At 72.6% G+C, this 57,671-nt stretch carries 41 protein-coding genes (2 of these 41 only partly in view); 6 read left to right on the top strand and 35 right to left on the bottom strand.

Translation table 11 applies throughout. From position 1 onward, the window contains the following. From KSNIM_RS05855 to gntD, 14 genes are all read right to left on the bottom strand, one after another. Positions 1–1,703: the 5' portion of a non-ribosomal peptide synthetase gene (locus KSNIM_RS05855; protein WP_263102148.1), read on the bottom strand. Its footprint begins 58 nt before the window's first position; only the first 1,703 of its 1,761 coding nucleotides appear in the window; its start codon is at positions 1,701–1,703; its stop codon lies off the left edge, out of view. Between the two features lie 26 nt (positions 1,704–1,729). Next, positions 1,730–2,800, bottom strand: coding sequence for a branched-chain amino acid aminotransferase (locus tag KSNIM_RS05850; RefSeq protein WP_263102147.1), 1,071 nt, complete (start codon positions 2,798–2,800; stop codon positions 1,730–1,732). Positions 2,801–2,916: 116 nt separating this feature from the next. Beyond that, positions 2,917–4,068, bottom strand: a complete 1,152-nt coding sequence (locus KSNIM_RS05845) for an XdhC family protein (RefSeq protein WP_263102146.1) — start codon at positions 4,066–4,068, stop codon at positions 2,917–2,919. A gap of 16 nt (positions 4,069–4,084) precedes the next feature. Next, positions 4,085–6,472, bottom strand: a complete 2,388-nt coding sequence (gene pucD / locus KSNIM_RS05840) for a xanthine dehydrogenase subunit D (RefSeq protein WP_263102145.1) — start codon at positions 6,470–6,472, stop codon at positions 4,085–4,087. 3 nt (positions 6,473–6,475) lie between these two features. Further along, on the bottom strand, positions 6,476–6,949 hold the full coding sequence (locus tag KSNIM_RS05835; protein WP_263107845.1) for a (2Fe-2S)-binding protein: 474 nt from the start codon (positions 6,947–6,949) through the stop codon (positions 6,476–6,478). Continuing rightward, positions 6,949–7,830, bottom strand: a complete 882-nt coding sequence (locus tag KSNIM_RS05830) for an FAD binding domain-containing protein (protein WP_263102144.1) — start codon at positions 7,828–7,830, stop codon at positions 6,949–6,951. Before KSNIM_RS05830 ends, KSNIM_RS05835 begins: the two co-directional genes overlap by 1 nt. Positions 7,831–7,908: 78 nt before the next feature. Then, positions 7,909–8,496, bottom strand: coding sequence for a TIGR00730 family Rossman fold protein (locus KSNIM_RS05825; protein ID WP_263102143.1), 588 nt, complete (start codon positions 8,494–8,496; stop codon positions 7,909–7,911). After that, positions 8,493–9,668 carry a Zn-dependent hydrolase gene (locus KSNIM_RS05820; RefSeq protein WP_263102142.1) on the bottom strand — a complete coding sequence of 392 codons (1,176 nt, stop codon included), beginning with the start codon at positions 9,666–9,668 and terminating at the stop codon, positions 8,493–8,495. The genes KSNIM_RS05825 and KSNIM_RS05820 overlap by 4 nt, the downstream gene beginning before the upstream one ends. A 14-nt stretch (positions 9,669–9,682) precedes the next feature. After that, a complete protein-coding gene (locus KSNIM_RS05815) occupies positions 9,683–10,654 on the bottom strand; it encodes a TauD/TfdA family dioxygenase (protein ID WP_263102141.1) in 972 nt (323 codons plus the stop codon). 84 nt (positions 10,655–10,738) lie between these two features. Further along, a complete protein-coding gene (locus tag KSNIM_RS05810) occupies positions 10,739–18,271 on the bottom strand; it encodes a non-ribosomal peptide synthetase (RefSeq protein ID WP_263102140.1) in 7,533 nt (2,510 codons plus the stop codon). After that, positions 18,261–23,252: a non-ribosomal peptide synthetase gene (locus KSNIM_RS05805; protein WP_263102139.1), complete on the bottom strand. Its 4,992-nt coding sequence runs from the start codon at positions 23,250–23,252 to the stop codon at positions 18,261–18,263. The genes KSNIM_RS05810 and KSNIM_RS05805 overlap by 11 nt, the downstream gene beginning before the upstream one ends. After that, positions 23,249–23,461, bottom strand: a complete 213-nt coding sequence (locus tag KSNIM_RS05800; protein ID WP_263102138.1) for an MbtH family protein — start codon at positions 23,459–23,461, stop codon at positions 23,249–23,251. The genes KSNIM_RS05805 and KSNIM_RS05800 overlap by 4 nt, the downstream gene beginning before the upstream one ends. Before the next feature lie 8 nt (positions 23,462–23,469). Then, positions 23,470–24,318, bottom strand: a complete 849-nt coding sequence (locus KSNIM_RS05795; RefSeq protein WP_263102137.1) for a dimethylarginine dimethylaminohydrolase family protein — start codon at positions 24,316–24,318, stop codon at positions 23,470–23,472. Then, entirely contained in the window at positions 24,315–25,367 is a 1,053-nt protein-coding gene (gene gntD, locus KSNIM_RS05790; protein WP_263102136.1) for a guanitoxin biosynthesis L-enduracididine beta-hydroxylase GntD, read from the bottom strand. Before gntD ends, KSNIM_RS05795 begins: the two co-directional genes overlap by 4 nt. Before the next feature lie 296 nt (positions 25,368–25,663). Between gntD and KSNIM_RS05785 the strand changes: the two genes are divergently transcribed. From KSNIM_RS05785 to KSNIM_RS05775, 3 genes are all read left to right on the top strand, one after another. Continuing rightward, positions 25,664–27,925 carry a condensation domain-containing protein gene (locus KSNIM_RS05785; protein ID WP_263102135.1) on the top strand — a complete coding sequence of 754 codons (2,262 nt, stop codon included), beginning with the start codon at positions 25,664–25,666 and terminating at the stop codon, positions 27,923–27,925. Positions 27,926–27,930: 5 nt separating this feature from the next. Continuing rightward, the gene (locus KSNIM_RS05780; protein ID WP_263107844.1) at positions 27,931–29,193 is read left to right on the top strand and encodes a cytochrome P450; all 1,263 of its coding nucleotides are present in this window, start codon (positions 27,931–27,933) and stop codon (positions 29,191–29,193) included. Positions 29,194–29,416: 223 nt separating this feature from the next. Further along, positions 29,417–32,404 carry an AfsR/SARP family transcriptional regulator gene (locus KSNIM_RS05775; protein WP_263102134.1) on the top strand — a complete coding sequence of 996 codons (2,988 nt, stop codon included), beginning with the start codon at positions 29,417–29,419 and terminating at the stop codon, positions 32,402–32,404. Between the two features lie 9 nt (positions 32,405–32,413). Here KSNIM_RS05775 and KSNIM_RS05770 read toward each other — a convergent pair whose 3' ends face one another. Both KSNIM_RS05770 and KSNIM_RS05765 read right to left on the bottom strand, forming a co-directional pair. Next, a complete protein-coding gene (locus KSNIM_RS05770; RefSeq protein WP_263102133.1) occupies positions 32,414–32,710 on the bottom strand; it encodes a hypothetical protein in 297 nt (98 codons plus the stop codon). Positions 32,711–33,067: 357 nt separating this feature from the next. Further along, positions 33,068–33,880 carry a class I SAM-dependent methyltransferase gene (locus KSNIM_RS05765; protein ID WP_263102132.1) on the bottom strand — a complete coding sequence of 271 codons (813 nt, stop codon included), beginning with the start codon at positions 33,878–33,880 and terminating at the stop codon, positions 33,068–33,070. A 479-nt stretch (positions 33,881–34,359) separates the two neighbouring features. On the opposite strand from KSNIM_RS05765, the gene KSNIM_RS05760 reads away from it, so the two are divergent. Then, entirely contained in the window at positions 34,360–35,589 is a 1,230-nt protein-coding gene (locus KSNIM_RS05760; RefSeq protein WP_263102131.1) for a hypothetical protein, read from the top strand. After that, a complete protein-coding gene (locus tag KSNIM_RS05755) occupies positions 35,573–36,343 on the top strand; it encodes a hypothetical protein (protein WP_263102130.1) in 771 nt (256 codons plus the stop codon). Before KSNIM_RS05760 ends, KSNIM_RS05755 begins: the two co-directional genes overlap by 17 nt. Positions 36,344–36,415: 72 nt before the next feature. On the opposite strand, the gene KSNIM_RS05750 is transcribed toward KSNIM_RS05755, so the two are convergent. The 9 genes from KSNIM_RS05750 to KSNIM_RS05710 all read right to left on the bottom strand — a co-directional run bounded on the left by KSNIM_RS05750 (position 36,416) and on the right by KSNIM_RS05710 (position 45,897). Continuing rightward, on the bottom strand, positions 36,416–36,568 hold the full coding sequence (locus KSNIM_RS05750; RefSeq protein ID WP_263102129.1) for a hypothetical protein: 153 nt from the start codon (positions 36,566–36,568) through the stop codon (positions 36,416–36,418). A 156-nt stretch (positions 36,569–36,724) separates the two neighbouring features. Next, positions 36,725–37,990, bottom strand: coding sequence for an acetyl-CoA carboxylase biotin carboxylase subunit family protein (locus KSNIM_RS05745; protein WP_263102128.1), 1,266 nt, complete (start codon positions 37,988–37,990; stop codon positions 36,725–36,727). A gap of 2 nt (positions 37,991–37,992) precedes the next feature. Then, positions 37,993–40,029, bottom strand: a complete 2,037-nt coding sequence (locus KSNIM_RS05740; protein ID WP_263102127.1) for a thioesterase domain-containing protein — start codon at positions 40,027–40,029, stop codon at positions 37,993–37,995. A 241-nt stretch (positions 40,030–40,270) separates the two neighbouring features. Beyond that, positions 40,271–40,978 carry a TNT domain-containing protein gene (locus KSNIM_RS05735; protein WP_263102126.1) on the bottom strand — a complete coding sequence of 236 codons (708 nt, stop codon included), beginning with the start codon at positions 40,976–40,978 and terminating at the stop codon, positions 40,271–40,273. A 419-nt stretch (positions 40,979–41,397) separates the two neighbouring features. Next, a complete protein-coding gene (locus KSNIM_RS05730) occupies positions 41,398–41,604 on the bottom strand; it encodes a hypothetical protein (protein WP_263102125.1) in 207 nt (68 codons plus the stop codon). A 583-nt stretch (positions 41,605–42,187) separates the two neighbouring features. Further along, positions 42,188–42,625, bottom strand: a complete 438-nt coding sequence (locus KSNIM_RS05725; protein ID WP_263102124.1) for a Pycsar system effector family protein — start codon at positions 42,623–42,625, stop codon at positions 42,188–42,190. Between the two features lie 83 nt (positions 42,626–42,708). Beyond that, positions 42,709–43,368, bottom strand: a complete 660-nt coding sequence (locus tag KSNIM_RS05720; RefSeq protein ID WP_263102123.1) for a hypothetical protein — start codon at positions 43,366–43,368, stop codon at positions 42,709–42,711. Positions 43,369–43,580: 212 nt separating this feature from the next. After that, on the bottom strand, positions 43,581–45,455 hold the full coding sequence (locus KSNIM_RS05715) for a hypothetical protein (protein WP_263102122.1): 1,875 nt from the start codon (positions 45,453–45,455) through the stop codon (positions 43,581–43,583). A 175-nt stretch (positions 45,456–45,630) separates the two neighbouring features. Further along, complete coding sequence (locus KSNIM_RS05710) at positions 45,631–45,897, bottom strand: hypothetical protein (RefSeq protein ID WP_263102121.1); 267 nt, start codon at positions 45,895–45,897, stop codon at positions 45,631–45,633. A gap of 106 nt (positions 45,898–46,003) precedes the next feature. Here KSNIM_RS05710 and KSNIM_RS05705 point away from each other — a divergent pair, with 106 nt between their 5' ends. Next, positions 46,004–47,596, top strand: coding sequence for an ISL3 family transposase (locus KSNIM_RS05705; protein ID WP_263102094.1), 1,593 nt, complete (start codon positions 46,004–46,006; stop codon positions 47,594–47,596). Positions 47,597–47,683: 87 nt separating this feature from the next. On the opposite strand, the gene KSNIM_RS05700 is transcribed toward KSNIM_RS05705, so the two are convergent. The 10 genes from KSNIM_RS05700 to KSNIM_RS05655 all read right to left on the bottom strand — a co-directional run. Further along, positions 47,684–47,935: a hypothetical protein gene (locus KSNIM_RS05700; protein ID WP_263102095.1), complete on the bottom strand. Its 252-nt coding sequence runs from the start codon at positions 47,933–47,935 to the stop codon at positions 47,684–47,686. A 176-nt stretch (positions 47,936–48,111) separates the two neighbouring features. Then, complete coding sequence (locus KSNIM_RS05695) at positions 48,112–48,747, bottom strand: hypothetical protein (protein ID WP_317633994.1); 636 nt, start codon at positions 48,745–48,747, stop codon at positions 48,112–48,114. A gap of 156 nt (positions 48,748–48,903) precedes the next feature. Next, complete coding sequence (locus KSNIM_RS05690) at positions 48,904–49,599, bottom strand: Crp/Fnr family transcriptional regulator (protein WP_263102120.1); 696 nt, start codon at positions 49,597–49,599, stop codon at positions 48,904–48,906. 740 nt (positions 49,600–50,339) lie between these two features. Beyond that, positions 50,340–50,600 (bottom strand): hypothetical protein, encoded by a 261-nt coding sequence (locus KSNIM_RS05685; protein ID WP_263102119.1) that lies wholly within the window; start codon positions 50,598–50,600, stop codon positions 50,340–50,342. A gap of 256 nt (positions 50,601–50,856) precedes the next feature. Beyond that, positions 50,857–52,134 (bottom strand): M14 family zinc carboxypeptidase, encoded by a 1,278-nt coding sequence (locus tag KSNIM_RS05680; protein WP_263102118.1) that lies wholly within the window; start codon positions 52,132–52,134, stop codon positions 50,857–50,859. A 3-nt stretch (positions 52,135–52,137) separates the two neighbouring features. After that, positions 52,138–52,404 (bottom strand): hypothetical protein, encoded by a 267-nt coding sequence (locus KSNIM_RS05675; RefSeq protein ID WP_263102117.1) that lies wholly within the window; start codon positions 52,402–52,404, stop codon positions 52,138–52,140. A gap of 498 nt (positions 52,405–52,902) precedes the next feature. Further along, positions 52,903–54,246 (bottom strand): serine hydrolase domain-containing protein, encoded by a 1,344-nt coding sequence (locus KSNIM_RS05670; protein ID WP_263102116.1) that lies wholly within the window; start codon positions 54,244–54,246, stop codon positions 52,903–52,905. Positions 54,247–54,625: 379 nt separating this feature from the next. After that, the gene (locus KSNIM_RS05665) at positions 54,626–56,761 is read right to left on the bottom strand and encodes a SpoIIE family protein phosphatase (RefSeq protein WP_263102115.1); all 2,136 of its coding nucleotides are present in this window, start codon (positions 56,759–56,761) and stop codon (positions 54,626–54,628) included. A gap of 366 nt (positions 56,762–57,127) precedes the next feature. Further along, entirely contained in the window at positions 57,128–57,493 is a 366-nt protein-coding gene (locus tag KSNIM_RS05660) for a hypothetical protein (protein WP_263102114.1), read from the bottom strand. Further along, positions 57,490–57,671, bottom strand: the 3' end of a protein-coding gene (locus KSNIM_RS05655) for a nucleoside-triphosphatase (RefSeq protein WP_263102113.1). The gene runs 412 nt beyond the window's last position; the window shows 182 of its 594 coding nt (coding positions 413–594); the start codon falls outside the window, past its right edge; its stop codon occupies positions 57,490–57,492. Before KSNIM_RS05655 ends, KSNIM_RS05660 begins: the two co-directional genes overlap by 4 nt.

Below are 57,671 nucleotides of genomic sequence, written 5' to 3'. Positions count from 1 at the left end.
TAGAAGTCGCGGGGGGAGATGTCGACGCCGAAGGCCTGGTGGAGCTCGGCGATGATCTTCACGCCGAGCAGGGAGTGTCCGCCCAGTTCGAAGAAGTCGTCGTCCGCGCCGATACCCGCCACCCCGAAGTGGTCCGACCAGAGGCTCACCACCGCCTGTTCGGCCGTCGAGCCGGGCTCGCGGTACTCGGTCATCAGCTGCGGGCTGCGGCTGCGGGTTCGCGCCGCGAGGGCCTCCGCGTCGACCTTGCCGTTGGCGGTCAGCGGGAACTCCTCGACCACCGTGATCAGGGAGGGCACCGCGTACGAGGGCAGGACCTCGGCGAGCGAGCGGCGCAGCTCCAGCAGGGAGGTCTGCCGGTGGTCCTGGCGCAGGACGAGGGCGGCGTGCAGGGCGTGGCCGCCGGTCGGGGACCCGGCCTTGCCCACGTGATACTGGGCGACGGCCGGCAGCCCGGCGAGCGCGGCCTCGACCTCGCCGAGTTCGATCCGGAATCCGCGGATCTTCACCTGGCGGTCGGCCCGGCCGAGGAACTCGATCGCCGGCTCGGTGCTGCGCACCCGGTCGCCCGTGCGGTACATCCGCTCGCCGTTGCCGTCCGGGTCGGGCAGGAACCGCTCGGCGGTGAGCGCCGGGCGGCCGAGGTAGCCGTGGGCGAGGCCGGTGCCGCCCGTGTACAGCTCGCCCGTCCCGCCCGGCGCCACCGGCCGCAGCTCCGGGTCGAGCACCCGGGCCCACGTTCCGTTGATCGGCCGGCCGATGGGCACCGCGGGGGTGAGGACCGGGCTGTCGAACGCGTGGCAGCAGGTGTAGGTGGTGTTCTCGGTCGGGCCGTACCCGTTGACCAGGGTGGTGCCCGGCAGGGCCGCGACCGCCCGGTTGGCGTGGTCGGCGGAGAGCACGTCGCCGCCGGTGAGCAGGTACCGCACCTGCTTGAGGTCGTCGAGGCCGTGGTCCACCACCTGGTGCAGCAGACCGGTCGTCAGCAGCAGCACGGTGACACCCGATGCGCGGACGAATCCGGTGATCTCGGCGAGCGAGAGGTCGCCGGCCGGGGCGACCACCAGGTGGGCGCCGTTGAGCAGCGCCCCCCAGATCTCGAACGTCGAGGCGTCGAAGGCGACCGGGGCGATCTGGAGGAAGACGTCCTCCGGGGTGATCGTGACGAAGTCCGGGTCGACGACGAGCCGCACCACACCGCGGTGGGGCACCATCACGCCCTTCGGCGCGCCGGTCGATCCCGAGGTGTAGGCCACATAGGCCAGGTCCTCGCCGGACGGGTCCGCCGCGAACGGGCCGGCCGCGGCCACGGCGGCCGGCGCCCGGTCGTCGGCGAACAGGGTGGCGACACCGTCCGGGAGGCCGCCGGCCAGCTCGCGCTGGGTGATCACCAGGCGGGCGCCGGAGTCGCGCAGCATGAACTCGGTGCGGGCGGCGGGGTAGCGGGTGTCCAGGGCCAGGTACGCGGCGCCCGCGGACACCACCGCGAGCAGGGCGACGATGCCGTCCACCGACCGCCGGGTGAGGACGGCGACCACGTCGCCCGCCCGCACGCCCTGCTCGACCAGCCGTGCGGCGAGGCGGTCCGTCTCGGCCGCGAGTTCCGCGTACGTGAGGGAGGTGTGCTCGTCGCTCAGGGCCACCCGGTCGCCGAACCGCTCGCAGCACCGGCGGAACCGGGCCGTGATGCTCAAGTCACTCATTGTCTCGCTCCGTGGGTGAGGGTGGGTCAGCGGGCCGACGGGTGGAACCAGCCGTCCGGGTCGGGGACGCGGCCGTGGTGCAGGTCGGTGAGGAGCCGGTGCAGCGCGGTCGTCACCGGCCCCGGCCGGCCGTCCCCGACGGTCCAGCCGCCGTCGCCGTCCCGCACCCGGCCGACGGGGGTGACGACGGCCCAGGTGCCGCAGGCGAAGGCCTCGGTGACCGTTCCGGCCTCGCACTCCTCGCGCCACTGCTCCAGGGAGATCCGCTCCTCCACGACCCGGTGGCCGAGGCGCCGGGCCAGGGTCAGCAGGGTGCTGCGGGTGACACCGGGCAGGAGCGTCTGCGTCAGCTCGGGTGTCACCACCTCGGCCCACTCGCCCCGCCCGCGGACGAGGAAGAGGTTCATCCCGCCCAACTCCTCGACCCAGCGCCGCTCGACGGCGTCCAGCCAGACGACCTGCCGGCAGCCGGCGGCCTCCGCCGCGCGCTGCGCCAGGAAGGTCGGGGCGTAGTTGCCGGCCACCTTGACGGCACCGGTGCCGCCGGGGACGGCCCGGACGTGGTCGCGGCTGACGTGGACGGCGACCGGCTCGGCCCGGTCGCCGAAGAAGCCGCCGGTGACGAAGGCCATCAGCAGGAACCGGTAGGTGCGCGAGGGGCGGAGCATGAGCGAGGCGTCGGAGCCGAACATCAGCGGCCGCAGGTAGAGGCTGCGCGAGCCGTCCGCGGGCAGGAACTCCCGGTCGGCGCGGACCAGCCGGTCGGCGGCGTCGACGAAGGCGTCCTCCGGGAGCTCCGGCATGGCCATCCGGCGGCAGGAGTCGCGGAACCGCAGCGCGTGGTCGCGGGGGCGCCAGACGCCCACGGTGCCGTCGGCGCGCCGGTGCGCCTTCAGCCCCTCGAAGACGACCTGGCCGTAGTGGAGGCCGAGCGTTGCGGGGTGGAGGGCGAGGTCGGCGAGTCTGCTCAGCCGTGGGGCGGACCAGCCGTCCGCCTCCGTCCACTCCATGAGGACCATGTGGTCGGTGAACGCCTCGCCGGGGCCGGGTTCGTTGACGGCCGGGTGCGGCGGCGCGAGTTCGAGGTCGGTGGTCATCCGCAACTCCTTGGGTGAGGGGGTCTGCCGGGCGATCAGGACGCAGGCACTCGGGCCGCGCGGAGGGGTTCGCCCACCGCTCGGCCACCGAGTATCCGGATGCCGCTATCGGTGGCCTATCGCGCCGCGACCGGCCGGCCGGTGCGGGAGGGCGCGCGGTGGATCGGTGCGCCGACGCGGCCCAGCGGCAGGCCGGTGCCGCCGTTCCGGCAGGCGACGAGCTCGGCCGCGATCGACACCGCGACCTCCTCGGGCGTCCAGGCGCCCAGGTCGAGGCCGATCGGGGAACGCAGCCGGGCCAGTTCGGCTTCGGAGAGGCCGGCCGCGCGCAGCCGCTCCAGCCGGTCGTCGTGGGTGCGCCGGGACCCCATGGCACCGACGTACGCCACCGGCAGCCGCAGCGCCCGGGTCAGCAGGGGTACGTCGAACCTGGCGTCGTGGGTGAGTGCGCACAGCACGGTGCGGCCGTCGATCCGGTCGAGCTGGGAGTCGAGGTAGCGGTGCGGGTGGTCGACCACGACCTCGTCCGCCTCCGCGAAGCGCTCGCGGGTGGCGAAGACGGCACGGGCGTCGCACACGGTGACGTGGTGGCCGAGGAACCTGCCGATGCGCACCAGCGCCGAGGCGAAGTCGATCGCGCCAAAGACGATCATCCGCGGGGGCGGCACGCTGGACTCCACCAGCAGGAGGACCGGCCGGCTCCCGTCGCTGCAGTCGGCCGCGACCTCCACGGCCAGGGTGCGGCCCGCCGCCAGCAGCGCCGCCGCCTCCAGCGCGGCGACCGCGTCGAGCGCGGTGCCCCCGCCGAGGGTGCCCTCGTACACGCCGCCGGGCCGCACCAGCATCGCTCCGCCGGGCAGGCCGTCCGGGCCCTCGGCGACGCGGGCGACCGCCACGGCCCCGCCCCCGGCGGCGGTGTCCAGCGCGGCGGCGAGCAGCGGCCGGACAGCGTCCCGGCGGCGCACCGGCGTCACCAGGACGTCGATGGTGCCGCCGCAGGTCAGGCCGACGGCGAAGGGGTCCTCGTCGGCGTGGCCGAAGTGCTGCAGTACCGGATCGCCGGTCTCCAGCGCCTCCTGGCACAGCTGGTAGACGGTGGCCTCCACGCACCCGCCCGAGACGCTGCCGACCGCGGTGCCGCCGGCGTCGACCGCGAGGGCCGTGCCGGGCGGGCGCGGGGCCGAGCCGCTGACGTGCACGACCGTCGCCACGGCGAAGTCGCGCCCTTCGGCGCACCACCGGTGCAGCTCGGCGGCGATGTCCAGCATGCCGGGTCAACTCCTCTCAGTCGACGATGTGTTCGGGACGCACCGGGACCCGGGTGAGTGCCTTTCCGGTGGCTTGCCGGACGGCGGCCAGCACCGCCGGGGTGGAGGACAGCGTCGGTGCCTCGCCCACCCCGCGCAGGCCGTACGGGGCATGGGGGTCGGCGAGTTCCAGCAGGTCGACCGGGACGGCCGGCGCGTCGAGGACGGTCGGCACCAGGTAGTCGGTGAAGGAGGGGTTGAGCACCCTGGCGGTCGCCGGGTCGACCCGGATCTCCTCCATCAGCGCGATGCCCAGGCCCTGGACGGTGCCGCCCTGGATCTGGCCGACCACCGAGAGCGGGTTGAGCGCCCTGCCGACGTCCTGGGCACAGGCCAGTTCGACCACCTTGACCAGGCCGAGTTCCACGTCCACGTCGACCACCGCGCGGTGTGCCGCGAAGGAGTACTGGACGTGGCCGAAGCCCTGGCCGGTGACCGGGTCGAAGGGCTCGGTCGGCCGGTGGCGGAACTCGAGCTCGAGGTCGATCGGCTCCTCGCCCTCCAACACCTCCGCCAGGGTGGCCAGGACCTCTCCGTCGGCGGTGACGACCTTGCCGCCGTCCAGCCGCAGCCCGGCGCCGCCCCAGGCCGGGCGGTCCCCGCCGAACCTGCGACGGCCCGCCGCGAACACCCGCTCCCGGACGGCCCCGCAGGTGTTCTTCACCGCGCCGCCGGTCATGTACGTCTGGCGGGAGGCGGAGGTGGAGCCTGCCGAGCCGACCTGCGTGTCGGCCGGGTGGACGGTGACCTGCTCGACGCCGAGTTCGGTGCGGGCGATCTGGGCGTGCACGGTGACGCCGCCCTGGCCGACCTCCGCCATCGCGGTGTGCACCATGGCGACCGGCTCGCCGTCGACGACCTCCAGGCGCACCCGGGCGGTGGAGTAGTCGTCGAAGCCCTCGGAGAAGCCGACGTTCTTGATGCCGACGGCGTAGCCGATGCCGCGGACGATGCCTTCGCCGTGACTGGTGTTGGCGAGCCCGCCCGGCAGGTCGCGGATGTCCGGATCCTCCGTGTCCAGCGGCGGCGGCAGCGGCATGTCCCGGACCCGCCGCAGCAGTTCGGCGACCGGCGCGGGGGAGTCGACCCGCTGGCCGGTCGGCATCAGGTCGCCCTGGCGCATCGCGTTGATCCGGCGCAGCTCCACCGGGTCCATGCCGAGTCCGGCGGCCAGCCTGTCCATCTGCGCCTCGTAGGCGAAGCAGGCCTGGACGGCGCCGAAGCCGCGCATCGCCCCGCAGGGCGGGTTGTTGGTGTAGAGGCCGATCGCCTCGATCTCCACGTCCTCGACCCGGTACGGCCCGATGCCGAGCGAGGCCGCGTTGCCGACGACCGCGGCGGTGGACGAGGCGTACGCGCCGCCGTCCAGCACGATCCGGCACCGGACGTGCGTCAACCTCCCGTCGCGGGTGGCGCCGTGCTCGTAGTGGAGCCTGGCCGGGTGCCGGTGGGCGTGGCCGAGGAAGGACTCCTCGCGGGAGTACACGATCTTGACGGGCCGGCCGGTGCGCAGCGCCAGCAGGCAGGCGTGGATCTGCATCGACAGGTCCTCGCGGCCGCCGAAGGCGCCGCCGACGCCGGCCAGGGTCATGCGCACCTTCTCCTCGGGCAGGCCGAGCACGGGGGCGATCTGCCGCAGGTCCGAGTGCAGCCACTGGGTGGCCACGTACAGGTCGACGCCGCCGTCCGCGGCGGGCACCGCGAGGCCCGACTCGGGGCCCAGGAAGGCCTGGTCCTGCATGCCGAACTCGTAGTCGCCGGTCACCACGACGTCGGCCCGCCGGGCCGCCGCCGCGACGTCGCCGCGGACGATCGGCTGCCGGTGCAGGACGTTGGGGTGCGGAGCGCGGTACGCGTGGCGGTCGTCCCGGTCCGGATGGAGGACGACCGCGCCCGGCGCGGTCGCGGACGCCTCGTCGGTGACGACCGGGAGTTCCCGGTAGTCGACCCTGATCAGCTCGGCGGCGCGGCGGGCGGTCTCGGGGTGGTCGGCGGCAACCAGGGCGACCGGCTCGCCGTGGTGGCGGACCACGCCGTCGGCGAGCACCGGGGTGTCGGCGAGCTCCAGCCCGTACGTCTTCTGCGCGGCCGGCAGGTCGTCGTGGGTGAGGACGGCGTGGACGCCGGGCAGGGCGAGCGCCGCGGAGACGTCGACGGCGAGGATCCGCGCGTGCGCGTGCGGACTGCGCAGGATCCGCCCCCAGAGCATGTCCCGGTGCCACAGGTCGGAGGAGTACGCGAAGGCGCCGGTGACCTTCAGGGCGCCGTCGGGTCGGCGGACGGACTCGCCGATGCCGCCGCGGGCCGCGGACTGGGTGAGGCCGGCGGGGACGAGGCCCGCCGCAGTCGGTGTCCAGGTGCCCATGCCTCAGACCGCCTCCCGGCGCCGGGCGGCCGCCAGGCGGACCGCGTCCATGATCTTCTCGTAGCCGGTGCAGCGGCACAGGTTGCCCGAGAGCGCCTCGCGGATGTCGGCGTCGCTCGGCGCCGTGTCGCGCTCCAGCAGTTCGTCGGCGGCCACCAGCAGGCCCGGCGTGCAGAAGCCGCACTGGACGGCCCCGGCGTCGAGGAAGGCCCGCTGGACGGAGGCCGGTTCGCCGCCCTCGGCCAGGCCCTCGACCGTGCGGACCTCGCGGTCCTGCGCCTGGCCGGCCGCGATCAGGCAGGCGCACACCGGGACGCCGTCGAGGCGCACCGTGCAGGAGCCGCACTCGCCCTGCTCGCAGGCGTTCTTCGAACCCGGCAGGCCCATCCGTTCGCGCAGCACGTACAGCAGACTCTCGCCCTCCCACACGCCGTCGGCCGTCCGCCGGACGCCGTTGACGGTGAAACCCACGCGCATCATGCGGCTCCCTCCGCACCGTTGCGGTACGCCTCCCAGGCCCACAGGAAGGTCCGGCGGGCCATCACGCCGACCGCGTGCCGGCGGTGGCCGGCGGTGCCGCGGACGTCGTCGATCGGACTGCAGGCGCCGGCGGCCAGCGCCGCGAACCGCTTCGCGACCGAGGGCGGCACGGCCCTGCGGCTCTCCCAGAGACCGGCCTCCGCCAGGGCGCCGGCCAGGAACGCCTCGGCCTCCGCGGCCCGGCGCGGCGTCGGCGCGGCCGAGCCGATGCCGGTGCGCACCGTCCGGCTGCCGGGGTGCAGCGCGAGCCCGAAGGAGCACACCGCGATGACCATCGCGTTGCGGGTGCCGACCTTGGAGAACTGCTGCGGTCCGGTCGCCCGCACGACGTGCACCCGCTTGATCAGCTCGTCCGGCCGCAGCGCGTTGCGCTTCACGCCCGTGTAGAACTCGTCGATCGGGATGCGGCGGGCGCCGCGCACCGACTCCACCTCGACCTCCGCGCCGGCGGCCAGCAGCGCCGGATGGGCGTCGCCGGCCGGCGAGGCGGTGCCCAGATTGCCGCCGACCCCGCCGCGGTTGCGGATCTGCGGCGAGGCGACGGCACGGGAGGCCAGCGCCAGCGCGGGCAGCTCCCGGCCCAGCTCCCCGACGATCCGGGCGTACGGCACGCAGGCGCCGAGCCGGACCTCCCGCTCTCCGACCTCCCACTCGGACAACTCGCCGATCCGGCCGAGGTCGAGCAGGTGCCCGGGCCGACGGTGCCCGAGGTTGATCTCCACCATCACGTCGGTGCCGCCCGCGAGCGGCACGGCCGCGGGGTGCTCGGCCTTGGCGGCGAGCGCCTCCTCCCAGCAGCCGGGGCGCAGGAATTCCATGGGACCCTCATCTCGGATCGTTCCCGACCCGGACGGACTGACCGCCCGGGCCGGGCCGGTGGGACTGCCCCGGCGGGGTCAGCCGGGCACGCCGGGAGCCACCCCGGCGATCGGGACGGGCAGCCGGCCGGAGAAGCAGCCGTCGAGGGCGTCCAGCGAGGGCACGTCCCGGATCAGCGACCTGTCCCCGGCGGTCATCATCCGCTCGCACACCGCCACGTCGAGCCAGGCCAGCAGGCCGTCGAAGAAGCCGCCGTGGTTGACGACGAACACCGGCTTGCTGTGCAGTCCGAGCTTGGCCCAGGTGGCGATCTCCATCAGCTCGTCGGCCGTGCCCAGCCCGCCCGGCAGAACGATGAAGGCGTCCGACAGCTGGTACATCAGGGCCTTCCGCTCGTGCATGGTGGCGACCACCATCAGCTCCACGCCCGGCGGCTGACGGCCCTCCAGGCTCAGCAGGTGGTGCGGCACCACACCGGTGACGTACGAGCCGGAGAGCAGCGCCCCCTCGGCCACCGCACCCATCAGCCCCGTCCCGCCGCCGCCGTACACCAGGCCGACCCGGCGGTGGCCCAGCCAGCGCCCGGTCTCCCGGGCGAGGTCGAGGTACTCCTCCTTGGCCGGCCGTGCGCCGCAGAACACGCCCACTCTCCGGAAGCCGGTCATCGTGCCTCCGAGTGCACCGGGAGGGCACGGGAACGCGAGGACTCCAGCTCCACCAGCAGGTCGAGCAGCACCTGGGCACCCAGGATCAGGTCCTCCTTCGGGGTCTGCTCCACCGGCGAGTGGCTGATGCCGGCGGTGCTGGGGACGAAGATCATGCCGGTCGGTACCCGGGCGCTCAGCGCGGAGGCGTCGTGGCCGGCGTAGCTCATCAGACGCGTCGCCGTCGGGTCGTGCCGCACGCACACCTCGTGGATGCGGTCGACGTAGCCGTCCTCGAACCGCACCACGGGCTTGTGCGACAGCTGGGACACCTCCACCGAGCAGCCCTGCTCCGCACCGATCCGCCGGACCAGCGCGCGCGTCCGCTCGACCGCCCGCAGCAGCGACAGCTCCGACTCGGCCCGGAACTCCACCGTCAGGTGTGCCTCCCCGGGCACCACGTTCGGCGCGCCGGGGTACAGCTGCATCGCGCCGACGTTGACCACCATGGACTCGTCGACCTCGTTCGCGGTCTCCCACAGGTGCGCCGCGATCTTCGCGACGGCGCGCCCCGCGTCGGCGCGGACGTTCATCGGCGTCGTCCCGGCGTGGTTGGCCTGCCCCCGGACGACCACCAGGTACCGGTCGATCCCGACGATGCCCTCCACCGCCGCCAGCGTGCTGCGCCGGTTCTCCAGACGGGGGCCCTGCTCGACGTGGAGTTCGATGAACCCGGTGATCTCGTCGATGTGGCCGGACTCCACCAGGGTGCCGGAGCCGACCAGTCCGCCGTTGGACGTCGGCAGGACGCCCTCCTCGTCCCAGAAGCCGACCGACTCGACCGCCGCGGCCGCCGGATGGCCCGCCTCGTGCAGGGTCCGCAGCACCTCGACGGCCGCGATGGCGCCGTACGCGCCGTCCAGGCGGCCGCCGACCGGCACCGTGTCGGTGTGGGAGCCGGTCAGCAGCCACGGGCCGCGCGATCCGGGCTGCCGCCCGAACACGTTGCCGACCTCGTCCGTCCAGGCGTGCAGCCCGGCGGCGGTGATCCGGTCCGCCAGCCAGACCCGGGAGGCCAGGTCGGCGGGCGACCCCGCCACCCGGTCCACCCCGCCGTCCTCCCGCCCGCCGAAGGTGGCGAGCATGTCCAGGTCGTCGAGGAGCCGACGCCCGGAGATCTTCGGTGAGTTCACAACACTGGCTCCCATCAGCTCAGCACGTTGCCGTCGCCCGTCCGCAGGCCGCGGGTACGCCGGTGGTCGATGTGCACGAACGCCCGCTGCAGCCAGCGGTCCCGGCCGTCGTAACGCGGCACGAAGGCGGACCGGCCGTGCAGGGTGACCCGGTTGTCCACCACCACCAGGTCGCCGGCACCGAGGACCAGGTCCGTCTGCACCGCCTCGACGGCCCGCCGCAGTTCGGCCATCGCGGTGGCGGCCCCGGAGTCCAGCGGATGGGTGTTCGCGAAGTCGACGCGGACGTCCGGGTCCTCCGCCGCGCCGCTCAGCACGGGGTGCACCGGGTCCCGGCCGGCCGCGAACGAGGGCGGCGGGGTGGAGCGGAAGCGGGGTTCGGCGAGGACGCGCCGGTGCTCCGGCCCGACCAGCGGCAGGGCCTGGCGGATCGAGGCGACCCGCAGCCCCGCCCGGTCGTCGTGGTCGTTGCGCAGGCACAGCAGCGACACGAAGTCCGGCCGGTGGTCCAGGTGCACGTTCTCCACGTGCATCTGGAGCGGCTGGGAGCCCGCGTTGCTCTGCTCGAACTCCTGGCCGGGGACGGGCACCACGTTCTGCAGCAGCGCACCGGCCTTCTCCTGCCGGAAGGCGATGATCTCGCCCAGCTGCAGCACGCACAGTGCCAGCAGGGTGGCCGACGCGGTCGCGTTGCGCTCGACCGAGCCGGCCTCGACCGGGGTCGGCCCCTGCGGACGGACGGGCAGCCCGGCGATCCGCAGGCAGCCGCTCGGCCCGGGGTCGCTGCGGAAGCGGCGCAGTTCCTCCAGCACGCGGGCCGGCAGGCGGCAGGAGCGGTCGCGTGCGGCGGCCAGCCAGGTCGGGTGGTCCACCAGTCGCGGTGGGACGTCGGAAAGGCGCTCGACGAGCCGCTCGATGTCCGCGCGTTCGGCCCCGTCCAGGACGAGAGCGCCCGGTTCGGCATGGATGTCCAGACTTACAGCCACTGTCTTTCTGCCCTCTCTTGGTCTGCTTGAGCAAGGCGGGCCGGCGGCGGGGCAGTTCCCTCCGCCGGCCCGGTGGGCGGCGCGTCAGGCCGAGGGCCTTCTGCCCAGGTACCCGGTGAGGTGCATGTAGCGGTGGATGCCGTTCATCCACGTGAGGTCGCGGTCGGCGCGGGCCGCCTGCCCGGTGATCCGGGCGACGGCCTCGGCCCCGGCGGCGCTGTTCACCGCGACGGCGAGTCCGCTGCCCGTCCGCAGGTCGAGGGCGGCCATCGCGACCGTGCCCTTGGTCGACCCCGAGTGCCCGAACCAGCGGCCCCGGCGGTCCGTCATCATGCCGAGCCCGTAGTCGAAGTCGGCGTGCCCGGTGAGCATCGCGCGGGCGAGTCCGGTGCCGAGCACCCCCGGGCCCAGGCCGAGTGCCTCCGCCCGTACCGACAGCAGCAGTGCGGCGAGGTCCGCCGGCGTGGTCCACAGGCCGCCGGCGGCCGCCTCCGGGGTGATCCGCAGGCCGCCGTCGAGCGGCCGGCCGTCCGCGTCGTGGCCGCAGGCCACCGGCGCCGGGGCGCGGTCGGGTAGGTCCTGGGCGAAGCTGCTGTCCGCGAGCCCGAGCGGGCCGAGGACGAGCCGCCGGGCCAGCTCGGCGAACGGCTCACCCGTGAGGTCGGCCAGCACCTGCTGCAGCACCGTGAAGTTGGTGGCCGAGTAGCTGGTCAGCCCGGCGAGCAGCGGGTCCACCCGGAGCGCCGGCCGGCCCTCCACCGCCGTGCCGTCCAGCACCGCGTCCAGGGCGGGCAGCGGTTCGGCGGGGTGGAAGTCGGCGAAGCCGGCGATCGGCAGCCCGGCACTGTGGCTGAGCAGTTGACGGACCGTCACTTTCGCGGGGGCCCCGTGCACGTCCCGGATGCGCAGGGCGTGCAGGTAGTCCGCCACGTCCGCGTCCAGGTCGAGCCGGCCCTCGGCCGCCAGGGCGAGGGCGACCGCGGCCGAGGTGGGCTTGCTCATCGAGCCGACCTGGAAGGCCGTCCGGTCGCCGACCGGGTCGGCCGCACCGGCCCGGACCACCCCGAGCTGCCAGGTGTCCACGACCTCCCCGCCGTCGACCACGGCGACGCTCACCCCGGGGATCGCACGGTCGGCCAGCAGCTCCCGCAGACCGTCGTCGGGCCGCACCGGGAGCCCGCCCCGCCCGCGGCCGCGGGCCGGCCGCGCCGTCCAGTCCCGGCCGCGCGACGGCCCCTCCGCCGCAGCAGCGTCGAGCGCCGCGGCGAGTTCCGCCACCGTCTGATGGCTCATCGCCATCCGCGGCGTCAGGTTCAGCCCGGTCAGCTTCGCCTGGGCGACCATCCGGACGACCGTGATCGAGTCGCCGCCGAGACGGGTGAACTCGTCGTGCACGCCGATCGCGTCGGTGCCGAGCACCTGCGCCCAGATCGCGGTCAGCACCAGCTCCGTCGTGCTGCGCGGCGGCACGAACCCCTCCGCCGGCTCCGCCGACCCGGCCTCCTCCGGCGCCGGGAGCGCCTTCCGGTCGACCTTGTTCGCCGAACTCAGCGGCAGCTCGTCGAGCCGGACGAAGACCGCCGGCACCATGTACTCGGGCAGCGTCGCGGACAGGTGCGTCCGCAGCCCGGACGGCGTCGGCCGCGCACCGGGGGCCGCGACCACGTACCCCACCAGCCGCCGGACGCCCGGGACGTCCTCCCGGGCCGCGACCACCGCCTCGGCGACCTCGGGGTGGGTGAGCAGCACGGCCTCGATCTCGCCCAGCTCGACCCGGTAGCCGCGGATCTTGACCTGGTGGTCGATCCGGCCGAGGAACTCCAGCTCGCCGTCCGGGCGGCGGCGCGCCAGGTCGCCCGTCCGGTAGAACCGTGCGCCGGGGGCGGACGCGTAGGGGTCGGGCAGGAAGCGTTCCGCGGTCAGTGCCGCCCGGCCCAGGTAGCCGCGGGCCACGCCGGCCCCGCCGATGTACAGCTCGCCGGCCACGCCGACCGGCGCCGGCTGGAGGTCGGCATCCAGCACGTACATCCGGATGTTGGCGATGGGGTGGCCGATGGGCACCGGGACGGACGGGTCGAAGTCGTCCGGGACCTCGTGGACCGAGCAGCCCACCACCGTCTCGGTCGGACCGTACTCGTTGATGATGCGGGCGCCCGGCGCGGTCTTCCGCCAGGCCACCACGGTCTCCGGCTTCACCTCGTCCGCCCCCACGACGAAGGTCCGCACCGAGTCGACCGTCTCGTCGGGGCCGATCAGCGAGCGCAGCACGTCCAGGTGCGCCGGGGTGATCTTCAGCAGGCTGTAGTCGGCCCGGGCGCCGAGCAGCCGGGCGAGCGACTCGGGGCTCTGCTCCGGCGGCAGCACGGTGACGCTGCGCCCGCCGATCAGCGGCAGGAAGAAGTTCGGCACGGACAGGTCGAAGGCGACCGAGCCGAGCATGATCGCCCCGTCGGCGCCGTCCAGCCCGTAGCCGTCGACCGCCCAGAGCAGGTAGTTCACCAGCCCCTCGTGGGTGATCAGCACACCCTTCGGCCGCCCGGTGGAGCCGGAGGTGTACAGGGTGTACACCAGGTTGGCCGGCGTCAGGTCCCGCTCCGGCGAGGCGTCCGGCGCGGCGGCGATCCGCTCGGCGTCGCCGTCCACGCACAGCACGGCACCCTCGTACGCCGCGAAGCGCTCCCGCAGGGAGTCCCGGGTGACCAGCACGGACGCCGCGGTGTCGGCCAGGATGAAACCGGAGCGGTCCGCGGGGTGCGCCGGGTCGATCGGCACGTAGGCACCGCCCGCCTTCGCCACGGCCAGCAGGGCCGTCAGGACCTCGGTGCCGCCGGGCAGGCACACGGCGACGAAGCGCTCCGGGCCCGCGCCGAGTTCCACCAGAACGTGCGCGAGGCGGTTGACCCGGGTGTCGAGCTCCCGGAAGGTGACCGTGGACCCGTCGGCGTCCACCACCGCGACCGCGTCCGGCGTGCGACCGACCTGCGCCTCGAAGAGGTCGGGCAGCGTGGCGGCCGGGTACTCGACGTCCGTCCGGTTGGGCGCGAGCAGCACCAGCTCCCGCTCGCCCTCCGGCAGGTACGCGGCCGTCGCGTCGCCCTCCGGGTCGCGGACCATCGCCTCCAGCACCGCGCGGTACATCGCACCCAGGCGTTCCCGGTTCTCCGAGGAGACGTCCTGCGGGCGGCTGATCAGCGCCAGCAGCCCGGGGTGCGAGGTCACCGACAGACCGAACTCGTTCGGGCTGTCGTCGATGCTGGTCTCGACGTCGATGAGCTCGGTGTCGAGCACGTGGAAGTCGAGGTAGTTGAAGTACACGTCGGCGAGCCGCTGGCCGCCCGCGAACTCGCGCTGCATCTGGCCGAGCGGGAACCGGCGGTGCGGCCAGATGCCGATCTCCGTCTCGAAGACCTGCCGGACCAGCTCCGTCCAGGTGCGCGCACCCCGGCGGAACGGGAACGGCACCGTGTTGATGTACAGGCCGTACACCTTGTCGGCGCCGGCCACCTCGGGCCGGGTGTCGCAGACCAGGCCGCAGGAGAAGGCCTGCTCGCCGGTGAGCATGCTCATCACCTTCAGGTGCGCGGCGTGCATCACGCTCTTCAGCGGCACGTCCGCGCGCGCCGCCAGCGCGCTCAGCCCCTCCTGCAGGTCGGTGAAGCGGACGTAGGTCTGCTGGATCGAGCCCGGCGGCTCGGTGGTCGAGCCCCAGGCGCCCGGCAGCGTGAACTTCGGGTGCGCCGCCACCGACGCCCGCCAGTGCTCGCGGGACGCCTCCGAGGCGAGCGCCTTCCGCTCCAGCGCCACGAAGTCCGCGAAACGGACCTCCGGGAGGGGCTGCGGCTCGGGTGCCGACCCCGACGCCAGCTCGCGGTAGCGGTCCAGCACCTCCATGATCAGCGAGCTGAAGCTCCAGCCCTCCAGGATCGGGTGGAACTCGGTGAAGGTCAGCCACCAGCCCCCGCGGTGACTGCGGGTGAAGAACCGCAGCAGGCCGGGCCGGTCGAGCTCGAAGGGCCGGTTGCGCTCACGGGCCATCAGCGCCCGCAGCTCCGCCTCCTGCTCCTGCGCGGTCAGACCGGACACGTCGACGCTGTCCACCGCGATCCGGGCGTCCGGGTGCACCAGCTGGATCGGCTCGGAGTACCCGTCGAGGTCGATCGAGGTGCGCAGGATCTCGTGACGGTCGACCACGTGGTCCACCGCCGCCTGGAAGGCCGCCGCCGAGAACGGCCTCGGGTCGCGGATGCGGAACGAGGTGACGTTGTGGTAGTTGCCCTCGCCGCCCGCCGCGTGCATCTCGAACAGCATGCCCAACTGGACCTGGCTGAGCGGGTACGCGTCGCGCAAGCCCTCCGGCACGCGCCTGCGGTCCGCCTCGGACAGCAGCTCGAACGGGGCGACGAGCGGAGCGTCCAGCCGCTCGGAGCTGCGCCCGCCGAGCGCGGCCGCGAGCCGGGCGACCGTGCGGTGCCGGAAGACGTCCCGCACGGCGACGTCGAAGCCGGCCGCGCGCAGCGCGCCGACCAGGGCCACCGCGCGGATCGAGTCGCCGCCCAGCTCGAAGAAGCTGTCGTGCGCGCCGACCGCCTCGGTCCTGAGGACGGTCCGCAGGTGCGCCGCGAGCTCCGCCTCGACGCCCGGCCGCGGGGCGGTGAACCCGGTGGTCAGCCGCGCCCGGCGGCCCGGCGCGGGCAGCGCGCGGTGGTCGGTCTTGCCGTTGCTGGTGAGCGGGATCTCCTCCAGGTGCACGACGGCTGCCGGCACCATCCAGGCGGGCAGGCGCTCGGCGAGGAAGGCCGTCAGGTCGGCGCCGCGGTCGTCCGCCACCACGTAGGCGACCAGTTCGGTGCCGGACGGACCGTCCGTCCGGCCGACGACCACCGAGGCCCGGACCGCCGGGTGCTCGTCGAGCACGTTCTGCACCTCGCCGGGCTCGACCCGGTAGCCGCGGATCTTGACCTGGGTGTCGCAGCGGCCGACGAACTCCATCTCGCCGCCGGGCAGCATCCGGGCGAGGTCGCCCGTCCGGTAGAGGCGGCCGCCCGGGACGGCCGAGAACGGGTCCGGGACGAACTTCTCGGCGGTCTGCCCCGGCCGGCCGCGGTAGCCGCGGGCAACCCCGGTGCCGCCCACGTACACCTCGCCGACCACCCCCGTCGCCACCGGCCGCAGGTTCCCGTCCAGCACGTAGGCGGTGGTGTTGGGGATCGGAGCGCCGAGCGGGACGAGCTCGGTGGTGATCGGACCGGGCACCTCCTGGCAGGAGTTGCCGACGGTGATCTCGGTGGGCCCGTACTCGGAGGCCAGCCGTGCGCCGTCCACCCGCCAGCGGTCGACCAGGGCGCTGGTGAAGCTGTCGCCGGCGGCGATCACCACGGCCGCCACCGAGCGGCGCTCCTCGGCGTCCAACTGGCCGGCCAACACCTCCAGATGGCCGGGGGCCAGCTTGAGGAAGCTCAGCGGGCCGGCCGCCAGCAGCAGCCGGCCGAGGTCGGCGAGGTCGAACTCCGCGGGGAGCAGGGTGACCGGGCGGCCGAGCATCAGCCCGGTCCAGAGGTTCGGCACCACCAGGTCGAAGGCGACCGAGGAGAAGAGCGCCGTGCCGCCCGGTGCCTGCGCGTACCTCTCGGCGCTCCACAGCAGGTAGTTGGTGAGGCCGCGGTGGGTGGTCTCGACGCCCTTGGGCCGGCCGGTCGTGCCGGAGGTGTAGATGACGTAGGCCAGGCTGTCGGGGTCGATCACCACGCCGGGGTCGGTGGCGGGGAGGTCGTCCAGGTGCACGGCGTCCACCAGCACGGCCGCCCGGCCCGGTGCGGCCGGCAGCGCGCCGGCCCGGGCCGAGCTGGTGAGGACCAGCGCCACCCCGGCGTCGGCGAGCACATGGGCCGTCCGCTCCACCGGATGCGCCGGGTCGACCGGCACGTACGCGGCACCGGACTTGAGCACGGCGAGCAGCGCGACGACCAGCTCGGGGCCGCGGTCGAGGTGGACGCCGACCGTGGTCTCCGGGCCGGCGCCGAGCGCGATCAGGTGCCGGGCGAGCCGGTTGGCCCGCCGGTCGAGTTCGCCGAAGGTCACCCGGTGCCCGTTGGCGGCGACGAGGGCGACCGCGGCCGGGTCCTGCGCCGCGACGAGCGTGTGCACCGCCTCCGGACCGCGCTCCTGCGCATTGTCGTTCGGGGCGGTGACGAACCGGTGCAGCTCGTCGGTGGTGAGGTACTCCAGGGCCGCGACCGGGGTGTCCGGTGCCTGCACCGCACTCGCCAGCAGCCGCAGGAAGTGCGCGGCGATCCGGTCGGCGGTGGCGGCGTCGAACAGCTCGGCCGAGTACTCCAGCACGGCATCCAGCGGGCCGGCCGGGGCGTCGACGACCTGCAGGTTGAGGTCGAACTTGGCGGTGGTCCACGCGGTGTCGACGGCCTCGGCCCGGACCCCGGGCAGCTCGGGGCCGCTCGTGCCGGTGTTCTGGTAGCCGAACATGACCTGCACCAGCGGGGTGCGGGACAGGTCGCGCTCCGGGTCCAGTTCGTTCACCAGCCACTCGAACGGCAGCTCCTGGTGGTCGAAGGCGTCGAGGACGGCGAGCCGGTTGTCCTGCAGCAGCTCGGCGAAGCCCTGTTGCCCGCTCCAACGCGCCCGCATCACCACGGTGTTGACGAAGAAGCCGATCAGGTCCTGCAGTTCGGGCCGCTGCCGGTTGCCGACCGGCACGCCGACGGCGACGTCGGTGCGCCCGGTGTACCGGCCGAGCAGGGCCTGGAAGGCGGTCAGCAACACGGCGAACGGGGTGGTGCCGTGCTCCAGGGCGAGCGCGCGGACAGCGTCGGCCGTGGCCTCCGGGACGGCGAACCGGCAGGCCCCGCCGGCGGGGCCGCGCACGTCCGGCCGGGGCCGGTCCGCAGGCAGCTCCAGCGGGGTGACCCCGGCCAGCCGGTCCGTCCAGTACGCCGCGGCGGCGGCCATCCGGCCCTCGTCGAAGCGCCGCCGCTGCCAGGCGGCGTACTCGGCGTACTGCACCGGCAGTTCGGGCAGCAGCGCCGGGCCGGCGCCGGTCTCCTCGCGGTAGAACGCGCCCAGCTCGGACCAGAACACCGACTCCGACCAGCCGTCGAAGGCGATGTGGTGGAACACCGCGACCAGCACGTGCCGGTCGGCGGCCACGTGCAGCAGGTGCAGTCCGGCGGTGACGCCCGCCGAGAGCGGCATCGGCCGGGCGGCGAGCCGTTCGGCCAGGTCGTGCGCCGCCTGCTCCGGGTCGTCGGCGCTGCTCAGGTCCGTGAGTTCGAGCCGCGGGCCGTCCGGGGCGATCCACTGGACGGGCTCGTCCCCGGTCGGCCGGTAGTGCGTCCGCAGCACCAGGTGCCGCTCGACGAGCCGGTCCCAGGCCCGGCCCAGGGCCGCCGCGTCGAGCGGGCCGGTCAGCCGCAGCACGATCGGCACCAGGTTGCCGGTGGCCGTCTCGTCGTACCGGTCCAGGAACCAGAGCCGGCGCTGGCCGAAGGAGAGCGGCAGCTCGGCCGAGAGGTCGAGGCGGGGGACGGCCGCGCGGGACCGCCGGGCGCCGGCCAGCCGTTGCCGCAGCAGCAGCTGACGCCGGTCGTCGATCTCAGTGCTCATCTCGGTCCTCTTCGTCCGATGTGGTCAGCCGGGTCAGCTCGGCGTCGGACATCTCGGCGATGTCCGCCCTGATCCGCTCCTCGACGAGCCGGGCGAGGCCGGCGACGGTGGGGTGCTCGAACACGCTCCGCAGCGCGAGCCTGACGCCGAAGTCGGCCTCGATCGCGGCGACGAGCCGGGAGGCGAGCACGGAGTCGCCGCCGAGCTGGAAGAACGTCCGGTGCAGGTCCGGCAGCACGTCGTAGCCCAGCAGTTCGCTCCAGAGGTCGGCCAGGCCCTCCTCCAGCTCGCTGAGGGGCCCGGTGCCGTGCTCCGTCGCCGCCTCCTCGGGCGGGGCCGGCAGCGCCGCGTGGTCGACCTTCCCGTTGGCGTTCAGCGGGATCCGGTCGAGCAGCACCAGAGCGGCGGGCACCATCGGTGCGGGCAGTCGGCGGGCGCAGTGCTCCAGCAGCTCGGCGGGCACCGGTTCGTGTCCGGAGGCCGGGACGACCCAGGCGACCAGACGACCGGTGGCGCCCTTGGTGTCGACGCGCACCAGCGCGTCGGCGACCCCGGGGAGGGCGGTCAGCACGGCGACGATCTCGCCCGGTTCGATCCGGTGGCCGCGCAGCTTGATCTGCTCGTCCAGGCGTCCCAGGAACTCGACGTTGCCGTCGGGGAGCAGCCGGGCCCGGTCCCCGGTCCGGTACAGGCGCCGGCCCGGTTCGGCGGAGAACGGGTCGGGAACGAAGCTCGCCGCGGTGAGCCCCGGGCGGTTGCGGTAGCCGCGGGCGACTCCGGTGCCGCCGATGTGCAGCTCGCCGGGCACGCCGACCGGGCACGGATTCCCGTGGCCGTCGAGCACCCACATGGTGGTGTTGGGGACGGGCGTCCCGATGGGCAGCACCTCGGGCTGGCCGCCGCCGGTGATCGGGAAGGTCGAGTTCGCCACCGAGATCTCGGTCGGGCCGTACTCGTTCAGCAGGCGCGGTCCGTCCGGGCCCGCCTTGGCGAGCCACCGCTCCAGCACCGGCGCCGGGAAGGAGTCGGCGCCGACGGCGAGCACACCCGCCAGCCCCGCCGCCTGCTCGGGGGTGAGCTGGGCGCTCAGCAGGTCGAGGTGGCCCGGAGTCAGTTTGACGAACGAGTACGGGGCGCCCGCGGCCAGCAGCCGGCCCAGGTCGGACGGGTCGAAGTGCGGCGGCAGCAGCCGGACGGGCTCGCCGGTGACCAGCGCGGTGTAGAGGTCCGGCACCACCATGTCGTACGCGGTCGACGAGAACAGCGGGGTGCCGCCGGGGCGGGAGCCCGCATAGTCCTCCACCGTCCACATCAGGTAGTTGAGCAGGCCGCGGTGGTCGACCATGACGCCCTTGGGACGGCCGGTCGAGCCGGAGGTGTAGATCACGTAGGCGAGCGAGTCCAGGTCGGCGGGCGCAGCCTCGAAGGGCGGCTGCGCGGCGAGTTCGGCCCGCTCCGCGGGTGCGTCGAGGACCAGCGGCACCACGGACTGGAGCACGCCGGCCCGGGCGCGATCGGTGATCACGTAGCGCGCGCCGGAGTCGCCCAGCATGTACTGGAGCCGTTCGGCCGGGAAGTCCGGGTCCAGCGGCACGTACGCCGCGCCCGCCTTCCACACCGCGAGGAACGCGGCCACCAGGTCGGTGCCCCGGTCGAGGCAGACGCCGACGACCGACTCCGGCCCGACGCCGAGGCCGCGCAGCCGCGAGGCGAGCCGGTCGCTCCGGTCGGCGAGTTCCGCGTAGCTGAGGCCGCCCGCCTCGGCGACCAGGGCCGGTGCGTCCGGGGTCTTCACGGCCTGCCGGGCGAAGAGCTCGTGGACGGCGAGCTCCGGGCGGGCGGCGGCCGGCCCGCGGCCCGCGGCCAGGACCGCCCGGTGCTCGTCCGGCGGCAGCAGCGGCAGGTCGTGCAGCCGCGCCTGCGGGTCGGCCGCGACACCCGCCAGCAGCTGCCGGAAGTGCCCGGCCAGCCGGCGCACGGTCTCCGCGTCGAACAGCGCCGTCGAGTACTCCAGCACGGCCAGGCAGGAGCGGTCGGGCTGGATCTGCACCACCAGGTTCAGGTCGGCCTTGGAGCCCGTCCAGGCGTCGAGCAGCATCCCGGTGTCCGTCCTGCCCCCGTCCACCGAGGTGACCCCGTCGTCGTGCAGGTCGAAGAGCACCTGGGCCAGCAGGTTGCGGGACTGGTCACGCTCCGGGGCGAGTTCGCGGACCAGGTGCGCGAACGGTACCTCCTGTGCCTCCTGGGCCTCCGACACCGTCCGGCGCACCCGGTCCAGCAGCTCGGTGAACGCCGGGTCGCCCGCGGCGTCGCAGCGCATGACCACGGTGTTGAGGAAGCAGCCGAGCACCCCGGCGACCTCCTCGCGCAGCCGGCCGGCCAGCGGGGTGCCGATCGGCACGTCGGTCTGCCCGCAGTACCGGGCCAGCAGGGCGGCGTACGCGGCGAGCAGGGTGGCGTACGGCGTCGCCCCCCGCTGCCAGCCCGCCTCCAGTACCGGCCGCATGACGGCGGCGGGGATCTCGAACTCGAACGCGGCGCCGCGGGTGTCCCGGATCGGGGGCCGGGGCCGGTCGGTCGGGAGGTCGAGCGTCGGCAGGCCGGCCAGCTGACCGCGCCAGTAGTCGAGCTGCTCGTCGAGGGCACCGCCGTCGACCCGCTCGCGCTGCCACACCGCGAAGTCCGCGTACTGCACGGACATGTCCGGCAGCAGGGGTTCGCGGCGGTCCCTGCGGGCCGCGATCAGTTCGTCGAGCTCGCGCCGCAGCACGACCATCGACCATCCGTCGGAGGCGATGTGGTGGAAGGTCAGCAGCAGCGCGTCGGTGCCGTCCGAGACCCGGGCCAGCATGGCCCGCCAGACCGGTCCCTCGGCGAGGTCGAACCCGACGGCGGTCTCGCGGGCCACCGCCGCGGGCAGCTCGGCCTCGGTCACCTCGACCACGGCCGGCCTGACCGGACGGTCCTTGTCGACGATCTGGCAGAGGCTGCCGTTCACCGACGCGTAGCGGGTCCGCAGGATCTCGTGCCGGGCGGCGAGGTCGCGCAGCGCGCCCTCGACGACCACGGTCGGGATGCCGTTCCCGGGCAGCCGGATCATGATCGGCATGGTGTACTCGCCGCTGCCCGGGTTCATCCGGTCGAGGACCCACAGGTCCTGCTGGGCGTACGAGAGCGGCAGCGGCCGGTCCCGCGGCACCGGCTCGACCGCCGCCACCGGCTGGGTCTGCGCCCGGGCACCGGCGATCAGCAGGCTCTGGCCGGCCGGGGTCGGCGCGCCGAACAGCTCGCGCACCTGCAGTGGCAGCCCGGAGAGCTTGCGCAGCCGCACCGCCACCCGGAGCAGCAGCAGCGAGTATCCGCCGAGCTGGAAGAAGTTGTCGTCCAGGCCGATCCGGCCGACTCCGAGGACCTCCTGCCAGATCTCGGTGACCTGGACCTCCTCGGGCGTCCGCGGCGCCCGGTACGGCGCCCGGCGGGGGTCGGCGTCGACCGTGAGGGCCGTCCGGTCGACCTTGCCGTTCGCGGTCAGCGGCAGCTCGTCGACCTGCTGGAACACCGACGGCAGGTGCGAGTCGGGCAGGTGCGCGCGCAGGTGGCCGCGCAGCTCCTCGTGACCGGCGGAGCCCTTCACGAACGCCACCAGCTGCTGCCCGCCCACCCGGTCGGGCGCCACCGTCACGGCCGCCGCCTCCACCAGGGGGTGCGCGGCCAGCAGCGCCTCGATGCCCTCGGGCTCGATCCGCACCCCGCTGAGCTTGATCTGGTTGTCGATCCGCCCGGCGAACTCCAGCTCGCCGCGCACGTTGGTCCGCGCACGGTCGCCCGTCCGGTAGAGCCGGGCACCGGGCGGGCCGTCCGGATCGGGCCGGAACCGGTCCGCGGTCAGGCCCGGCGCACCGAGGTAGCCGCGGCCCACGCACACCCCGCCGAGGTGGATCTCGCCGCTCTCGGCGCGGTCGCCCTCCTCGTCGAGCAGCACGATCCGCACATTGTCGATCGGCCCGCCCAGCGGCACCCCGCCCGGACCCTGCGCCGGGTCGTACACGTGGTCGGTGACGCCGATCGCGCACTCGGCCGGCCCGTACACGTTCCGCACCCGGACACCGAGCACGGACAGCGCCCGGGCGCACAGGTCACCGGTCAGCATCTCGCCCGCCGAGGTGAGCCAGCGCAGCTCGTCGCCCACCGTGGCGGCCTCCGGCTGCTCCAGCAGCAGCTGCAGCACCGAGGGGACGAGTTCCAGCGCGGTGATCCGCTGCTCGCGCAGCAGCTCGATCAGCGCCACCGGGTCCCGCTCCACACCCTCCGGGGCGAGCACCAGCGTCGCACCGCAGACCAGCGGCAGGAAGACCTGGAAGACCACCGGGTCGAAGCCGAGACCGGTCGCCGACAGCAGCCGGTCGCCGGGGCCGACCCCGTGCCGGCGGACCGCGTCCGCCAGCCGGTTCGCCAGGCCCGCATGGGTGTTGACCACACCCTTGGGCACACCCGTCGAGCCCGAGGTGAAGGCCACGTACGCCGCATTGTCGGCGTGCAGCTCCGCGGGCGCCGCGCCGGGCCCGTCGGCCGCCGGGCCCTCGTCCGGCCGCACCCGCGACCACGGGCCGGGGACCGGCTCCTCGCAGACCAGCGCCAGCGCGCGGGCGGTGGTGAGCATCCCCGTCCGGCGTTCCACCGGATGCTCCGGGTCGAGCAGCAGGAAGGCGCCGCCGGTGGTGGCCACGGCCAGCATGGCCACCACCAGCCGGACGGAGCGCGGCAGTTGGATGCCGACCATCGCCTCCGGGCCCACCCCGAGTTCACTGAGCCGCGCTGCCAGGGCCCGCACCCTCTCGCCGGTCTCGCGGTAGCTCAGGGCCTCGGCCCCGTCGCCGACGGCCACGGCGTCCGGTGTCAGGGCGACCTGACGCCAGAACAGCTCGGGCAGCAGCAGCTCCGCGGTGTGCGGGACGCCCGGTACGGCGGCACGGACGGTCATGAGCCGACTTCCTGCGCCATGCGCAGACGGAGGCTCAGCGGACGCATGTCGGTCCAGATCTCCTCGATGTGCGCGAGGCAGGCCTCGCGGGTGCCGCTGACGCCCTCGGCGGTCCAGCCCGCGGGCAGGTCGCGGCCGGCCGGCCAGATGGAGTACTGGAGCTCGTGGTTGACCACGACCTGGTAGAGCGCGGAATTCGACTCGGACACTTCTGCTCCTACTGTCGGACGGCGGGAACGCCTTGGGCGAGCAAATCGAGGTCGAGGGTCATGCAGCGGATGCCGCCGCCGCCCTTGGTGAACTGGTCGATCGGGGTGACGACCGGCTCGAAGCCCCAGGCCTCGAGCTGCCGGCCGATCCGCGCCGGGCACGCGGACATCACGACCGAGGTGCCGATGACCACCGAGTTCACGCAGAAGGTCATGGCCTCCTGCTCGGTCACCACCAGCGGCTCCGGGACGAGCTCCAGCAGCCGCCGGCGGCTCTCCGCGTCCCAGGCCCCCGGGAACACCAGAGCCCGGCGGTCGTCGAGCGGACAGACCGACATGTCCAGGTGGTAGAACCGGGGATCCACCAGACGGACGGGCACCACCTCGCGGCCGAAGGCCGCGGCGAGACCGGCGTGCGCCTGCACCGTGCTGCGCATCCCGTGCCCGGCGAGCAGTCGCTCGCCGAACGCCAGCACGTCGCCGCCCTCCAGACTGGCGGCCTCGTCCCAGCCCGCGGTGGGGATCTCCTGCCAGCCGTTCCCGGTCAGCCACTCGGCGGCCAACTGCGCCTCGCCGCCGCGCTCGGGCCGGCTGAACCGTGACCGCAGGAACCGGCCGCCGCTGACCACGGCGGTGTCGGTCGGGAACACCATGTCCGGCCAGTCCGGGTCGGACGGCGCGGTGTGGACCACCCCGCCCGCCCCGCGCAACGCCGCCCCGAGCGCCTCCCACTCGGCCCGGGCGAGGTCCGGACTCGGCTGCGAACCGGTGGCCATCCACGGATTGATCTCGAACTCGATCCGGAAGTGCTCCGGATCGCGCAGCAGGAAGGGCCGCGCCGCGGCCTGCGGGATCATGCCACCACCCGCGAGCGCGCACTGCTCCGCAACTCCCGGGACTTGCGCAGGTCACGGGCGACGACGACCTTCTTCAGCCAGCGGTCCGTCCCGTCGTACCGCGCCTCGAACGGCCGCCGGCCGTGCACCGCACGGTAGTTGTCGACGAAGGCGACCTCGCCCGGGTCGAGCACCAGGTCCTCCAGGTCCGCCTCCAGCGCGGCCACCACGCACTTCAGCGCGTGCGTCGCGTCCGGGTCCCCGGGGACGGCGTCCATGAAGTACGGATCGATCCGCAGGTACGGCTCGGAACGGCTGCCGAACAGCACCGGCACCGGGCTGGTGCGCGCGGCGATGTCGTACACACTGCCGCCCGCCATGCCGGTGCGCAGGTGCTCGGTGTCGGGCCGGATCAGGAACCGCGGCTGCTGCAGCACCTCCGTCACCTCACCCGGCAGCGAGAGGTTCCCGACCCCGGCGAAGGTGGTGGCCACCCCGGTGGGGTTGCGCAGTGCCATCAGACCGAGGTAGTCGCAGCGGAAGGGGTGGAAACCGTCCTCGGTGTGCCACTCCAGCAGGTCGGTGCTGCCGTGGCCGCTCTGCGTCGTCTCCTCGCCCCGGACGGGCAGCACGTCGTGGATGATCCGGCCGGACTGCAGCGTCGACCAGCCGAACGGCTCGCCGAGCAACGCCGCGAGCAGCACGAAGAAGATCTCCTCCCGCACGGTGGAGGCCGGCTCCGGCTGCGCCGACCAGTGCGGGGGCGTCGGACCGATCGCGGTGTCGTCCACCGGCAGCCCGCTCACCACCACGCCCGCGGTGGTCTCGTGCAGCTCGAACGACCGCAGGAAGTCCACCAGGCCGTCCGGCAGCCCGGTCGCCAGGCTCGCGGCGTGGAACAGGAAGTCCGCGTCGGAGGCGGTGGCGAACTGCTGCCGCACCTTGGCCACCAGGCGCTCGATCCGCTCCAGTTCGCCGCCGTCGACCCGGTAGACACCCACGTCCCGGGGAAATTTCTTGGAGTTCATCAGTGCCCGCTTTCTCGGCGGGCGGACCGGGTGGTCCGCCATTCGTTCTGCCGTACCAAGCTCGCCGAGCCGGCCCGGCGGAACCATCCGCCCCGGGAGTGGAATCGGCCCCGGCATCCGCCGCGCGGCGGATGCCGGCCTCCCGGGCGGACCGCCTCCTCCTCCGCACGGCGGAGACCGCCCCCGAAAGCCGACGCCCGGCCGGTTCACGCACCTCGCGAACACCTCGGACCATGGGGGCAGTCGGCTCCGGCCGGTGGGCCCACCCGGGGGCGCGGTGGTCACCCGGGCGCGTCCCACGAGAAGTCCCGTTACCCGCAGGCCAGAGAGGAACCCGCATGAGGACAGAGGATCTGCTGCCGTTCTGGGAGAACGACCTCCCCGGTCTCCCGGTCTTCTGCCTGCCGCACGCCGGTGCGGGCGCGGGCGCCTTCCGCGCCCTCGCCCGCGACCTGCGCCCGGCCGTCAACCTCCAGCCGGTGCAACTGCCGGGACGCGAGAACCTGGTGGGCCTGCCCCTGGTCGACGACGCCCACCGGCTCGTCGAATGGCTCGGCCCGCGCCTGCTGCCCCGGCTCGCCCGGCCGTTCGCCCTCGCCGGCCACAGCATGGGCTCGCTGATCGCCGCCGAGCTGACCGCCTGGCTGGAGCGCAACGGCGGACCGAAGCCCGAACTGCTCGTCGTCTCCTCCTACGCCGGCGACTTCCGGCACAACCGGATGGCCGCCCACGACCGCACCGACCAGGAACTGGCCCAGGTGCTCACCGAGTTGGGCGGCACCGCACCCGAGGTCCTGCAGAACGAGGAGATGCTCGCCTTCATCCTCGAGACCATCCGCAACGACCTCGGCCTCGTCCGCGGCTACCGGCCCTCCTACGACACGGTGGACGTCCCGATCCTCGCCGTCGGCGGCACCGCCGACCCCGACGCCGACCCCGAGGCACTCGCCACCTGGCGCAGCCGCACCACCGCCGGGGCCCACGTCGAGGTACTCCCCGGAGGCCATTTCGCGGTCTTCGAGCACCCCGGCACCTTCGCCGCACTGATCGAACAGCAGGTCAGGACACCCGAGCAGACCCTCCTCGACGTGCTGCGCCACCACCTCGACGACGACGGCATCACCCTGGACGACGACTTCTACGCCGCCGGCGGCGACTCGCTGATCGCCCTCGCCGTCGTCGGCGACCTCAAGGAACGCGGCCTCGACCTGCCCCTGCGCGGCCTCCTCACCAGCTCCACCGTCGAGGAACTCGTACCGCTCCTCACCCCCGCCGCCGCACCCGAGAGGACCCACCGGCCGTTCGACGGACTCGGCGCCGCCGACCGCGCCCTGCTGCCCGCCGGCCTGCAGGACGCCTACCCGGCCTCCACCCTGCAGGTCGGGCTGATCTACCTCTGCGAACTCGCCGGCGACGCGAGCCTCTACAACGACCTCGTCGGCCTGCGCGTCCACGCACCGTTCGACGAGGACAGGTTCCGGGCGGCGCTCACCACGCTGACCGGGCGCCACCCACTGCTGCGCAGCTCCTTCGACCTCGCCACCTTCTCCACCGCCGTGCAGCTCGTCCACCCCCGGGTCACCGTCCCGGTGGAGATCGAGTCCGGCGACGGCGAGGCGCTCGTCCGGGCCTTCCGCGAGCGCCACCTGGCCACCGGCATCGACTGCGCCACGCCCCCGGCCTTCCGCATCCACATCGCCCGCGAGCCCGACGCCTTCCGGCTCACCCTGGCCATCCACCACGCGATCATCGACGGCTGGAGCATGGCCCAGCTCATGGTCGAGCTCCTCACCTGCTACGACGCCGAGCTGGCCGGCCGCGCGCCGCAGCTGCCGGCCGTGCCGCCGGACGGCCACCGCCGGTTCGTCGCCCTGGAGACGGCCGCCGCGGAGTCGGCGCCCTTCTGGCGGACCGAGGCCGACGTGCCGCCGCTGCTCCTCACCGACCGCCCGGAAGGCACCGTCGCCGACCCGGTGGAGACCCGCCACCTCCCGCTCGGCCCCGAGGACGTCACCCGCCTGGAGGCCGCCGCCGAACACGCCGGCGTACCCCTGAAGAGCCTGCTGCTCTCCCTGCACCTGCGCGCACTGGCCGCCGCCACCGGCCGCGACCGCGACGTGGTGACCGGGCTGGTGACCAACGGCAGGCCCGAGGTGCCCGGTTCCGCCGCACTGATCGGACTCTTCCTCAACACCGTTCCGCTGCGCCTGCGTTCCCTCGACGGCGACTGGGTCGAGCAGGCCGGGCGGACCTGGGAGGCCGAGCAGCGCCTGCTGGCCCACCGCCGCTACCCGCTGTCGGCGATCGAGCAGGGCCTGGGCCGGCCGGCCTTCGACGTGTCCTTCAACTTCACCCACTTCCACCCGTACCGGCAGGTGGACGACCTGCACCTCAAGGTCGACGAGTGGTGGTCCTACGACAAGGCCAGCTTCCCGCTCGGTGTCGACGCGATGATCGACGCGCCGGACCTCGGCAGCGGCGTGGTGGTCGCCCACGACCCGGAGCTCGTACCGGGCGCGCTGGTCGACCGGTACGTCGACGCCTTCGGCGCCGCGCTGGCCACCGTCGCGGCACCGGACCGGCCGGGGGAGGGCCGGTGACCGTCATGACGCAGCAGACCGCGAGCGACCCCCGGCCGGCGCCCGCCCCCGAGGCCGCCGCCCCCGAGGTCGACCTCGGCTCGGTGAACCTCTTCGACCCCGCTCTGCACGCGGACGGCGACCCGCACCGGATCTGGGCGCACATGCGCCGGGCCGCCCCGCTGCACCGGCAGACCCTGCCCGACGGCCGCGGCTTCGCCTCGGTCACCCGCTACCAGGACGTCCGCCGGGTCCTCAGCGACTCCCGCGCGTTCACCTCGGAACGCGGCAGCCTGCTCGACCAGCTCGGCCACGGCGACGAGGCGGCCGGCCAGATGATGGTCTCCACCGACCCGCCCGACCACGCCGCGCTGCGGCGCCCGCTGCAGCACGCCCTGCAGCGGACCGCCCTGGAGGCCGCGCGGCCCCGGATCCGGGCGGCCGCGCGCGCCGTCCTCGCCCCGGCCGCCGCCGGCGAGCCCTTCGACCTGGTCACCTCCGCACTGGACTTCCCGATGATGTTCACCGGGGCACTGATGGGCATCCCCGAGCGGGACTGGCCGGACCTCGTCCGGTGGACGTCGATGGCCGCGTCCCCCGAAGACCCGGGCTTCAAGGTCGGCAGCCGGCACGCGACCCTGGCCATCGCCCACCACGAACTCTTCTCCTACTTCACCGAGCAGACCGCGGCCAGGCCGGACGGCAGCGGCGACCTCCTCGACCTCCTGGCCGGGCTGGGCACCCGGGCGAAGACCGTCTACAACTGCTACAGCCTGCTGCTCGGCGCCAACGCCACCACCCCGCACGCCTTCACCGGCACCGTCCTGGCCCTGCTGGAGCACCCCGACCAGCTCGCCGAGGCCCGCAGGCACCCCGAACTCGTCCCCTCACTGGTCGAGGAGGGCCTGCGCTGGACCTCCCCCGCCAGTAGCTTCCTGCGGCACGCCGTCGAGGACGTGGAACTGGAGGGCGGGCTGCTGCGCAAGGGAGAGGCGGTCGCCGCCTGGGTCGGCTCGGCCAACCGCGACGAGACCGTCTTCGCGGACGCGGCCCGCTTCGACCTGCGGCGCACCAAGAACCGCCACATCACCTTCGGCGTGGGCGCCCACTACTGCCTGGGCGCGATCCTGGCGAGGCTCGCCCTGAACGAGCTCCTCACCGAACTCCTCGGGCGGCTGGAGCACATCGAGCCCGCCGGCCCCGTCCGCCGTCTGCGGTCCAACTTCATCGCCGGCCTCGGCAGCATGCCGGTCGCCATGACCCTGCGCCCACCAGGCCCGGCGGCGTGATCCGTGACCCCGCGTCGACCGGGCACCCGGGGAGGCGGCCCGACCCGTCCCATCGGTTGTTCCGAAAGGAAGTTGACACCGAGTCGACAGACTGGTTTCGCCTACGGATGAAGCATGCGAGCATTACCCGCGGCTCGTATCGCCACACACGGTCGCCGCCCGCTCACGAGGCAGGGCAGCCCGATCGGGCCCACCGGACGGAATCCACCAGAAGAGGAACCAGATGGGGCTGCAGCCGCACGATGCGGACGACGACGTCCACTTCGCACTCCTCGGGCCGTTCGAGGTCACGCGCGGCGGCACATCGGTACCCCTCCAGGCCAGGCGGAGCAGGCTCCTGCTGGCGGCCCTGGCCTGCCGGCCGCGGGAGATCGTCAGCGTCGAACACCTCAGCGAGGTGGTGTGGGCCGAGGACCCGCCGACCACCGTCCGCACCCAGATCCAGATCTGCATCTCCACCCTGCGCAAGACCCTGGGCGTCGTCGGGATGAGCGAGGCCCTCGTCACGCACCCCGTCGGCTATGCCCTCATGCTGGAGCCGGGCAGCCGGGACATCGACCGCTTCACCGAACTGGTCCGCAGCGCCCGGTCCGCCAGCGACGCCGGCGACCTGGAGACGTCCGTGCGCACCTACCGGGAGGCCCTCGCCCTGTGGCGGGGGCCCGCGCTCGGCGGCGTGGACAGCGACGTCCTGCAGCGCCGGGCGGTCGCCCTCGACGAGGAACGGCTCACCGTCCTGGAAGAGTACTTCGACCTGGAGCTGCTGCGCGGCCGCGACCGGGGCCTGATCCAGGAACTGGCCGACCGGATCGCCGAGAACCCGCTGCGGGAGAAGCTCCGCGGCCAGCTGATGCTCGCCCTGCACCGAGCCGGCCGGCGCTCCGACGCCCTCCAGATCTACCGCGAGGGCCGCCGCCTGCTGGTACGGGAACTCGGCATCGAACCCTCCGACGAACTGCGCCGCCTCGAACAGGAGATACTCCGGGACGCACCGGAGCTGAACCCCGGCTACGGGAAGCCGGAAGGTCCCGCAGCGCCGCGGCAACTCCCCAGGCAGTCACGCTACTTCATCGGCCGCGAGGAGACCGTCCGCCGGCTGACCGCGGTACTGGCGGATCAGCCCGGGCCCGAGGACCACCCCTTCCGCGCGGTGAACCTGTACGGCCCCGGCGGGACGGGCAAGACCGCCCTCGCCGTCCACGTCGCCCACGCCCTCCAGGACCGGTTCGGTGACGGGCAGCTCTACTACGACCTGCACGGCAGCAACACCGTCACCGCGGCGCCGATCCGGGTCCTCGACCACTTCCTGCGGGCCCTGGGCGTCCCGCCCGGCGACATCCCCGACGAGCTCGACGAGCGGGCCGCGATGTTCCGCAGCCGGGTGGCCGAGAAGAAGATCCTGGTCATCCTCGACGACGCCGCCGAGGAGCACCAGATCAGCCCGCTCCTGCCCGGCGGGCCGGACTGCGGCGTCATCGTCACCAGCCGGCGCCCGCAGACCGGCCTGCCCGAACTGGAGACCGTCCACCTCGACGTCCTGACCCAGACCGAGGCCGTCGAACTCCTCGGCAGGATCGTCGGCGACCGCCGGGTCGCCCAGGAGCCGCTGGCCAGTGCCCAGCTGGTCCGCGAGATCGACCGGCTGCCGCTCGCCCTGGGCATCGTCGGAGCCCGCCTCGCCGCCTCGCCGCACCGGACGATCTCCTCCATGGCCCACCGCATCCACGACGAACGCCGACGGCTCGACGAACTCGCCCACGGCAACCGGGCCGTGCGCAGCACCATCTCCTCGACCTTCGACACCCTCAAGCCCGACCTGCGCGACCTCCTGTGCGACCTCAGCCTGTTCGGCGCGGAGGCCCTGCCCGGCTGGATGGCCGGCGCGATCCTCGGCGGCGACACCGAGGACGCCAACGACGTCATGGACGAGGCCGCCACCAGCCAACTGCTCGTCCCCACCGACGCCGAACCCACGGACAACCCCCGCTACCGCTTCCACAGCCTCGTCCGCCTCTACCTCAGGGAGTCGGCCGACCGGCTCCCCGCCGAGCAGCGCGCCGGCACCGTCCGCGCCGTCCTGGCGGGCTGGCTCGGCCTGATGGACCTCGCCCAGGCACAGCTGTGGGGCGGCAACTACACCGTCGTCCGCGGCGGTTCGGGCCGCTGGCAGGCACCGGAGGCGGTCGTCCGGCACGTCCTCGCGGACCCGCTGGGCTGGCTCGACGCCGAACGGCCCGGACTGCTCGCCGCGGTCGCCCTCGCCGCCGAGCACGGCCTCGACGAGGAGTGCTGGGAGGCCGCCACCCAGCTGGTGACCCTCTTCGAAGTGCGCCAGCACTACGCCGACTGGCAGGAGAGCCACGAGACGGCACTGCACCTCGTCCAGCAGAAGGGCAACGTCCGCGGCGAGGCGGCCGTCCGCTGCTCCCTCGGATCGCTGTACCTCTCCCAGCGGCAGGCCGGGAAGGCACTGCCGTACCTGGAGAGAGCGCTGGCACTGTTCGAGGAACTCGACGAGACCGGCGGGACGGCCCTCGCCAACCGCAACATCGCGCTCTGCCTGCACACCGTCGGCGACCTGGACGGCGCGCTCCGCCGGTACGAGCGGGCGGCCGAGCTGTTCCGGCTGGCCGGCGACCCGCTGGGCCGCGCCCACGTGCTGTCCAACATGGCGCCGATCCACGCGGCGGGCGGCGACCCCGGCCGCGCCGAGCAGGAGCTGACCGAGGCGCTGCGCATCTGCCAGTCGATCGGCAGCTCGCGGGTCGCCTCGATGAGCCTCCACCGGCTGGGGCAACTCTGCCTCGGCCAAGGGCGGTTGGACGACGCACTCCGGTGGTACCGGGAGGCCCTCGCGATCGTGCGGCGGCAGGCCGACTCGCTGGGGGAGTGCATCGTCCAGCACGGCCTGGGGGACACCCACATGGCCAGAGGCGACTACGCCGAGGCCGCCGGCAGCCTGCAGGGTGCCCTCGTCACGGCCGAGGCGGCCGGACACCTGCACGCGGCCGCACAGGTACGGGTCAGCCTGGCGGAGGCCTGCATCGCCCAGGGCCTGGACACACGTGCCCGGAACCTGCTGGAGCAGGCCCTTCGGGTGCTCGAGGAACACGACCACAAGGCCGCCCTCGCCCGCGCCCGCACAGCCCTGGAGCGACTGGGCCGGGTCGACCACTACGGCGTGTCCTCACAGGCGACCGGGCAGCCGTAGGAGGGAGAATCAGGTGCCGGAGTTGTCGACGAACCCAACGACATCGAGGTATTCGACGGTGGGCGGGACGCCGTAAATCCCCGTCACCTTGTCGACGATCTCCTCCGTGAAGAAGGCACGGGCTTTGTCCTCGTCGTCCCACACGTAGAAGTTCCTTGCCCGAACGCCGTCTTCGTCGAGCATGAAGCTCTTGAACCGAAGACCGGCCATGCCTTCGAACGGTGCTCGGAGTTCGCCGGCAATCTTTGCAAGAGTTGAACGATCGAACTTTTCGGTCTGCGTGAAAGTCACGAGAACGCCGATCATCGGGCTTCCTATCGATTGGGTGAGCAACGGTCGATCGAGGGACGCTAAAGCCGGATCCTAGTACGCGCGCCCGGAAATTCCGGTAGTGAGGCCGCGAGTCGGACGTGCGGCTCGGCGGTCGGCGATGCGGCCAGGAGCGCGCCGGGCCTTGCGTGCGTGAACGCTCATCGAGAGGGTGGGCGACCCGGTGCACGATTCCGACCGATGCTTGCGGCCGTGATGTCGGGCGTGGAGCCCTCCGGTGGCCTGGGAGACACCGGCGTCTCGGGCCAGGCGGTGCACGCAGCCGCGCCGGCGGAACCGACGCAGCACCCGAGCACGGGGCCCGCATACCCGATCGGCGCCGGGTCGAGTGGTTCAAGCCTTCTCGGCGCGGATCGAGTAGGTGAGGGGGACCCGCGGAGCGCCCTCAGGATGCCGGTAGATGTCGCCGTCGTGGCGCTCGAGCGACTGGCGCTGGAGGTAGAAGGTGTGGTCGTGCTCGTGGAGGAACCGGATCCGTAGCCCGGCTGCGGCGATCGCCGAGACCACGGTCGACAGACTGTGCCGCCACTCGACGGTCTCGTTGTGCTCGGTCGTCGCCGCCCCGTCGGCGTAGGTGCCGGGGCCTCCCGAGGCCTCCGGACCTTCGTCGAAGTAGTCGTGCGTGACCGTGCTTCCGGTCTCGTCGTCGAGGACGAAGCTGAAGGGATGGAACTCCGCAAGGTACAGGCACCCGGCGGGAGCGAGTAGTTCGGCGGCCACCGACGCCCAGCGGCTGATGTCGGGAAGCCAGTTCAGCGCCCCGAAGCTGGCGTAGACGATGTCGAAGGTCTCCCCCTCGACCGCCGAGACCGCGTCGTAGACGTCCGCGGTCAGGAAGCGCGCGCCGATGCCGAGTTCGGTCGCGAGCCGAGAAGCGGCTTCGATTGCGGGTGGGGAGAAGTCCAGCCCGGTGACCTGTGCTCCTCGTGCCGCCCACGACAGGGTGTCCCGGCCGAAGTGGCACTGCAGATGGATCAGGCGCCTTCCCCTGACGTCCCCCACCTCAGCCGTCTCGAAGTCCTTCAGCGAATCGGGCCAGGCGCGGAACCCCTCCAAGTCGTAGAGGGCCGCGCCCAGATGAATGGGCACCCGCTCGTCCCAGTACGCCTTGTTCAACTCCCGCCACTGCCCTGCCAAGTCGGCCATGAATCCGGACGATACACGGAGGCGGTCTGGCGCACCGCGCTTTCGGACTCGGCACCCGTTCGGTGGCCACCACAGCTCGAACGGCTCTCGACGTCCGACTCCGGATGCGTGTGCGGGGACAGCTCCGCCGACGCACGGTTGATCCGCCGCGCCCGGTGCGCGGCACGCGCGGGCTCTCGGCGAGCGACCCACCCCTGCAGCTGAGGATCGCGGCTCGATACACGTCCGTAGGACGGTACCTGTGGGCGTGGACCGGGTGCCTCGCACACCGGGGGCGGGATTGCCGCACAATGGCTCTGACCGACCGTCGGACGAGGAAGGGCCGCACCGTGGAGGACGCCTCCCCGCACCAGCGGCGGACGCCCGCGCCACCCCGGCCGGCGGGGCCGACGGCGGCGAGCAGGACAGCGCAGCCGGCCGTTGCCATGTCCACGGTTTCGAGTAATCGACCAAGATCTGCGAATGCCGGGTACCGCTTGATGCACACGACAGAGGCGACAGAAGCCTGCATCGAGGATGCGAACAACCTGCTGGTTGCGCCTTCGACGCTGCGGGACAACGAGTTCATCAGAGACTTCTCCGGGTCCATCGTCACGCCGGAGGAGCTTGCGTCCGGTTCGCCGGACCTGGCGCAGAGGACCGTCTACCTGTGCGGCGATGTGTCCGGCATCAGTGGCCGCCGACTGCGCGCGGCGGAGCGGGTGTTCGTCATCCGGGAGCTGTCGCACGGCTACCACGAGGACGTCGACGAACCGTGGACCCTCGTCGGCCTCGGTCGGGTTCCCGTCCGGGTGCACGGCGCCGGCGTGTACTACCGCCGCTTCTTCGACCTCGGCGACGACCACTTCGGACGGATCCGTGCGGAGCACGCGTTCCAGTCCCTGACGGAGTCCACCAAGCCGGGCACGGCCCATCGCAGCGGAATCTATCTGACACCCGTCACGCGAAACGGTGACGAACTGCATTTCCGGCTGCTCCGGTGCTCCACGAACCTGTCGGGGCCGACCGAGGGTTTCCGCCCGACCGACACGCGCATCGTCCAGGCTCTGAACCGCGAGGCCGCCACCGTCTTCCGGAACCCGGCGCCGCTCAATCACGTCCTCGCCCAGATCTACCACAACACCCCAGCCACGGCCGGGCGCAAGCAGTCCAAGGCCAGGATCTCGGCCCATGCCGACAAGACCAAGGACATGCCCGTCAACGGCATCATGGCCTTCTGCACCTTCTACGACCGGCTCGACGGGCTGCAGCCGATGGCCGGCGACGCCTTCGACCGCGGCGTCAAAGGTGTCAGTGGGCTGACCAGACTCCACTTCCGCCTCAAGGAGCCGACCGCAGGGCGCGACGGGGCCGCGCTGCCCCCGGAGTTCACCCTGACCCTCCACCCCGGCTCCGTGTTCTTCATGCCGCTGTCCACCAACCGCCTGTACACGCATGAGATCCGGCCCTCGACCTTGGACGCCGAGTTGCTCCCGACCCGCCTCGGGTACGTGGTGCGCTGTTCGAGGGCCGAAGCCGTTCACAAGGACGGCCACACGTTCCGCAAGACGGCAGGGGGCTTGGTGAGGCTGGGACCACCCACGCCGGAGGGAATGGACGAGCTGCGCAGGCTGTACGCCGAGGAGAACAGGACCTCGTCCTTCATCGACTACGGCGACGACGTCCCCTTCAGCATGAACACGGGAGACTACGGTGCACCCCGGGTCTAGGATCCCGGACGAGATCATCTCGTGCGCTCTGCCGGCCGAGGAGGACGTCTTTGCGGAGCTGTCCGCCTCGACCCGCCTGGAGGACGTGGGAAAGGGCCGGCGAGGCGCAGTGCTTGCCAGGACCGACGAGGCGGACGGCGTGCCTCTCGTGCGTACCACTACGCGGTACGGCAGCCCGGCGCAGCGTTTCCGGGCGGTGCACGAGCGGCTGGCGCGGCAGATCCAGGAACGTGCGGCGTTGTCGGTCGGTTTCAACACCGCCCTCGTCGAGAACTACACGAACGCCTACCGGACCATGGGCAGCCATTGCGACCAGGCCCTCGATCTGGCCGACGATTCGTTCATCGCCGTCTTCTCCTGCTACCGGCACCCCGAAGCGGGCCCGCGGAGGAAGCTGATCTTCGAGTCGAAGGAGCCGGGTGTCGACGGGTTGGAGATCCCCCTCGCCCACAACGGTGTCGTCGCGTTCTCCGTGGAGGCGAACCGGCGGCTCAGGCACAAGATCGTCATGGAGGCGGCCGTCCCGACCGCGGACAACCAGTGGCTGGGTGTGACGTTCCGGACGTCCAAGACCTTCGTCCGGTTCCGCGACGGACACGCCTACCTCCCCCAGGGTGCGCGTCTCATGCCAGCCGACGACGAGCAGAGCGCCGAGTTCTACCGACTGCGGCGCCGTGAGAACAGGGAAACGGACTTCACCTACCCCCTGCTGACGTACACCGTCAGCGAGAGCGATCTGATGCCGCCCGTCTGACCTCGATGGTTCTTCAGCGCCGGTGACGGGGGATCCGGTGCGGGGTGGACGGTGGCGGCGTGGCCGGCGGGTTCAGGACTGCGGGCCCGGGCCCCAGGGGTTGTCGGCCACGACGTGCACCGGGTGGGCGGGGCCGGCCGGCGACTCCAGGGAGCCGGCGACCGCGGTGAGGGCCACGGCGGCCAGCAGGCATGCGCACACACGTACGGACATGAGCTTGGTCATCGCTGTCTCCCAAAGGTCGGCGGGGCTGAGCCTGCGGCGGTCGCGCCCCGTTCGGCGCTTCCTGATGACCCTCACGCTAGGAAGGCCGCCCATCGCCACCGCATCGGTGCGCTATCGCCTCCGCCGCCACCGCGATAGCGGCCGCGGCGGAGGCCGTCAGACCGGCTGCGATGCCGTACCACCGGCCGTGCTCCACGGCCGCGGCGGCGCGAGCCGGACGGTGCGCCCGTCCTCGAACCGGAAGTCGTAGCAGATCCTTCCCAGTGCCTCGTCGAGCACCGCGAACATGGCCTTGTGGTCCGCCGCCTCCCCGCACACCATGTCCAGCTGACAGGTCATCCCGCCGTCGAACAGCCACTGCCCCGGGCGGACGATCGGACGGTAGGCCGTGATCCCCCGCACCGCCCGGGCCTCCCGGCCGCCCTGCACGCCGGTCAACCGGCACCGCTCGGCCGGCCCGGCCCCCCAGTACTGGAAGTACACCCGGTCCATCGGCGCCGGCTCGGCCCAGTCGTCCTTGCCCATCGCCCGCAGGCCGGCCAGGCGGATCAGGTCCACCCCCGCCGCCCGGCGGCTGATCTCGTTGACCAGCCCGCCGAGCCGGCCGTTCACCTCGATGATCCGCGGCCCCGCCGCGGTGAGCTTCACCTCCGTGTGCGTGACCCCGAAGTCCACGCCGAGCGCGCGCAGCGCCCGCGCGGTCAGGTCGCCCACCGCGGCCAGCTCCTCCGGGGGCAGCGCCGACGGCCAGAACTGGCCCTGCTCGCGGAACGGGGGAGCCATCGGGAACTTGCCCGAGATCGAGACGTGGGTGATCCGGCCCGGTGCGCAGACGCTCTCGACCGACACGTAGTCCCCGTACGGCAGGCTCGGCCTGCCCTGCAGGTACTCCTCGACCATCATGCCGGCGGGGTGCCGCTCGGCCAGCCGGGCGAGGGCCGCCTCGTCCCGGACGAGATGGGTGTCCCGGCTGCCGCCGCCGTACAGCGGCTTCACGATGGCGGGGAGCCCGACGGCCTCCAGGGCGGCGGGCCAGTCCTCCGGAGCGTGGACGGGGTGGTGGCGCACGGAGTCCACCCCCGCCTGCGCGAGCCGGCGCCGCTGCCGGTGCTTGTCGGTCAGCAGCAGGACGGTCTCCGGCCCGTGGCCCGGCAGCCCCAGGGCCGCGGCGATCCGGGCGGTGTCCCGCAGCATCGGCTCGCTGTAGGTGACGATGCCGTCGGGGCGCAGCGCCCGTACCCGCGCGATGTCCTCGTCGCCGCCGGAGAGATCGACCACCGTGCCCAACTGCTCCAGCAGGGGCCGGACCTGAACGGTGTGCTCCGTCCGCGGGACGAGGAAGGCGAGCGGGGTGTCCGCGGAGAGCGCCGTGGCGATCTCCGCGGCGGCGGCGGCACCGTGGTCGTAGGCGATCACCAGCATTGTCAGCCTCCGGGGAACGTACGCATGACGAACGGAAGGGAGTTGGCGACGCACAGCAGCGCGAACGTGAAGGACTGGACGTACTCGTCGACGACCGCAGCCTTGACCAGCCCGGGATCGAAGGCGACCAGCACACCGCTGCCGAGGTCGGGCGAGCCGAGCAGCACGTCCACGCCCAGCGGCGTGCTGGACCGGCTGACGGACCACCAGGAGCCGACCCCGGTCTCCAGGTGTTCCAGCCGGTGGCGCGGACGGAACCGGGTGTATCCGAAGGTGACGTCGAACGGCGCCCGGCGCAGCCGGCGTTCGATCTCCGCGAGCGGGAAGTGCCGGTGCGCCGCGGTGCCCCGCTCGGCGCTCCAGGCCCGCCTGGCCTGGTCGGCCCAGCTGCCGCCGGTGGTCCGCAGCCGCAGCGGCAGGGTCTTCACGAACCGCCCCACCAAGTGGTCCGCGCCGGCGCCCGCGGGCCGGCGGTCCGTCACCAGGCCGGTGACGATGTCCGTGTCGCGCCCGGTCGCCTGCGCCAGCGACCACACGTGCAGGGCGACGAACAGGCTCTTCGGCGGCACGCCCGCCTCGTCGGCGGCCGCACGGATGCGGCCGACGGCCGGCTCGTCCAGCGGGATGAACCGCGCCTCGACCGGATCGGGGACGGCGTCGGCGGCGCGCAGCGGCAGCAGCAGCGGCGGTGCGTTCGCCTCGGCGAGCCAGAACGCGGCCGAGGCCGGATCCGCGTACTCGGGCCCGACCAGGCGGCGGTGGCCGTCCGGCGGGACGGCGGGCAACTCGGCCGGCACACCCCTGAGTTCCGCCTCGTACGCGGTGATCAGCTCGGCCAGCAGGACCCACCCGCTCCAGCGGTCGAGGACGGCGTGGTGGGCGGCCACCGAGACGCTGAAGGAGGCCGGCTCGCGGACGACGTGGCAGCGGAAGGCCGGCGCCTCGGCGACGTCGACGGCGAGGGCGAGGCGGCGCCGGTGGAAGCCACGGACGAGCGCGGCGCCCTCGCCGGTCTCGACCTCCAGCGGCGCACACGCCTGCGGCCGGACGAACTGCACCGGCGCGGAGAAGCCGGCCACCCCGAAGGAACTGCGCAGCGGGTCGTGGCGGGCCGTCACCGTGCGCAGCGCCGCGCGGAACCGCCCCTCGTCGAACGGCGCCTCGACGTGCGCGCCGACCAGGTCCCGTCCCGGCCCCCGCTGGTCGGCCAGCAGCGCCACCTGCTCGGCCGAGGCCGGGAAGGCGTCGGCGAGCCCGGCCGGCAGCCGTGCCCGGTCCGCCGCCGGGAGGGCGTCGAACGGCCGGCCCACCGACCGCAGCCGGTGGACGATCAGCGCGCCGGCCGCCGCCGTCTGCTCGTGAAGGACGAAGTGGCCGCCCGGCAGGAGCGCGACGCGACAGCCACGGCTGGTCCGGTGACGCCATTCGGCCAGCGCCGCGCCGCTCACCGCGGGGTCGCGGTCCCCGCCGAGCGCCAGCACCGGGACGGCCAGCCGTTCGTGGCCGGGCCGGTACCCGCGCACCAGACGCAGGTCGTTGCGGAGGACCTCCAGCAGGTGCGCCCTGGTCTCCGCGTCCCGGGGCGCTCCGGGTGCCGTCCGGCCGAGCCCGGCGAGTTCCGTGAGCAGCCGCGCGTCGCCGAGGTCGCCGGTCGGCATGGCGTCCGGCCGCAGGTCGCCGCCGCAGGAGGAGACGACCAGCAGCCGCGGTACCGGGGCCCGGTGGCGCTCCAGCCAGGCGGTCAGCTCGGCGGCGAGCAGCGCACCCATGCCGTGCCCGGCGAGCGCGAACGGCTCGTCCAGCAGCGGCCGCAGCGCCGTCCCCAGCAGTTCCACCAACTGCGGCACCTCGTCGCACAGCGGCAGCTTCGCGAGGGTCTCCCGGCCGGGGAGCTGGACCGGCTGCAGGCTGATCTCCGGGGGAGCACCCCGGGCGATGCCGCGGTAGGCCGACGCGACGCCGCCCGCGTGGGGCAGGCAGAAGACCGGGAGGCCCGTGCCGCGCCCGGCCCACAACGGCACCAGCTCGTCTACCCTCATGCCCGGTCCCCTCCTGGCGTGCCCGCGATGGACTCTCCCGTCATGATTGGGCATCGCGGCCGGGCCGGTAATGGGCACGGCGTGGGGTCTTTCGCGCCGTCCCCTCCCTACGGGGGAGTCCGACCGGCGTCCTCACACACGGAGAGGGTGGGGGTCACCCCCACCCTCTGTCGGGACCCGCCGGGTTCGGGCGGCCGTCGGCCGCCCGGGAACGGTCGGCTCTTCGTGAACGGCCGGCTCCTCAGGAACGGTCGGCGGCGCACCGCTCGGGCGCCGCGTCCGCGAGGTACTCGTGCTTGACCAGGTTGGCGACGTTGTAGGTCTCGGAGTCGGCGAAGTCGGCCGGCTTGAGGGCCGGGTCCAGCCACTCCTGGGTGCCGAACCCGGGCTGGGCGAAGCCGGCCGCGATGTGGCCCGCCTGGACCTGGAAGTCGCGGTTCACCACGTAACAGTGGTAGCCGTTCCCGGGGCCGTTGAGCGAGTCCGGCGGCAGCGCGCGCTTGGCGTACGGTGTCCCGCCGTTCGCCAGGTACTTGCCGGTGTCCGCCCCGAAGCGGTCCAGGAGCCCGCCCGGCAGCATCGTCCGCCGCTGCATGTCGAGAACGCCGTTCAGCTCCGCGAAGCCCCGGTTGCCGGGGTACTTCCACTGGTCGCCGTTGCGGTACCAGTCGAGGAACTGGGTCGGCTGCAGGCCGCCTAGCCGGTGATAGCCCTTCAACAGCGCCGCCACCGCTCCCGTCGAGGGCAGGACGGCCGGACCGAGTTCGGGGCGGCCGCAGTAGTAGACGGTCGGGTCGTCGGGCGGGAGCAGGTCGGGACAGTCCGCCGGCAGGCTCTGACGGTGCGCCGCACGCACCGGCGCGGCGGCCACGGCGTCGCCCGCGGCGGCGACGAGCGTCAGCGGCAGCGCGGCCGCCATGGACATCGAGACGAGCGTGAGAGAGCGCACGGGCAGCTCCAGTGGGACCGGGAGAACGGGCGACGCGAGTGCCCTTGGCACGGCGTCCGACTGCACCGTCATTGCACACGCAACCCCCTTCGCGCGCGAAGAACCTCGGCGACGGCCGACCTGAGAACACACGTGCGGGCTAATCGACCTGACGGTCGAGCGGACTACCGCTCGGGCCCCTCATCGGGAGCGGCGCCCCCGGCCGGGCAGGCCACCCTGGACGGCGTTCACGCTGGACGATCCCGGCGCCGGCACCCCGACGGGCATTCGGCCGAACGCTGTTTTGCGGTCGTTGCCGATCCGCATCGCCCGCGCCCTCACCTCGGCGTCGGCACCCGGACCGGCCACCCCGCCGGCGCTCCGGCTCGCTTTCCGGACGAGATCGGGGAAGGCCTCCGCCTGGCCGGCCACCGACCCGGTCACCGGCACGGACCTGCCGTGCCTCGCCAGCAGAAGTGAAAGCCCTGCGCCCCCGTGGCGAGGTGCACGGCCTGCCGCGTGCGGCCGGCAGCGAACCAGCTCAGGAACTCCAACAACTCGGCGTCCGCGGGCATTGGAGCCTGTCGCCGTCCCGCGCCGAGCAGCGGCCGGAACGACGCCTTGACGAGGATCTTCCCCTTGCGCACGACTCACACGCTCACGGAGGGCACACGGGATCCGTGCTTCATTCGCTGCTCCAAGCAGTGGTCCGGTGACGTTCGGCCTGACGGTAGCGGATGTGAACCCACCCGTTCGCAGACACATGGCAACGTCAGGCGGCATTCGCCCTGCTCGGTGGGGGTGGTCCGGCTCGACTACGCCCAACCAAGCCCAAGTCTGCCGTTCATGTCCCTACGTCAGCGAGGCCGGTCATCGAGGCCTTGTTGACGCTGAACTCGATAGGTCAGCTCGTCGGGGTGGCGGCTGACCCGGGCCAGCTGCCACGCAGTGTCGTAGGACAGGAATCGGGGCTGCCTGCAGTACAGCAGTACGGCCAACACGCTCGTCGCCGGATCCAGAAGCCAGCGCAGTGCGGCGAGCCTCGCAGGAGTACTCATGGCGTCCTGGCCCCGAACGGGACGGATGCCTCGGGCTGGGTCATACCGGCGGCTACGAACACGGACGTCCTCTCGATTGCGACAGGTGGCGTGAATGGGGTGTGTCCTCGGAGGGGGGCTGGGCCACGGTTTCGCCTGGCCGATCGGGAACAAACGGTGCGGGCGGCCGTCGTCAGCGGATCAGCAGCACGCCAAGTGAGGAGGCGATGGCGGGTACGAGCAGCACGATGGAGAGCCGGATGAAGCGGTTCTTCGCATGGGCGATACGGCTGGTGCCCTCCACCGCCCGCAGCAGACGAGCTCTCGGCGCCGTTCCGCTGTCGTTCACGGCCGCTGCGAGCTGGGCCCTCCGACTCGCACGCAGAACGTCCTCGAAGTACGCCAGTGTTCCTCTGCCGCCCTCCGGCGCTCCACGTCGCGGGAGCAGTGCCATCAGCACGCTGAGCAGGGCGGCAGACGAGGCGGCCACTGCGGTCCATTGGAGGAGGTCTGCCACGCGGTGCTGATGCTCCTGGCCGGTCAGCAGAAGGCCCACCAGCGACACCGTCAGAGCGAGCAGCATGCCGGCCTTGCCGTCCGCGCGGCCGATTTCGGCGTAGTTCTGTTCCAATAGCTCCTTCAACACCTGTTGGGCCGCGTGCGAGTCCGTCGGCGGCTCGTCGCCACCGCGTCCGGGACCGGGCCGGTTCCCTGTCACTGGACCCCCTGGGGGCGGGCCCGGTGCGGGGCCGACGCCTGCCCGCCCCGCATCTGATCCAGCACCTGCGCCGCTTGAGGGACTCCCAGCTCGCTGAGGATCTCCGCCATTTTGACGCCGAGGAAGGCCCGGTCCTCCGTCCCCAGTCCCTGGAGCAGGCCGACCAGGGTTGACTCCCATTGCGCCTGGTCGGCCAGCAGCGACCGGTTCTGCACGGTCCACTCCAGGACCTCCCGTCCCTGGTCGGGGTGGTGAAGCAGCCAGAGGGCAGCAAGGCTCTGCGGTCCCTGACCGACCACCTCGCGGTAGAAGCAGTACGCCTCGCGCTGCTCTTGCCCCCATCCCGACGGAGCGGCAGGCGCGAGCGGGGCTTCGTAGGTCACCACCGGCGCGGACGGGCGGATCCGGTACGTGATGCCCGCCTCCACCACCTGGCGTCCCGGAGCCGTCGAGCTGTCCGGATCTCCGCCGATCGACTCCGGACCGGTATGCGCGATGTCGTGGGCGATCCAGGAGATCGCGTCCTGGGACGAGATCCCTTGGTGCGCCACTCGAACTGGGTCGGACACACGCCAGGTCACCTTCCTCCTGGTGTGGAGCGCACGCCCGTGTGCCGATCCGGCGGGAACGTCGACAGCAGCGTCGTAGTCGATCAACGAGACCCAGCACACGTGACCGAACGCCCTACGAGCCACCATCGCGAGGGTCGGAGGCAGACCGGCTCCGGATCCTCGACCCATGGGATGGACCACGCGGTGCTCGCCGTCCCTCGAGAGGAAGACCAGTGCGCGGTCGACGTCGGAGCCGAACCTTGCCCGGATAAAACTGCGCAGCGGAGAGGCAGACAACGGCTCGACCAGAGCGTCACTCACTGGGGCGCCGCTTCGGTGCCTGCGGGCAGACGGCTTCGGTACATGGCGAGGAGGAGGCCTCGCAGGCCCGGGTGGCCGCCGGAGCTGTCGATGAGTGCCGTGACAAAGGCGGTCACTCGCTCCTGCCCGTCAGGACCGGAACGTTCGACGGCCGTGAGCGCCGCGCGGACAGCACCATGCAGCGTCTCGTCCTCCAGCGCACGGAGCGTCAGCGGGACAAGCACCGCCCAGTCCTCGCCGAAGAGGTCGTTCAGAGTCAGCCTGCGGACTCCTGCGCGGATGCTGGTGGGGAATCCGCCCCTGCAGAGCGCCTCGACGGCGTGGGCAGCGAACGCATGCCGCGCGGTTCCGTTCGGCTCGCCGAGCCACGCAGTGATGTGTTTGAAGACCATCTCGCGGTTGGCGTGTTCGGTGAGAAGGACCCCGAGTGCAGCTGCGACGGAGGTGCGCACTTGATCGTCCAGCGGCGTTGCCGAAGCTTCCAGCACGTTGTCCAGCAGGTTGAGGGCGAAGGCGGGCAGGGCAAGACCGAGGCTTCCCGCGCAAGTCTCAGCGACCGTGCAACGGGGCTCCGCAGCCGTCTGGATGCTCCACTTCCGAAGTTGGGCGCGAACGGCGCCGGAGAGCACGACGTCCTGGACGGTCTCGCCCAGAGCGAAGCTGACGAGCCGTCGCTGCCAGTGCAGCTTCGATGCAGCGAACTTGCCGAGCTGACGCAGAACGGCCGGACCGGATGCCTGACAGATCACCTGCCCGATGCGCTTGCCCGCGACTCGTTCGATGCCGGGCTCGCGAGGCTGCCTGACCAGCCAGTCCATGAGCACGTCGGAGAAGCCCTCGTAGTCGAGCCACAGTCGCTCGAGGACCTCCTCGGCGAGGTGTTTGCCGCGGAACGCAACAGGCTGCGTCCAGTACCGGTAGCTTCCGGACGTGGAGACCTCACGTGGCAGCAGCCGCGCCTGAACGGAGTCGAGGCGGTCCTTGATGCCCCGGCCGAGCAGGTCGAACTCGCGCGGCGCAGCATCGGCTGCGACGCGGATCGAGAGTTCATTCCGCAGACTTGCGGCGAACCGCTCGACCACGGTGCGGTCCTGGCCCTCCAAAAGAGCGATGGTGGTGGCCAGCGCGAGCTCGTCCACGCTGCCGCGCACCGCCGCCAGCAGTTCCGCCGCGGCCTCGGTACTGCCGAGCCGGAGGTTGTCGGCGGCAGCTTCGTGCGTGCGGCCGTTGGCCACGACCTCCCAGAGTTCCTCGGCGACCTCGACGCCGGCCGTGGGGGAGTGAGTTGTTGTCAAGTAGTCCTTGAATGGTGCATCGCCGAGCGACGCGCTCGCGGTGGCGAGTTGTTCGGGAGTGAGGGCATTGTCCTCGGCCATCCGCTCGAGTCGCCTGCGGGCGACCTTGAAGGGGTCTGGCGGAACGTACGTGCGGCACCAGGAGCTGAGCGCTCGGGAGATCCCCGCCGTGCGATCGATGATGACGAGCAGATGGGCGTCCGCCACGACCAGGCACTCGGTGATGCGGTTAAGGGCCACCTCGTCGAGCAGGGCGCCTGCGCCCGGCTTGAGACCTTGGACGAGGTATCCGCAGGCGTTCGAGGGCGTCCACTCAGCCAGGTCGACCTCGGGGTCGAGGCCCGTGATCCGCTTGCCCCTCGTCACCTCGTTTAGCAGCGCGAGGCCCGTGGTGCTGGTGCCGGTCCGCGCTTCGCCGACGAGGAAGAGGATGTTGCGGCCGCGAAGCAACTCGCGCCACTCGGGGTAGGACGCGGGTTCCACGAAGGAGCGCAGTCGGTGAGTGACCTCCTCGACCGGATACAGGCCTTCGCGGAAACGGGGTTTGGCAATCCCCTCCTCCGGATCGGCGTGCACCAGTCGTACATGGATGCCGCCGAGGACGTCTCCGACGACAGCGACTCCTCCGTTGACCTCTTGTCGACTGCCGGGAGGTAGCGCGGGCAGCTCACGAACAGGCGGGGTGTCCGGCGGGGCGCTTTCCATCACGTGGGTCGGTCGATGTTCAGCCCCTTCGACGGGCTCAGGTACTTCATGCACGCCGACCACTGCCTTCCGGAGAGGTGGAAGCCTTGTTGCCGGTGACGTTGTCCCCGCTGCCCCAGTGCTGGTTGGCCGCCTTGAAGTGGCTGGTGCCGGTGTAGGCGATGCCACCCGAGACGTCTCCCAGGACGGCCACCCCGTCGCGGACCTTCTGCACGTTGGCCCGGTAGTGCTTGGCGGGCCCGGCCGGCGCGGGCGCGGTCGGTTCCGCCGGGGCGGTCGGCTCGGCGGCAACGGCCGGGTCGCGCTGCGCCACCGCGCCGGCTCGAAGCAGCGCACCGCATGGCGAGGGGATGTAGGTTCTGGATCACTTTCCGTGCCAGAGCCACGGAGCGTCACCGGAACCGCGATCATGAACGGTCGTGACTGACGCTCTCCATCAGAACCTCTGGCTCCAGCAGGCCTCCGACGTCGCGGTCAACTCCCTGACCATCCAAGCCGACCGCGTCACCGTCCACGCCGCCACGACCAGCGACGAGGCGGGCTGTCCGTCGTGCGGAACCGTCTCGGCTCGAGTGCACAGCAGCTACGTACGGCGGCTGGACGACAGCGCGGCGAGCGGGCGTCGGGTGGTAGTCGAGTTACGAGTCCGACGGTTCCGCTGCCGTGAACGGATGTGCCCGCGATCCACCTTCGTCGAGCAGGCGGCAGGGCTGACCTTCCGCCACGGACGGCGAAGCCAGAGCCTGCAGACCGCACTGCAGCAGCTCGCCCTGGCCCTGGCCGGCCGGGCCGGCTCCCGCCTGGCCGAGACGTTCGCGGTCCCGGTGAGCCGATCCACGCTCCTGCGGCTGATACGCGCCCTGCCCGACCCTGCGTCCCCGGTGCCGCGCGTGCTGGGCATCGACGAGTTCGCCCTGCGCAAGGGCCATGTCTACGCCACCGTCCTCGTCGACATCGAGACCCGCCGCGCGGTTGACCTGTTGCCCGACCGCACGGTCGCCACCGTCCGCTCCTGGCTGGCCGGCCATCCGGGCGTGGAGGTCGTCTGCCGCGACCGCTCTGCCTCCTACGCCGAAGCCGTACGGCTCGGTGCCCCAGACGCGATCCACGTCGCCGACCGATTCCACCTGTGGCAGAACCTCTCCGACGCGGTGGAGAAGACCGTGCTGCAACACCGAGCCCTGCTGCCCGAAGCAGCTCCTTCGACCCTTTCAGCCAAAGAAGTTGTCTTTCCATCCGTCGCCGCCGAGCCCCGCCGGACCGGCCGGCTGTCCGATCGGGTCCGCGAACAGCACGCCACTGTCCACGCGCTCATGGAGGACGGGTTCAGCCTCCGCGTCATCGCCCGCCGACTGGGCCTGGCCCGCGGCACCGTCCGCCGACTGGCCCGCGCGAAAGACCCCGACGAGCTGCTGGTCGGCCGCTGGACGGGACGCACCAGCATCCTCGACCCCTACAAGCCCTATCTCCACCAGCGTTTCAGTGAAGGCCACACGATCGCCCGGCGCCTGTTCGAGGAGATCCAGCAGCGCGGATTCCCCGGCCAGGAGCAGATCGTCCGCGAATACGTCCGCCGACTCCGCACAGCGTTCCCGCACCAGGCCCCGCCCCGTCGCAAGCCCTCCGTCAGAGACGTGACCGGCTGGATCACCCGCCACCCCGACCGCCTCTCAACCGACGCGAGCCAGCAGCTCAAGGAGGTCCTGGCACGCGTCCCGGCACTTGCCACCACCGCCGAGCACGTCAGGACCTTCGCCGAGCTGATGAACGATCGCCGCGGCCGAGAGCTCAAGGACTGGATCACGCGCGTCCAGCAGGACCAGGTCCCAGCCCTTCGAAGCTTCGCCACCGGTCTCCTGCAAGACCTCGATGCGGTCGTCGCCGGCCTCACCCTGCGCTACAGTTCCGGGGCGGTCGAGGGCCACAACAACAAGATCAAAATGCTGAAGCGGCAGATGTTCGGCCGCGCCAACTTCGACCTCCTGCGCAAGCGCGTCCTCCATGCAGCATGAACCGCTGGTCATAGCGGCGCGGAGGGGCACGCATCGGAGCTGGACGGTGACGGCGCCGAGCACGACGGACCAGGATGGGGGCTCCGGTCAGTGCTGGCCGATGCCTCGGCTGTCGAGATAGTCGACCAGCGCGGCCTCTTTCCGGAGCAACTGGTCGCGGTCATCGGCAGGCAGCGAGGCAAGGGCGTCGACCAGGACGCGCTTGCGAGGAACGTGAACCATGTTGCCCGAGTAGATCCGGCACCCCGAGCACCAGGCAAACCCGATGCAACGCTCGAAGCCGGAGGACTCGGGCGGATGGAAGCGGTACTGGTAGGAGCGGACAGGCTCGTGGCACACGAGGCAGATCCAGCGGTCACCGTCGCGGACGGACCAGCCGCTTCCCCTCTTGCGCCAGGACTTCCGTCCGGCCGGTGCTCTTCAAGTTGCCATGCGCTGATTCTGCCTTGGGGCGGCGTTCAAGGGACAACCGATTGCTCCGGCGGTCCATGAGGCGTCACAGCAGTCACGACCGTTCATGATCGCGGTTCCGGTGACGCTCCGTGGCTCTGGCACGGAAAGTGATCCAGAACCGGGATGTAGAGCCACGCCTGCTGTGCGAACTTCTTCCCGTCGACGGTCGCCGGCACCTCGATGCACCGGTCGGGGTGCAGCCCCGCGTACCCACCGAGGACCACATCTGTGAAGACGCGATCGGAGAGGATCGCGGCGAGGTGCGTGACGTCTTCGCTCGAGGCGGCCAGGACTGCCTTGACCGGACGGGAGTCGAGCAGCCGATGGGTGTCGTTCCGGGGCGTGCCGTTGCCGTCACCGGGCAGGCCGTCGTCAGGCAGCGGGCCGACGTGCACACTCGCGCGGAGGCGAATCCGTGGACCCATCGTGTGGGTGTTGTACTGGGCCAGCACGTCGTCCAGAACGTCCAGGAACGGCGACACCACGAAGGGCAGACGGGCCGGGTCGAAGCCGAAGACGAGGCCGTCACCCGTGTTGGCGGGGAACCGCTTCGTGTTCACGAGGTCGTCCAGTCCGGCCTTGACGAGTGCTTGGTCGATGAGCTCGGGAATCATCTGGCTGACGGGTGCGTGCAGCAGTGCGGGCAGTCCGGTGAAATCCTTGGCGTCCACCGCCAACAGGGCGCGGTAGTCGGGCATAGGCCGACTGTGAATCCACGGCGCGGGCACATGCTCTGGCATGGGTGCATCTCCTCCACGGGGTTGCCACCACCGGTGTGGTTGCGGCAATCCCGAGCATGGGCGCGGCCGGGGTCCTCCAGTGCCCAGCGCTGGGCTCCGGGAAGGTGACAGCTGTCACAGGCCCCCGGGTGCCTCCCGTGCCCATGCCCGGAGCACGTTCATGTCGCGAATGGTGATCGCCCGCCGGGCCGTCTCGACCGCTCCGGCATCCCTCAGCCGTTGAAGTCCGACGACCACGGCATTGCGGCTGACCCCGATGGACTGTGCGAGCTCTTCCTGGGTGAGGCCGGTGAGCAGCAGCGGCGCATTGCCGGCGGCAGGCGTAGTGAGGTGTACCAGGCGCACGAGAGTGCGGGCGAGGCGCGTACAGAGCGAGAGCGTCATGAGCTCGGCATGGCGCAGGTCGGATTCACGCAGACGTGCGAGCGTCTGACGCATGACGTCGGTGACGAGGCCACGGCTCTCCACGAACGCACGGAACCGCCCGGCCTCGAGAACCACCGCCCTGCAGGGGCGCAGCGCGATCACGTCCGCGATCCGTAGCTGTCGGCTGTCGAACGTGGTTCCCTCCCCCAGGAGATCCCCGACTCCGCGGAAGGCCAGGAGCGTGGTCTCGCCGTTCTCCTCCCGTCGGATGACCTTGACGAGGCCTTCGGTGAGCGCGAGGAGGTGCAGCCCGGCGTCTCCCTGGCGCAGCATGCGACTCCCGGCCCGAAAGTGCCGTTCCCGTCCGAGGCTGCACAACTCCTGCCAGATATCCTCTGGAAGTCTGTGGGTGATTTCGGGGCGGTTTCCCGGTCCGGTTGCCATGGCACGGTTCTACCGCTGCGGCGGTGATCGGATGTCCCTGTCGGCCCACAATGGCTCAATCCCGGTGACCGCGCTCGGCGTCGGGTGGTCTGCCGACATCGTGGGTTGGTCCTGCTGCTGGGGCGGAGTCGTCCCGTGTTGTGGTGCTGCCGGGGTGGGGCAGCGCTGGTTCCAGGACACCTACTTGCACGGCGGTTCCTGGGTTCCGCGCAGTCATCGGAGGCGGCGAGTCGGAATCCTGGTGCATTGGCGCGAACATTTGGGTCTGTTGATCGAATCTCTGGCCCTTTCGCTGACGATCCATCGGAGTGCCGATTCCGATCGGCTGATGGCGCGGACAGTGATCGCCCGGAATGCACCGTCGAAGGAGTGGGGTTCGTCGGGTGGTTCGAAGGTCGGGACGTCGCGACGGGGCCATTCCGTGGTGGCGTTCGGGTTCGGGACCGCGGCTCAATCCAGACCCGGGTAGTAGCCCCGCTGGACAGCTGGGAAACGGCGAGCGCGCCCCCGCCGCGGCAGATCGGGCACACGCGCTCGCTGCGGCAGTCCCTGCAGCGGGTCCGTCCGTGGGGTTCGGCGGCCACCCACCCCTGGCCGCCGCATCCGGGGCACCACCCGAGGCCCTCGCACTCGTAGCAGAGCACATGGCCCGGCGTGACGGTATCCCGCATGCGCACCGGCGCAGGTTGCTGGAGGGTTTGACCGTGCCGAGCACCAGTGCCGGCGTCTACCAACTGACATCACGGCCGGCGTGTGGTCACCCGTGCGGCCGCACAGGAGACGGTCTCCGCAGCGGTGACGACCGCGGGACGTTCGCCGCGGAACACGGCCGAATAGTGGTGGCGCAGCGGCTCGTGCAGGTCGGTGACCGGCGGCGCGTCGAGGACCAGCCGGTCGAGGTCGGCGCCGGGGGCCAGGTCGGTGATCAGCTCGACCGGTTGCCCACGCAGGGACCGGGCCGGCCGGTCCGGTTCGGCAGGTGCTTCCGAGATCTCACCCACGACAGCCCCCTGACCCGGACCGTACCGCGGGCCGACAGCACGGCGAGGAGGACGAGGACCGGGATCCGCTTCGCGCACTGCGGGGTGGTGAGCAACGGCGGGCCGGCCGGGACCTAGGCGTCGGTGCAGGTGGCGCCGACGCCCGGGCCGGGCATCAGGTGGGCGATGCGCCGGCGGAACGAACCGCTTTCCGAACGCGCGTGCCCGTTCGAGCGTGTGCGGCCCGGTACCACCTCCGGATCCGGCAACTCGGCTCTCAGGCGGCGAAGTTGCAGAGGGCCATGAGTGCCGCATGCACCTCCCGTTCGATCTTGGCGTAGTGTCCGGGCGGGCTGTTGTAGTCGGGGTGGAACCCGGACTCCTCCTCGTGCCCGGTCTCGATGGTGAAGGCGAAGACCGGTGCCCTGGTCGGGTCGTCGAACTGCCGGCGGAAGGCGTAGTCGTCGGTGGTGCCCGTGACCGGTCCGCCCAGCGGGTGGTACAGCGAGGCGCTCTGGCCGACGTCGTAGGTGGAGTGGGCGCGCTGGGGTTTCGCGGTGCTGGCGGTCGGGTCCACGCCGGCGCTGCGCAGGATGGCGTCGCGCATCTCGCCTGCGATGGTGACGAGCGTCTTGCGCACGAAGTGCGGCGGTGCGTTGCTGACGAACTCCTGATAGTCGGGGCGGTCCGGCGGCAGGCCCGGGCTGCCCGGGCGGAGGCCGTCCCGCTTGCCCGTCCAGGTGGGGGAGGAGAAGTTCATGGACGGGTCGCTGCCGTTGTCCTCGATGCCCCAGCAGAGCAGGACCTTGCGGCCGAACTGGTGGACGTCGACGAAGTACGTGGCCCTGGCGTCGTCGATGAGCCACTGCACGTTCGCGGTCTCCGGTTCGGAGGCCGCGGACGGTCCCCGGTAGGTCTCCGCCCGGCTGTCCGTGGAGGCGGGGCCGTCCTGGTAGAAGGACAGGTAGACCCCCATGTCGTAGTAGTCCTCGAACTTCCAGGCGATGTCGTGGTTGCGGTTGATGTCCACTCCGACCCTGGCCGGGTTGGGGTGGGGCCGCCGGTTCTTGCGCCAGCCGGCACCGATCGGGTCGGACGGCGGGTTCAGCTGGTCGAACAGCCGGCCGTCGGGGTTGATCAGCGGCGCTACGTAGAGGTCGACGCCGTTCAGGATCCGCTCCACCTCGACGGCCGGGATGGTGAACGGAGGGTAGTTCACCGTCGGTCCGGCCGGTAGCGGCCGACAGGACCTCGCGGGGAAGACGATGTCGGCGCCGGTGGTGCGGCTCACCAGGAGGTTCTGCGCGAAGTGGACCAGCGCGTCCGGCGGCGCGGACTCGCGTGCGTGGACGCCACCGGTCAGCACCACAGCCGGACGGCCGTTCTGCGGTGCGTTCGCGATGCGGATGTAGTGGATCTCCCGGTTCTCGACGCTGCGGTTCGGGAACTCACCGAGCGTGCACAGGGCGGGGAACGTGGCCGCGAGGTCGGCGAGTGCCGCCTCGATCTGGGCCGGTGTCTGCGGCACGGTCGGCGTGGCGTAGGGCGGGGGCATCGTTCACACCTCCCCGCGCTCGGCGTACCCCTGGCCGATCACGGCCGACATCCGGGCATGGTGCTCGTCGACGCCCTCCGAGGAGAGCATCACCGTCACCTGCGCACCCTGTGCAACCGCCGCCTCGACCGCCTGGTCGGACGCGTACGCCGCGACCTTGTACCGGTCGTCGGAACGGGCCTCCAGGCTCGAACGCACCAGGTGGAGCTCCGGAATGCCCTGCACGGCACGCAGGACCTCCTCGGAGCCTTCGATCTGAACCAGGCTCACGACACTCACCACCTTGCCGGCGGCCCCGCTCTCGGCGGATGCGGTGCGTGAGCGCGGGGCCGGGACTGCCCGCCGCGTCCGGCGCCGGGGCCCGGCGGCCGGAGCGGCGGATACACAGAGTCACCGCCGGCCCGCATCAGGCCGGGTGACGGACAGTGACACGTCCGGACTCCAGAGCCGGGGTTCCCGCCGTCGGGCGCGGGGAACCCACGCACCCTTTCAGCCTGGCACACCGGACCCCGGACGCAAACCGTCGGCGGCGGTCGGTGAGGCGTTGGGCGACGTCCGTTGCGAAGGCGCGCCCGGTGAGCGGCCGGGCCGCCCGGGTCGGCGTGAACAGGACGGCCCGGTGGGGACGCTTCGCACCGGCGCGCTCACTGCGGGAACTTCCCGGTGATCAGCCGCCGCAGGCGGTCCGCGTCGACGGGGTGCCCCGCGGGCGCAACTGCCCTGCGCCCGTGGGGAACCATCCGATCGCCCGGCGGGGTTCGGCCGGGTTCAGCGGACGGCCGGGCCGCCGCCCCCGACGCGAAGGTCCGGTCCGGTCCGGGGGACCGTCCGCGGAACCGGGACCGCTCCGACGGCGGAACCCGCGGCGGCGCTCGCGCCCGTCCCCGGGTCGCACAGCGTCTTGACCATGAGCGAGCCGATCGCCTCCCCGCTCGCCGAGTCGTCCTTGCCCACGTACGGGTTGGTCGACAGCGCGAACTGCCGCCGTCCGTCCCGGCTGCCGAGCAGCAGGGTGCTCCAGCCGGGGAGGCTGCCGTCGTGGCCCCAGGCCGCCTCGCAGCCCGGGCCCAGGTCGATCCGGAGCACGCCGAGCCCGTACCGCGCGCCCTCGATCGTGGTGGGCACCGTGTCCGTCAGCGCGGCCGTCTCGGCCGGCCGCAGCAGCTTTCCGCCGAACAGTGCGGCGTGGAAGCGGTTGAGGTCGGCGGTGGTGGAGATGCCGTTGCCGGCCGCGTCCACGACGGTCGGGTCGAGCCGGGTGATGTCGGCCGGCCCCGCGGGCATGTCGAGGTACGCGCGGGCGTGCGGACCGCCGAGGCCGGTCTCGGAGCCCGGGAACGTCGTGTCGTCCAGGTGCAGGGGCCGGAGGATCCGGCGCTCGACCTCGCGCTGCCAGCTGCGCCCGGTGATCTTCTGGACGATCATCCCGGCGAGAACGTAGTTGGTGTTGGAGTAGTGCCAGCCCTGCCCCGGCGAGAAGTACGGCGCGTGCTCGGCGGACACCGCGGCCAGCTGCTGCGGGCGGTAGTCGCGGTAACGCCACCCGCCGTACGCGAAGTCCTGCAGGTCGGCCTCGTTCCTGACCAGGAACCGCTCGTCCTCCGTGAAGTTGAACAGGCCGCTGGTGTGGTTCAGCAGCTGCCGCACGGTGATCGCGGCGCCGTTCGGGACGACTCCCGGCAGGTGCCGTTCGACCGGGTCGTCCAGTCCGAGCCGGCCCTCCCCGACCAGCTGGAGGACGACCGTCGACACGAAGGTCTTGGTCACGCTGCCGATCCGGAACCGGCCGTCCGCCCTGGCCCGCTGCCCGGTGGCCAGGTCGGCGGTCCCGGCGGCGCCACGCCACTGGGCGCGGCCGGCGAAGCGGATCTCCGCGAGCGCGGCTGTCATCCCCCCGCGTTCCACGAGGTCCCGCAGCTCCTGCTGTCCGTCGACGCGGGGCCGGCGGGCCTCCACGGACCCGCTTCCGGACACCGATGCGCCCGTCCCTCCCGCCGCCACCGCCGCTGTCGGGGCGAGCGTGACGACGGTGGCGCCGGCCAGGGCGACGGCGGCGAGCCGTGTCCCCAACCGGCCGCGCCGGTACGGTGTTCGAGCCTGAACGATGGTCATGGTGCCCGCCCCTTCCGGCCCGGCCCCGGGCCGTCGGTACCACCGTCCCATCTGCCGCGTCCCCTGCGCCTCGTCCTCCGGAGGGTCATCGACCGTGCGTCCCGAGGACCGGGCTGCCCGGTCGAACAGGGGATATGACGGGCAATCAAATCGTTATCAAGAAGCTTGACTTGCTTCTTTCGTCCATGCTCGGTGCGGTGTCTTCAGGGGGGGCGATGCCGCCCCGTCGTCGCAGGGCCGCCGCGGTGGCCACGCCGCACGCCACCTCGCCGATCGTGGCCGCGCTCGCGGATTCGGCACGGAACCGGCGGACGCGGTCGAGCCGACGGCGCCCGCGTGGATGGACGGGTGGCCGCACATGTGAACTGCCGTCGGATGGTCAACCCGTCAGCGGGAATTCGCACCAGACGTTCTTTCCGCTGCCGAGCGGCTCCACGCCCCAGCTCCCGGTGAGGGCGTCCACCAGCAGCAGGCCGCGGCCGGAGGTGGCGGTCTCGCCGGGGGCCCGGCGGCGTGGCAGGACGCTGGAGCGGTCCTGGATCTCCAGGCGGATACAGGGGGTGGTCCCGGCCCGCAGTTCGATGGTGAACAGTGCGCCCCCGTCGGTGTGGACCAGGGCGTTGGTGATCAGCTCGTCCGCAGTGAGTTCGACGTCGGACGCGAGGTCGGTCGCACCCCACGCGGCCAGGGCCTGGCGGAGCATGGCCCGGGTCTCCGCCAGCCCTTCCGGATCCGCCTGGTGGACGTGCTGGGTCATCTGCCGGGTGGCGTGGGCGCCGGGTTCGGCTGCGCGGTGCAGCAGCAGGAGCGCCACGTCGTCGCTGCTGCCGAGGCGGCTCGGGTCGCCGCCGCAGAGGTGGTCGGCGAGCGCCTCGGTGCCGAGCGGGCCGGCGCGCATGGCGGCGGCGAGCGCTTCGATGCCGTCCGCGATGTCCCGACCGGGGTGTTCGACCATGCCGTCGGTGCACAGGAGCAGGGTGTCCGCGGGGTTGAGGTCGAGACGGGTTTCGGGGTAGCCGTCCTGGCCGAAGACCGTGGCCACGCCGAGCGGCAGGCCACCGCGGACGCTGGCCCAGCCGGTACGGCCGGTGCTGTGCCGCACGAGTGGTTCGAGATGGCCGGCACGCACCATGCGCAGGGTTCCGGTCTCCAGGTCGGCGTCGACGTAGATGCACGTCGCGGACCGCTCGGTGTCGAGATCGGCGAGGAACCTTGACGCGCGGGCCATGACCGTGGCGGGAGTGTGCCCCTCGGTGGCGTAGGCCCGCAGAGCGATCCTCAACTGGCCCATGATGGCTGCCGCGTGGCTGTCATGCCCCTCCACGTCGCCGACCACGAGACCCACCCGCCGACCCGGCAGGGGGATGACGTCGTACCAGTCCCCGCCCACCTCGCGTCCGCTGCGGCCGGCACGGTAGCGGACGGCCACCTCACCGCCGTTGATCTCGGGGATGCGGCGCGGCAGCATGGTGGTCTGGAGCGTGGTAGCGAATTCGCGTTCCTGGTCGAAGAGCATGGCACGTTGCAGGGACTGCGCGACGGCGCTGCTGAGCGCGATGCAGATGTTGCGGTCCTCGGTGCTGAAGTGGTGCCTGTCCCGGTAGAACAGGCCCAGCGCGCCGATGGTACGGGCCTGGGCGGCAAGGGGCAGGAAGGCCGCCGCCTCGATCCCCATCTCCTCCGCGTAGGGCAGCAGGCGGGGGTAGCGGGTGGTGAGCTCCTCGCTGGTGCCGACGAATCGCGCGCGCCGGGTGAGCACGGCCTCGGACAGCGGCAGCCCGTCCTCCAAGTGGGTCAGCGACAGGTCGTCCCGGGCCCTGAGCTCTGCGGACGGTTGCTCGGTCACGGCGACGAGGCGCATGACGTCCCCGTCCACCAGCCCGAGGGCCAGCCCGTCCGCCCCGAAGCGTCGCAGTCCTTCGCTGTCGGTCAGCACGTTGGTCACGTCGCGGACGGTGATGGCGCGGGCGAGGGCTTCGGTGGTGGCGCGCACGGAGTCGGTCTGGCGGCGCCGGTCGGCGGCGAGCGTACGCATTCCCTCGGCGTGGGCCAGTTCCTCCTCGGCGTTGCGGACGATGCCGACGATGCGGTAGGGGTGCGCCTGCGGGTCGCGCAGGATGCGCCCCTGCGTGTGGGCCCAGCGCAGGGTGCCGTCGCGGCAGACCAGGCGGAAATAGGACGCGAAGGTCAGGTGCCCCTCCCGTAGTGCGAGCGACACGGCGTTGTCGAGCCGCTCGCTGTCCGTCGGCAGCACCCTGGCGGAGAGTGAGGCGGGCACTCCGTCGAATTCGTCGGCCCGTAGGTCGAACACTTCCAGGCCCACGTCGTCGAGGTGGTAGGTGCCCTTGTCGAGGTCCCAGTCGAAGCTGCCCATGCCGTTGAGCGCCAGCCGGTCGTTGGCCGCAGTCGGCTCGGTGTCACCGGGGGAGTCCGAGGAGGGCGACGGAGCACGGGCGGACACGGGGAGGGTGATCTCGGGGTCGTGGCCGTCCGGAGACCTGGACGTGTTCGCCATGGCAGGGCTCCCGTCCGATCGATGGCCCGGTGCCGGATCATCCGCGACGGGCTTGCCATCGCCGTGCGGTCACGGAGAGCGGCGTATGTGCGACAACGACGCGCATGAGTGCTCCGCCGCCCGCGCCGGGTCCGTTCCTGGAACGCTTGGTCAGTCTATCCACGGGGCGACGGCTCGGCATCGACGCGTGAGCCGTGGTCCAGACCTTCGTGCCGGTCCTCCGGGCGAAGCGAGGCGGAGACGGCACCCGGCACGGGGAGGACGGAGCAACGGGCACGGCGTCTCGGTGATCACTGCGACCTGGAGAACGCCTCGCTCGACACCTGCCCGGCTCGCCCTGCGGCAACGGTCCGCAGGAGCGCCTGGTCACGGCCGTGACAGGACGAGGGCCAGGGCGGTGAGCACCCCGGAGAGGGCTCCGGCGACGAGTCGGCACACCGGGCGGGCCAGTCCGCACCAGGCCCGCGCAGCGCCACCCGTCACCCGGTACCAGGTGATGCCGAACGGCAGGGCGAGGAAGAACCACGACGGCGGCGCCAGCTCCCCGGGCCGTTGCGCGCCCTCGCGTGCCCATCGGCGGCACCGCTCGACGCCCCGGCCGGTCCAATCGGCGCACCGGTCGGCGCGCTCGGCCCACCGGCCGGAGGCGGCCAGGAGCCCGGCGCGCCAGTCGTCGCGTCGTCGGAGGACCGCGGCGCCCGCCCGGCCCCGGTGGGGGACCGTGCCGCTCACCGTCCCTCCAGCCGTGCTGCCAGCCGTTCCGGGAGGAGGTCCCGGTTCGCCCGGCTCAGCCGGATCAGCTCGACGTCGGGACGGCGCTTGAGGACGTCGGTGAAGGGGCCGTGCTGTGCGTGCACGGTGGCGACCACGTCCACGTCGGCCGCGAACACGGCCAGGACGGCCTCCCGGA

It is taken from the genome of Kitasatospora sp. DSM 101779 (genome assembly GCF_025655475.1).
Lineage (GTDB): Bacteria > Actinomycetota > Actinomycetes > Streptomycetales > Streptomycetaceae > Kitasatospora.
The sequence above is the reverse complement of the archived record's forward strand: the minus strand, read 5'-3'. Positions and strand labels throughout refer to the sequence as shown.

Bases quoted from the DNA above. Each gene is read 5' to 3' on its own strand.
- KSNIM_RS05850 (WP_263102147.1), bottom strand. From the start codon at position 2,800: ATGACCACCGACCTCGAACTCGCGCCGCCGCACCCGGCCGTCAACGAA.
- KSNIM_RS05845 (WP_263102146.1), bottom strand. From the start codon at position 4,068: ATGCTGGACATCGCCGCCGAGCTGCACCGGTGGTGCGCCGAAGGGCGC.
- pucD (WP_263102145.1), bottom strand. From the start codon at position 6,472: ATGGGCACCTGGACACCGACTGCGGCGGGCCTCGTCCCCGCCGGCCTC.
- KSNIM_RS05835 (WP_263107845.1), bottom strand. From the start codon at position 6,949: ATGCGCGTGGGTTTCACCGTCAACGGCGTCCGGCGGACGGCCGACGGC.
- KSNIM_RS05830 (WP_263102144.1), bottom strand. From the start codon at position 7,830: ATGGAATTCCTGCGCCCCGGCTGCTGGGAGGAGGCGCTCGCCGCCAAG.
- KSNIM_RS05825 (WP_263102143.1), bottom strand. From the start codon at position 8,496: ATGACCGGCTTCCGGAGAGTGGGCGTGTTCTGCGGCGCACGGCCGGCC.
- KSNIM_RS05810 (WP_263102140.1), bottom strand. From the start codon at position 18,271: ATGAGCACTGAGATCGACGACCGGCGTCAGCTGCTGCTGCGGCAACGG.
- KSNIM_RS05805 (WP_263102139.1), bottom strand. From the start codon at position 23,252: ATGACCGTCCGTGCCGCCGTACCGGGCGTCCCGCACACCGCGGAGCTG.
- KSNIM_RS05795 (WP_263102137.1), bottom strand. From the start codon at position 24,318: ATGATCCCGCAGGCCGCGGCGCGGCCCTTCCTGCTGCGCGATCCGGAG.
- gntD (WP_263102136.1), bottom strand. From the start codon at position 25,367: ATGGCGGACCACCCGGTCCGCCCGCCGAGAAAGCGGGCACTGATGAAC.
- KSNIM_RS05785 (WP_263102135.1), top strand. From the start codon at position 25,664: ATGAGGACAGAGGATCTGCTGCCGTTCTGGGAGAACGACCTCCCCGGT.
- KSNIM_RS05780 (WP_263107844.1), top strand. From the start codon at position 27,931: ATGACGCAGCAGACCGCGAGCGACCCCCGGCCGGCGCCCGCCCCCGAG.
- KSNIM_RS05775 (WP_263102134.1), top strand. From the start codon at position 29,417: ATGGGGCTGCAGCCGCACGATGCGGACGACGACGTCCACTTCGCACTC.
- KSNIM_RS05770 (WP_263102133.1), bottom strand. From the start codon at position 32,710: ATGATCGGCGTTCTCGTGACTTTCACGCAGACCGAAAAGTTCGATCGT.
- KSNIM_RS05765 (WP_263102132.1), bottom strand. From the start codon at position 33,880: ATGGCCGACTTGGCAGGGCAGTGGCGGGAGTTGAACAAGGCGTACTGG.
- KSNIM_RS05760 (WP_263102131.1), top strand. From the start codon at position 34,360: ATGCACACGACAGAGGCGACAGAAGCCTGCATCGAGGATGCGAACAAC.
- KSNIM_RS05750 (WP_263102129.1), bottom strand. From the start codon at position 36,568: ATGACCAAGCTCATGTCCGTACGTGTGTGCGCATGCCTGCTGGCCGCC.
- KSNIM_RS05745 (WP_263102128.1), bottom strand. From the start codon at position 37,990: ATGCTGGTGATCGCCTACGACCACGGTGCCGCCGCCGCCGCGGAGATC.
- KSNIM_RS05740 (WP_263102127.1), bottom strand. From the start codon at position 40,029: ATGAGGGTAGACGAGCTGGTGCCGTTGTGGGCCGGGCGCGGCACGGGC.
- KSNIM_RS05695 (WP_317633994.1), bottom strand. From the start codon at position 48,747: ATGCCCGACTACCGCGCCCTGTTGGCGGTGGACGCCAAGGATTTCACC.
- KSNIM_RS05690 (WP_263102120.1), bottom strand. From the start codon at position 49,599: ATGGCAACCGGACCGGGAAACCGCCCCGAAATCACCCACAGACTTCCA.
- KSNIM_RS05680 (WP_263102118.1), bottom strand. From the start codon at position 52,134: ATGCCCCCGCCCTACGCCACGCCGACCGTGCCGCAGACACCGGCCCAG.
- KSNIM_RS05670 (WP_263102116.1), bottom strand. From the start codon at position 54,246: ATGACCATCGTTCAGGCTCGAACACCGTACCGGCGCGGCCGGTTGGGG.
- KSNIM_RS05665 (WP_263102115.1), bottom strand. From the start codon at position 56,761: ATGGCGAACACGTCCAGGTCTCCGGACGGCCACGACCCCGAGATCACC.